This window comes from Streptomyces sp. NPDC002680, assembly GCF_042889145.1.
GTDB classification, from domain to species: domain Bacteria; phylum Actinomycetota; class Actinomycetes; order Streptomycetales; family Streptomycetaceae; genus Streptomyces; species Streptomyces adonidis.
In genome coordinates this window covers 162,204-219,558 of sequence record NZ_JBIAQP010000010.1, presented here as the reverse complement: position 1 = coordinate 219,558, position 57,355 = coordinate 162,204, and the positions used below count along the sequence as shown (strand labels likewise).

Genomic DNA, 57,355 nt, shown 5'->3' with positions numbered 1-57,355 from the left:
GTGAAATCATAGGAATCGCAGGCCGGTAACGGTCCTTGATCTGCGGTTATAAGCGAGACCTGTGTGAAGACGCTCTTGCAATTGTCCGTCAGGAGCAAATGCACGGCCTCAACCTGGTCGGGCGGCCACTTCCACTCGGCGCCTGCCCCGCCGAAGCCGGTGCGGCTTGGCGTCGGGCTCGACGTAGACCACCGCGCCCGATTGGTCCGCTGTCGCGGCCTCCCCGTAACTGAGGGCGGCCCCCGCGATACGGGTGCCGCCCTCACCTTGTACGTCCCTGGCGCCGAGGCGTCAGCCGACGTTCCCCGAATCCGTCGGGAAGTCCGGCGGCCAGGGGCCGTCGTACAACGACTCCCGGCCGCCCATCAGCGCGTACTCCGCCTCGCGCCAGTTCGGGATGCTCCCGACGACGAAGCTGTCGCCGTCAGGGTCCAGCATCCAGGTGTAGGCCGCATCGTCGGGCTTCAGCCGGTGCCGCTCCGCCAGCACCGCGAACTCCTCCGGACTGGCGCGCCTGATGTGTAGGCCATTGCGGTAGTAAGGCTGCAGGAGCATCAGTTCTACGTGGCCGATATACACCTCGATGTGGGTCGAGGTCCCGTCGATCAGCGTTGCTTCGCTCTTCAGGAAGAGCTGCCGGTGAGACGGGTTGAACCCGACCACTCGGAACAGCCTCCCGGTACGGATGAAATCGGTCATGCCCGAAGCCCCTCTCTTGATCACGGCACCGGATCCCCGTTGGCCAGCTTGAAGCGCTCGGGGTAGACCTGCTTGCCGCCCAACTGCCACTCGATCGACGTCCAGTTACGGTCGCCCAGCCTGACCGCGGTGCGCAGCTTTATCATCTCCCACGCGGTGCCGTAGCCGTCGGACCTGATCGTCGCCCAGTCGCTGCCTTTGATCGTCTCACCCCGCTCCAGGAGCAGTTTGAGCGCGTCGTCGGCGTTGGTGGCGCCGGCGACGCCGTCCAGTGAGACCGTCAACCGCACGTTGGGGTTGGACACCGTCCTTTCGACTCCGACCGTCCAGATCGGACGCTCGCCCATCCCCATGCCCCGTGGCAGATCCGTGCCGTAGACCTTGTTGTTGAACGTTCTGGCGCCGATCTCCATCGCCAGGTCGTCAGCACGGGGGTTGATGCCGAGGACGATGTGGTCTCCGTCCTTCACCAGGTCCCTGAGGACCCTCTCTATGCACTCCTGTGACGAACTCTGGGCAGCGAGCACCCGGGTGCCGACGGTCGGCAACGCCCTCGAAGTGGCTGATTCGCACGCCTTGAACATCGCCTGCATGATCTTGCTGGCGATGCCCGCGACAGCCACCTCGGACAACCGGAGGGAGCGCAGGGCCGCCCACGCGTCGATGAATCCGATCCCGGTCCTGACGGCACCGTCCATTGCCCGGACGGCGTCCGCGATGGGGCGGATGATCTTGCCTGCGAACAGTGACACCACATCCACCACGGCCCAGGCGCAACCGCCCCAAGTCCCGTTCTCACCACCCGGGGTGAGCTTCTGGGCGCATCGGATCCAGCTGCCGAAGAGGATGTCGACGGGATCGACGCCCGCCTGGTACTCCCCAATCGTGATGGTGTGCGTCACCTCGTTGTACAGCGTGTCCGTCTTGTGCTCGCCCAGGTACAGCGTGTCCGCGGAGGGGCACGTGTTCGCCCATACCTGCGAGGTGCACATGTACAGGTCGAGGCTGGCCTTGTACCCGATCTTCTGGGTCATCGTGCAATCGCCGTCGTAGAACAGCTGGTCCCACCAGCCGTCGCAGCCCTCGCTCTTCTTCAGGACCTTCGGTTCGCCGACCTTCTCGATGTGGTCGACGACGTAGAACACACCACCGATGAGTCCGCCGGCCTCGTCCGGGACCGTCCCGGTCTCGATCTGCTGCGCCTTCGCGGCCTTCTCGGCGCTGTCGGCCGCTTCCTGCGCCTCCCTGGCGTACCTGTCGGCGTCCTTCGCCGCCTCCTCGGCCTCGGTGGCCGCGGCGTCGGCGCGGTCGGCTGCCGCGCGGGCATCTCTCGCGGCCTGCTCTGCCTCGGCCGCTGCCGTGCGGGCGGCCGACGCGTCGAGGGCCGCCTGGTCGGCGGAGTCGCGCGCGTCCTTGGCGTGGCCCTCGGCGCGCCCTGCGGAACGGTCGGCCGCTGCCGCGTCCTCCGTCGCCTGGCGGTCGTACTCGATCGTGCGGGCCAGTGACTTCTGTGCATCGGCCGCGTACGTGGCCGCCTCGGCCGCGTAACCGAGCGCGTCCTTGGCGGACTTGCGGGCGTTCGCCGCGAACCCCGCGGCCTCGGACGCCAGGACGAGAGCCGCCTTCGCGTCGCCCGTCGCCGCGTTCGCGACGCTCTGCGCCTGCGCGGCGGCCTTCGCCGCGTTCGCCTCGTGCGCTGCCGCGACCGCCACCTGCTGCTCGGCGATCGTCTTCGTCGACTGGCCGGTCAGGACCGCCAGGCCCGCCGCCGAGTCCGTCGTGATGTACGGCGAGCCCAGCTGGATCGCGTCGTTCGCCGGAGCCGCCACCTGCTGCGCCGCATTGCGGGCGTCGTCCGCCGCCTGCGCCGTCGTGTACGCGTGACCGGCGGCCTCCGCCGCACCCGCGACCGCCGTGGCGGCCTCGGCCCTGGCCGCGTCGGCCTGCTTCTTCGCGTCGGCGGCGTGTTTCCCGGCCTCGTCGGCCAGTTGGACCGCGGTACGGGCCGAGGACGCGGCCGACCTGGACGCCTGGATGGCGTCCGCCGCCGCGCTGGTCGCGGTCCTGACCGCTGCCTCCGCCTTCAGCTTGGCGGCGTTCGCCGCGTCGGAGGCGGAACGGGCCCGCTTGGCGGCGGCCTCGGCGCGAGTGGCCGCCGCGTCCGCGTCGGCTGCCGCCCGGGTGGCGGCGTCGGCCTCGGAACGTGCCCGTGTGGCAGCCGCCTCGGCGTCCGTCGCATACGTGCCGGCCTGGTCGGCAGCCGTGCGGGCGGCGTCCGCCTCCTCGCCCGCGTCCAGGGAATCGGCGTACGCGGCCTTCGCGTCCGCCTTCGCCCGCGCGGCGTCGGCCCTCTGCTCGGCCTCCCACGCGTCGTCCCGCTCGGCCCTGGCGTTGTCACGGGCCGTGACAGCGGCGTTCCGCCTCCCGACCGCCGTGGCCTCGGCGGCCTCGGCCTTGTCCTTGGCCTCCATCGCCTTTGCCGCCTCGGACTGGGCGTTCGCCTTGTGCTGGGCGGCTTCGGCCTGCTTGGCGGCGGCGGTCTCCTTCTCCGCCTTCGCCGTCAGCTCTTCCTTCTCCGCGTCCAGGCGGCGGGCATACGCGGTGGCAGCGGCGGCCTTCGCGTCCGCCTCGGCCTGCTGCGTCTCCGTCAGCTTGGTCTTGGCCCGATCCCGGGCGGCCTTCGCGTCGTTCGCCTGTACGGCGGCAGCGTCGGCGGCGGCCTTCGCCTGCGCCCGTGCCTGGTTCGCCGCGGCCGTGCGGAACGCGGCCTTCGACGCGGCGGCCTGGGTCAGTGCGCGGGCAGCGATGGTCTTGCTGTCACCGGCAGCGGCCCGAGTCGCGGCGTACGCGGTCTCACCGGCCTGCACGAGCGCGTCCAGAGCCGCCGAAGACGCCTTCGTGACCTGCGCCTTCTGCTGGCCGACCAGCAGTCCGCGCCCCCGCGGCGCCCCCGCCTGGTCGGCGATCGTGTACGACGCCTGCTCGGCCGTGTCCGAAGCGGTGGCCGCCTTCTTCGCGGCAGCGGCCTGCGCCTTGATCGCATCGAGCTGCTTCTTCGCCTCGGCCTGAGCGGCAGCGATGCCCGACTTCGCCTTGGTGAACTGGGCCGCCGTCGGATAGTCCAGATCGTCGGTCCCGTTGTGACCGGACGGGGTGATGTCGAACTTCTGCGGGTCCGTGCCGTTGCAGTCCCACATCCAGGCGTCGCGCCCGTTGTCGTAGGTGTGCAGGTCCAGGCACTTGCCGGTGCCCTTGTTGAACAGCCGCGTCGTCGCGTGGGTGTCGTACTCCCACTGCTGGGCGCCGCTCTGGTTGCACGGCCAGATCCATACGCCGGTGCCGTTGGCGGTGCCCGCGTTGTTCACGTCCAGGCACTTGCCGGACGCCACGTTGACGATCGCGTCGCCGCGGATCTCCCACTTCTGCCCGGCGGTCGCGTTGCAGGTGTAGATCTGCACCGGCGTACCGCTGGCCGTGGCACTCGCCCCGACCTCCAGGCACTTGCCGGGCGCGGCGTACAGATGCACGGCCATCGGGCTGTCGCCGATCCAGCCGGGACCACCGGCGGACCAGTAGTCCTGCCAGCGGGTGAGGTGGTCGGCGATCCAGGACTGGCCGAGCATCTCGCCGAGCGCCTTGGAGCCGGCCGCGAGCGCCTTCACCGCGTCACGGTTGGCGTTCAGGATCTGGTTGCGGGGCGCGGCCTGCGCGGCGATCTCCTGCTGCCACTCCGCCGACGCGGCGGCCACCTGCTTGCCCAGCACCTTGTTCGGGTCGACCGGCCCGCGCCACGCGCACGCCGCGAACCGCGTCTTCAGGTCCTCGACCGCGAGCCGGTATTCGACCGTTCCCGGCTCGGCGGCCGTACGCGGGAACCCGCCCGACGCCAGGAAGAGCCGTGCGTTGTCCGAACCCGTGGGCTCCAGGCCCCGGTTGACCAGGCTGTCCCAGGCCTGATGCTCGGCGTAGACCTGCTCCCACTGTTCCTGGGAGAGCCCCGTCGGATCGGGATCCCTGGCGTACAGCGGGGTACCGAGATCCCCGACCGCCTTGACCGTGGCCTCGTCGGCCTTCGGCGTCGGGTCCTCGTAGAAGCCTTCCTCGTCGAGCCACATCCGGTCCCCGATCCACGGCCCGAGACCGACCTGATCGAAGAAGTCCCGCTCCTCGCTGCCGGGCAGCCCTGGCGGGTCCTGGAAATCCGCGACGTTCTTGAACCCGCCCGGGTACGACAGACCCGACAGCGGCTTCTTCCACTCGCCGGGACGGGCGCGGAGCGCGCTGTTTTCCGTACCTGCCGCGTCTTTGTCCTGGTCGAACGCCTTGGCCAGCGGCGTATCGTTCCAGCGTTCCCGGTTCGCCGCCGTGTGCAGCTTGTCCGGGGTCTGGTTGAGCGCGTCCTGCGCGGTGGTGAACATGCCCGGCCCGCCCAGCCGCAGCACTCCCGCCATGAGGCACTGGTCCTGCCGCAGCTGCTGCGCGGCGGCACTGTCGAAACCGTCGTAGCTGTCGGCCGCCAGTACGGGATCGGGCTGTCGGTCGGCCACGACCAGGTCCGGCCGGGCGGCAATACCGGCCAGCACCGCGACCGACACAACAAGCGGCACGGTGCGTGCGAAGAATGGGCCTTTTCGTCGTGAGGGCCGTTTCGGTAAAAGCGGAAAGCTCGGTCTGGAACGCAAAAGTGGACCCCTTTCGTCGTTGAGGGACAGGCGTGGTCAGAAACGCCAGGCGCAGGGCGGACAGGCATGCGTGAACAGCCGGATTCGCGGCACGACGAAGTCCCCCTCCCCGTGGCGACGGTGTCCCCCCGGTCGCCGATGGACGCACGCGGCATACGGACTGGTCAGGGTCCGCCGAGCGCGACGATCAATGTAAGCACGGCATAAAAATGCCTGCTCAGAATTTGTGGACGGGTTCGAGACCGGCCCCGGACATGCCCACGCCAAGCACCCTAGGCGCAGCCACTGACAACGGCCCCGACCTCACACCGCGGCCTCACACCACCCCCGGGCCCGACTGCGCGAACCCACCCCCCACCCCCCGTACCCTGGACCCGTGAGTACCAGCCCCGCCCCCGACGCCTCCTCCGACGCCCTCCTCGGCCCCGCCGACATCCGTGAGCTGGCCGATGTCCTCGGCGTCCGGCCCACCAAGCAGCGCGGGCAGAACTTCGTCATCGACGCCAACACCGTCCGCCGTATCGTCCGCACCGCCGATGTGCGGACCGACGACGTGGTCGTCGAGGTCGGGCCGGGGCTCGGGTCCCTCACCCTGGCGCTGCTGGAGGCCGCCGACCGGGTCGTGGCTGTCGAGATCGACGACGTGCTCGCGGGCGCGCTGCCCGCCACCGTCGCCGCCCGGATGCCGACCCGCGCCGACCGGTTCTCCCTCGTGCACTCCGACGCCATGCGCGTCACCGAACTGCCGGGCCCCCCGCCCACCGCACTGGTCGCCAATCTGCCGTACAACGTCGCCGTGCCTGTGCTGCTGCACATGCTGGAGATGTTTCCGAGCATCGAGCGGACGCTGGTGATGGTGCAGGCGGAGGTCGCTGATCGGCTCGCCGCCGGGCCCGGGTCCAAGGTGTACGGAGTGCCCTCCGTCAAGGCCAACTGGTACGCCGAGGTCAAGCGGGCCGGTTCCATCGGCCGTAACGTCTTCTGGCCCGCGCCCAACGTCGACAGCGGGCTCGTCTCCCTCGTCCGGCGTGCCGAGCCGCTCAAGACGACCGCCTCGCGGCTCGAAGTGTTCGCCGTCGTCGACGCCGCCTTCGCCCAGCGGCGCAAGACCCTGCGCGCCGCGCTCGCCGGGTGGGCCGGATCGGCCGCCGCCGCCGAGACCGCCCTCGTCGCCGCCGGTGTCTCCCCGCAGGCCCGCGGCGAGTCCATCGGCGTCGAGGACTTCGTCCGTATCGCGGAGAACAAGGTCGCGGAGAACAAGGTCGCGGAGAACAAGGTTCAGGAGAAGAGCACTGACGACGAGGAGTCCGGACAGCTGTGAGCGTCACCGTACGGGTTCCCGCCAAGGTCAACGTCCAGCTCGCGGTCGGTGCCGCCCGCCCCGACGGCTTCCACGACCTCGCCAACGTCTTCCTCGCCGTTGGACTCTTCGACGAGGTCACCGTCACGCCTGCCGATGAGCTGCGGATCACTTGTGACGGGCCCGACGCCGCCCAAGTGCCCCTCGACGGTACGAATCTCGCCGCCCGCGCCGCCGTCGCGCTTGCCGAGCGGTACGGCCGTACGCCCGCCGTGCACATCCACATCGCCAAGGACATCCCCGTCGCCGGCGGGATGGCGGGCGGCAGTGCGGACGGCGCCGGTGCGCTGCTCGCCTGCGACGCGCTCTGGGGGACCGGCGCCTCTCGCGTCGAACTCCTCGACATCTGCGCCGAGTTGGGCAGCGATGTGCCGTTCAGTCTTGTCGGTGGGGCCGCACTTGGGATCGGGCGTGGGGAGAAGCTGACCGTTCTGGAGACCGGCGGCGACTTCCACTGGGTGTTCGCCATGGCCGAGCGCGGGCTGTCGACGCCCGCCGTCTTCCGGGAGTTCGACCGGCTGGTCGCGGTCGCTGACAGTGAGGTTCCTGTGCCCGTCGCCTCGCCCGAGCTGCTCGACGCGCTCGCCAAGGGTGACCCGGATGCCCTCGCCGCCAGCGTCTCCAACGACCTTCAGCCTGCCGCCCTTTCCCTTTTTCCCGCTCTCGCAGACACCCTCGCCGCCGGCCGCGCTGCCGGTGCCCTGACCGCTCTGGTCTCGGGCTCCGGTCCGACGACGGCGTTTCTCGCCCGGGACGCGGTGGCCGCGCGGGAGGTCGCGGAGGCGCTCTCGGCGTCCGGCACCTGTCGTGCCGTACGGGTGGCGGCCGGGCCGGTACCGGGCGCCAGCGTGCTGTAACAGCGTGTACAGGGAGTTACTTTCGGGTTACCCGAATTGCCCGATCCCCACAGGGAATTCACCGTTCCTTGGCATCAGGAGGTGCGGGTGGGGTGGGCGTGACGCGTAGGGTTTTTTCAACTTCAAGCACTCGCCGTCGCAGATCTCATCACGAGTCACGAGTCATGAGTTCCATGGGTTCTATGGGTTCCATGAGTTCCATGAGTTCTATGAGTGCGCGCGGCGTGGGGTCCCCCTTGAGTTGCCACCTCCCCCAGCACTTTCGGAAGGCATCTCCGTGTCCGTACCTCCCCCCTCGTCACCCTCCCATCGTCGGAAAGTCCCCCTCACCCGGCGCGGTGTGATCGGCGCCGCCGGTGCCGTCGCCGTCGGCGGCGCGCTGACCCCGGTGGTCTTCGCGGCCGGCAGCGGCGGCGACTCCGGTGCGTCCGTTACGACGGACAGCGCGTCCGGCACCGCCGGCACCGAGCCGCAGAACTTCCCGGCCACCCGTACCGAGGCCGCCACCGGCACCGCCGAGGCGAGCGCCGCGTTCGCCATCTCGTACGTCGGTGTGCGCTGGAGCGGAGCGGCGGACGGCGCCGGGATCAAGTTCGCGGACGGTGACTCCGCGCCCGGCAAGTGGCAGGAGCTGAGCGGCGGTTGCGCGACCGTCGAGGGCGGCGGCACGGCGCTGGTGGCGGCGGGGGACGCCACCGCGTACGAGCTGAAGCTGCCCGACGGCGCGAGCGTGAGCGGGGTGCGGTCGCTGGCGATCGACACGACCGGCGGGGCCGACAAGACCTTCCACGTGCCGACCGAGCCGACCCGGGTGCGCGGAGTGCAGTACCTGTCGCGGCCGGCGTGGGGCGCCGACGAGTCGAAGCGGTACAAGGACGGCAAGGTCAACTCGCCCGAGGCGTACTACCCCTTCCAGACGATCACCGTCCACCACACGGACGGCGTGAACAACGACCCCGACCCGGCGGCGACCGTCCGCGCCATCTACGAGTACCACGCGGTCACCCTCGACTGGGGCGACATCGGCTACCACTTCCTCATCGACGAGGCGGGTGTCGTCTACGAGGGCCGCTACTCCGGCGACGACCTGATCCCGGCCTTCGACGCGGACGGCAAGCTCGTCACCGCCTTCCACACCGGCGGCTTCAACTCCGGCAACCTCGGCATCGCGCTGCTCGGCAACCTGGTCGCCCAGCCGCCGACCGACGCGGCCAAGGCGTCGCTGATCCGCCTGATCAAGGTGATCGCCCGCTTCAAGGGCCTGGACCCGCAGGCGAAGCTGACCTATGTGAACCCGGTCAACGGCGTGACGAAGGACGTCAACGCGATCAGCGGCCACCGCGACTGGCTGTCGACCGAATGCCCCGGCCAGACGATGTACGACCTGCTCGGCGAGGTCCGTACGGCCGTCGCCGGCAAGTAGTCCTCGCGAGTAGCTCTCGTAAGTAGCTCTTGTGACTGCGTGATCATGGCTCATTAGCGTCGGTGTGCAACGGTACTGAAGATCGTCGAGGGGTCGGCGATATGTCGGCCCCTCTGTCGTTGACCTGCATAGATATTCGGGCCAACTGTTACCTACATCACCGTATTTGAATTTCCGTCAATCCACCCCAAGGTCCCTTTCGCGCCATCTGGCGCATGGGAAGTGGTGGCATGATCGGCCGATCCCGGTTCCCTGTTACCGGCGGTACTACCTGGGCGAGAGGAACTCCCCCCATGGGTCACATGGACCACTTCAGTGCCGGATGGGTCACCCCCGTTCTCTCCTACGCGATGGCCTGTCTCGGCTCCGCACTCGGACTGCGCTGCACCGTACGGGCGTTGGAATCGGACGGCGCCTCCAAGCGGAACTGGCTGACGCTGGCCTCCTTCGCGATCGGATCCGGCATCTGGACCATGCACTTCGTCGCGATGATGGGCTTCAGCGTCGAGGGCACCCCCATCCGCTACGACGTCCCGCTGACCGTCCTCAGCCTTGTCATCGCGATCGCCGTCGTCGCCGCCGGTGTCTTCACCGCGGGGTACGGGCGCTCCCGGGTCAGGTCCGTGATCCTCGGTGGGCTCGGCACCGGGCTCGGGGTCGCCGCGATGCACTACGCCGGTATGTACGCGCTCAATCTGCACGGCGCCATCTCGTACGACCCGTTGCTCGTGATCGCCTCCGTCGCGATCGCCGTCGTCGCTGCCACCGCCGCGTTGACGCTCACGCTGATCGTGCGGGGGCCTGTGCTCGCGACGATTGCGGCGCTGGTGATGGGGCTTGCGGTGAGCAGCATGCACTACACCGCGATGTTCGCGGTGGATGTGGCGTTGGCGCCCAGCAGTGCGGAGTTGCCGGGGGCGACGGCTACGGAGTTCCTGTTCCCGTTGGCTGTGCTGCTCGGGTCGTTCCTGTTCCTGGCTTCGGCGTATGTCGCGTTGTCGCCTACCGGGAAGCGGGCGGAGTCTGCGATCGCGGCGGAGCTGCTGCGCGAGGTCGAGCTGTCCACCGCCTGATTTTTCTCGCCCCCGCCGCCCCTACCCGTCCCATCCCGTTCCTGGGGGCTGCGCCCCCAGACCCCCCTTCGCGCTGAACGCGCTCGTCCTCAAACGCCGGACGGGCTGAAAACAAAGACCAAAGGCAACGAGGTTTCCATGAGTATGGCTCGTACCTCCGAACGACTGCGCCCCAGATCCGTCCGGGCGAAGATCGTCGCCCTGCTGATGCTGCCCGTCGTCTCGCTCATGGCTCTGTGGAGCTTTGCCGCGGTCACCACCGCGTCCACCATCGGTGATGCCGAGCGGGCCAAGGACGTCAACTCCGAACTACTCGCCCCGGTCGCCGACTTCGTCACCGCGATACAGGCCGAGCGGACCGCCGCCGGCGGCGACGCGGACCTTCCGCAGCAGGTCCGGAAGGCCACCGACAAGGCCGCCGAGGACCTGCTCGACGGCATCAACTCCGCCAGCTCCGACGCCGCGCTCCTCAACTCCGCGCTCCCCGAACGCCTCGACGAGCTCACCGACGACGCCAAGGGAATCGCGGCACTGCGCGCGTCTCAGGAGGGCGGTGGCAAGAACGCCACGCGGAACGCGTACACGGCGTACGCCGGCATCGTCGAGGACGCCTTCGCCGTCACCGGTGCGCTCACCGGGGAGAAGGGCACGACCACCGCCTCCGAGGCCCGTGTCGTCCTCGAACTCTCCCGCGCCCGCGAGGCGTTGGCCCAGGAGCAGGCGCTCCTCGCGGCCGGCGCCGCCGCCGGGAAGCTCACCGACGAGCAGTACGCGCTGTTCGTCGGCGCGGTCACCGTCCAGCGTGGTCTGCTCAAGCCGGCCGTCGCCGATCTCAAGCCCGAGCACCAGAAGGCGTACAACGCCCTGCTGGAGAGCGGGAGTTACGGGCAGGTGACAGCGGTCGAGAACCGGGTACGCAGTGCCGGACCCGGCGAATCGGCCGTGGCCGACGGCCTGTTGAAGGGCTGGGACGCGTCCGCGAGCAGTGTGCTGCGCGCCCTCGGCAAGGCCGAGACCGAGGCCGGTACGGCCGCCGCAGCCAAGGCCAACCCGTTCGGCTGGGACACCCTCGGCGCCTCCGGAATCGCCGTGGTGCTGGGCCTGGTGGGTGTGCTGCTCTCTCTCCTCGTCTCCGTGTCCGTCGGGCGTGGGCTGATCGTGGAGCTGCTGGATCTGCGTAACTCTGCCCTCGAAGTCGCCGGGCGGCGGCTGCCGCAGGCCATGCGGCGGCTGCACGCCGGGCAGGGCGTCGACATCGACGCCGAGGCCCCGATGCGCCGGCTCGCCGGGGACGAACTCGCCCAGGTGGGCACCGCGTTGACGGCCGTACAGCGTGCCGCGCTCAAGGCCGCCTCCGAGCGCGCCGAACTCCTCAGCGGGATCTCCGGCGTGTACGTCAGTCTCGCCCGCCGCAGTCAGGTGCTGCTCCACCGCCAGCTCGACATCCTCGACCAGCTGGAGCAACGCCCGCGCGAGGCAGCCGAGTTGCACGAGCTGTACCGCGTCGACTACCTCGCCACCCGGATGCGCCGGCATTCCGAGAGCCTTCTCATCCTGTCCGGCATCGCGCCCGGCCGTGGCTGGCGGGACCCGATCCCGTTGGCGGACACCCTGCGCGCGGCGGTGGCCGAGATCGAGGACGGCAGCCGCGTCCAGATCTGGGCGGTCCCGCGCGTGTCCCTGAACGGCGGCTCGGTCGCCGACGTCATCCATCTGCTCGCCGAACTCGTCGAGAACGCGGCGGCGTTCTCCCCGCCCAGCACCAAGGTCCAGCTGCGCGCGGCCCGGCTGCGCGACGGCGTGCTCATCGAGGTCGAGGACAGCGGCTTCGGTATGAACGAGGACGCGATGGCCGACGCCAACCGCAAGATCCAGTCGGAGAAGGTCGACCTCCTCGACGCCAAGCAGATCGGCCTGTTCGTGGTGAACCGTCTCGCGGAACGCCAGGGCCTGCGTGTCGAACTCCGCGACTCCCCGAACGGCGGCGTCACCGCGGCCGTCCTCATCCCCGAGAACCTGCTGCGCGACGACATGCCGGTGCACGAGCACGAGTTGCCGGCGGCGGCGGGTGGCGGCCGGGCGCTGGCACCGGCGTCGGCGCTGATCCCGCAGCAGCGGAGCCAGCAGCCGTAGAGGACCCACGGAACGGCCGTGCGCCTCGGGTGAGTGGTGTCCCCGGGGCGCACGGCTTCTGTCATACGGAGGCTGAGCCGATGTGGATCAGAAGGTGAGCTTCCAGCTGTTGATGTAGCCGGTGTCGGCGCTGTAGACGTCCTGGACCTTGAGCTGCCAGGTGCCGTTGACGGTGGTCTCGCTGGAGGCGTCGACCGTGTAGGTGGCGTCGACGTTGTCGGTCGAGTCCGAGGAGCTGCTGCTCTTCAGGCGGTAGGTGGAGCCGTCCGGGGCGACCAGGTCGATGACCAGGTCACCGCGGTAGGTGTGCACGATGTTGACGTACACGGACAGGTCGCTGGGCGCGCTGCCGGTGATGCCGCTGACGGTGATCGGCGAGTAGACGGCCGAGCCGGCGTCCGGGATGGAGACGTCGGTCGTCGACTCGAAGGCCGTACCGGTGTCACCTCCGTCGTCGTCGCCGTCACCGGCCGGGGTCACCTGGAGGAGCAGGTTGGGGCTGCCGGTGCCGACGCTGGTGAGGGTGCCACTGGACGCGGCCGAGGTCAGCGCGGTGGCGACCTGGGCGGGGGTGGCGCTGGGGTTCTCGCCCAGGTAGACGGCGGCTGCGCCGGCGACGTGCGGGGACGCCATCGACGTACCGGAGAGCGAGGCGGTGGCGGTGTTCGACGTGTTGTACGTCGATGTGATGCTCGATCCCGGCGCGAAGATGTCGAGTACGGAACCGTAGTTGGAGAACGAGGACCGCGCGTCGGCGCTCGTGCTGGCGCCCACGGTGATCGCGGTGGCGACACGGGCCGGGGAGTTCGAGGACGCGGTGGTGTTGTCGTTGCCGGCGGCCACGGCGTAAGTGACGCCCGAGGCGATGGAGTTGGCGACGGCCTCGTCGAGTACGGAGTCGGCGTCGCCGCCGAGCGACATGTTGGCGACGGCCGGGCTGACGTGGTTCTCGGTCACCCAGTCGATACCGGCGACGACCTGGTCGGTGGTCCCGGACCCCGAGTCGTCGAGCACCCGAACGGCGACGATCTTGGCGGCCTTGGCGACGCCGTACGTGGCACTGGCGACGGTCCCGGCGACGTGCGTGCCGTGGCCGTTGCCGTCGTTGGCGCTGGTGTCGCCGTCGATGGCGTCGTAGCCGTAGGAGGCGCGTCCGCCGAAGTCGGTGTGGGTGATGCGTACGCCGGTGTCGATGATGTACGCGGTCACGCCGCTGCCCGCGCTGGACGGGTAGGTGTAGGCGGAGTCGAGCGGCAGGTCGGCCTGGTCGATCCGGTCGAGCCCCCAAGTGGGGCTGGTCTGCGTGTCGTTGATGTGCAGGGTCTTGTTCTGCACGACCTTCGCGACGGCCGGGTCGGCGGCGAGCCGCTTGGCCTCGGCCTCGCTCATCTCGGTCGCGTACCCGTTGAGGGCGGACTTGTAGGTCCGCTCGACCTCGGCGCCGTACCGGGTGGCGAGCGCCTTGCCCTTGCTGGACGCGGCTCGGAACCCGGCGCTGTCCTTGAGGGTGACGATGTAGCTGTCCTTGATGGCACCTTCGGCACCGGCGCCCTGGATCACACCGACGGCCGGGCTGGCGGCGGAGGCGGGGCTGATGGCGGCACCGCCGAGTGCGAGCACGGAGGCCGCGGCGACGAGCGCGGCGAGGGCGCCACGTCTGCGGGACCCGGAGGCGGACATGGCTGTGGGGGAGTGCGGTACGGACACGGGGTGGTTCCCCTCTTGTTCGAGGTGCACGAGTGATACGGGGACGTGTGGGGGGTGAGGGGGGTGGCGTCTCCGTGCGCACACGGTCGCGGAATTGAAGAGATCACGTCAATTAGGGGAATCCCTACGTCCGGGTAATGAGCGGTGTGATGTGGGGGTGCGTCCGGGTTGCGCCCCAACTGGGGCTGTTCTGAGGCCTGTTGGGGGCGGTGTCGAGGCGTGGCTGAGCGTGTCCGTGCAATGGCCGGGTAAAAGAGCGGCTCCTGGCCGAAAGCGGTACGTCGGCGTTGGTGTTCAATCCCCTTGTGATGTCGCGCTCCGGGCCATGACAGGAGCCGCATGGCAGGCGGAGGAAAGCGATGCTTGAGACGGTGTTCCGGGCCGAGGACCTCCCCGTCGCGGACCGGTTCGAGGCCTGGCGTGAGTATCTCCTCAAGACCCATGTGCCCGTGGAGCTCTCGAGCGAGCACGAGTCCGACTTCCGCGTGACCGATCGCGTCCTGAGCCTCGGGAGCGTGGCGGTCAGGTCGATGGATGCCCCAGCGGTGACCGTGACACGGACACCGAAACTCGTCCGGCAGTCCGATCCAGAGGCGTACCAGGTGTCGCTCCTCTGCCAGGGCAGCATTGATGTCATCCAGCAGCGGGGCCGGACCGATTTCCGCGAGACGCACCACCCGTACGATCTCGTGCTCCTGGACAGCTCGCAGCCCAACGAGTCGCGGGTCAGGACCGACGAGGGCAAGACGAGCCTGACCGGGTTCTCGGTCCTCGTTCCCAAGGCCCTGCTGTCGGTGCCGGCGGACAGCGTCGACAGGCTCCTCGCCCGGCGTATGCCCGGGGGCGAGGGCGTCATCGCCCTGCTCTACCAGTTCATCGCCCGGCTGACCACGGGCACCGCCGCCTACGGACCGGCCGACGGCCCCCGGCTGGGAACCGTCGTGGTGGATCTGCTCTCGGCGGCCCTTGCCCAGGTGCTGGATGCGGAGACCGCGGACAGTCTCACTCCGGAAGCCCGTCGGCGCACGCTGACACTGCGTATCGAGGCCTTCATCCAGCAGAACCTGCGCGACCCCCGGCTCGCGCCGGAAGTGGTGGCTGCCGCCCACCACATATCCGTCAGCTATCTGCACCGCCTCTTCCAGGAACGCGGCATCTCGGTGGCCGCGTCGATCCGCAGCCGGCGCCTTGAGCGGTGCCGCGCCGACCTGGCCGACCCCGCGATGGCCACCGTGTCCGTCCACGCCATCGCCGCCCGGTGGGGTTTCACGGACGCCGCCCATTTCAGCCGGGCCTTCCGCCGCGAATACGCGATGGCGCCGCTGGAGTACCGCAGAAAGGAACACCCCGTCATCGCGTAGACGCAATGGCGGGACAGGTGTGCACGCGCTGGCGATGACTCGCCCCCGGGCGTTCCCGCAACCTGGCCAAACCAGCCAAGTTGGTACCTCCGCGTTGTACAGCGTGGAGGTCACGGGAAATAGATAGTGAGCAACATTTCATGCGACGAATGAAGCGGGCCGCAGCGGTGATGGCCGCGGTGTCGGCCCTGGTGCTGGCCGCGTCGACCCAGGCCAGCGCCTCCCAGAGCAGCGGCTGGGTGTCCACGACGAACAAGGGCGGAAAGGCCTTCTTCACCGCGGACGTGAAGGGCAAGCCGGGCCAGGAGAGGCTCACGGTCTGCGACCTGAAGGTCAACAATCGGCCGGTCGTGGTCCTGGTCTACGAGACGGGCAGCAACGACGGCAGCGGCCTCGGCGGCACGGACCACTGGCTGACGGACAAGACCAAGAACGGCAAGTGCGTCCAGGCGACCCACAACTGGTACAAGGAAGAGACGCCCATCACCATCCAGGTGATGGAGAAGCGCAAGGACGGCGCCTACATCAACATCAATTCGTCCACAGCAGTGGCGTAGCGGGACCGCCGCCGGCGCCACCGGCGACTCCGATCGTGCAGCCGGGCGCGCCCGTCATCTCCGGGCGACGGCACCGGTGTCGGCGGGGCAGAGAGGCCGAACCGGCCGCACTACGGATGTGGGTACGCGACCGTGCCACAAGGCGCTGACCGGGAAAGACCTCATTCACCCCGCAGGTATGCTCCCGCGCGCGCCGCGGCTGCGGCGGCCTCGGCGGCTCGGTCCGCGTCGGCTTCGTCGAGGTGCTCGCCGGTGGTCAGCAGGCGGTAGTAGAGGGGAGCGGAGACGGCACGGACCACCTCGCGGACATCGGTGCCCTCGGGCACCTCGCCCCGGTCGATGGCTTGCTGGACGCACGGTGCCCACTCCTGGACGCGGATCTCGTAGAAGCGGTGCAGGGCCTCGGCCGTCCTCGCCTCGCAGGTGGCGGCGGCGATCACCGCCTTGAACAGCGATCCCTGCCGGGGGTCGGCCAAGGTGCTCTGCACGAGGCGGGCGTTGGCCTTGAGATCGCCGAGCAGCGAGCCGGTCTCGGTCCGCGGCAGTGACTGCTCGGCCATGTCCAGCAGCAGGTCGGCCACCAGGCCGGTCACTGTTCCCCATCGGCGGTAGACGGTGGTCTTGCCCACCTCGGCGCGGCGCGCGACGTCGGCGAGATCCAGGTGGGCGAAGCCGTGCTCGGCCAGGGCGTCCCCGGCCGCTCGCAGTACCGCCGCACGCACCCGCGCCGTGCGCCCTCCTGGACGGACGGTTCCAGGATCGGCACCCTCGAACTCCATAACGGGACTCCAGTTTCGTTAATCGCCTACGGCTGTTACGCTGAGGATCACATTAACGGAACTGTAGCCCCATTAGCTGGGCGGGGCAGGGAGAGGGAGGGACGGTCATGGAACACAGGCGGCTGGGCGCGTCCGGCCTCATGGTCCCCGCGCTGAGCTTCGGCGCCGGCACCTTCGGCGGCCGAGGACCGCTGTTCGGCGCCTGGGGCAACACCGATGCGGGAGAAGCGCGCCGCCTCGTGGACATCTGCCTGGATGCCGGGATCACGATGTTCGACACCGCCGACGTCTACTCCGGCGGCGCCTCGGAGGAGGTGCTGGGCGCGGCGATCAAGGGCCGCAGGGATCAGGTGATCCTGTCCACCAAGACCGGTCTGCCGATGGGCGACGGTCCGGGCGATGCGGGCTCCTCCCGTTCGCGCCTGATCACCGCGTGCGAGGACGCCCTGCGCCGGCTCGGCACCGACCACCTCGACCTCTTCCAACTGCACGCCTTCGACGCCGGGACGCCGATCGAGGAAGTCCTGTCCGCGCTCGACGATCTAGTGCGAGCGGGAAAGGTCCGCTACGTCGGCATCTCCAACTTCTCCGGGTGGCAGGCGATGAAGTCCCTCGCGATCGCGGAGAGGTACGGCCACCCGCGCTATGTCGCACACCAGGTGTATTACTCCCTCGTCGGCCGCGACTACGAATGGGAGCTGATGCCCCTCGGGCTGGACCAGGGCCTCGGAGCCCTCGTCTGGAGCCCCCTCGGCTGGGGACGGCTCACCGGCAAGGTCCGCCGAGACCGGCCCCTGCCGACCGGCAGCCGACTGCACCGCACGGCGGAGTACGGTCCGCCGGTCGAGGACGAACACCTCTACCGCGTGGTCGACGCCCTCGACGAGATCGCACAGGAGACCGGCAGGGCGATTCCGCAGATCGCCATCAACTGGCTGCTGCGGCGGCCGACTGTCTCCTCCGTCATCATCGGCGCTCGCAACGAGGAACAGCTCCGCCAGAACCTCGGCGCGATCGGCTGGACGCTCACCCCCGACCAACTGGCGAGACTCAACGAGGCGAGCGCCAGGACAGCGGCCTACCCGTACTTCCCCTACGAACGCCAGGAAGGCTTCGCCCGCCTCAACCCGCCGGTGGGTGATGTCGCGCCTGTGTGACGCCCTTGTTGGGATTGCGAATCTTGCTGCACACTGACGCAGACACACGTGAACCCGTCGGCCTGGCGAGGGACGGCATCGGCATGATTTCCAGCACGCGTGCACGACTGGCGAGGGTTTCCCCTCTCGGAGTCGGTCTTTTGGTCATGGCGATGATTCTGGCCGGAGTCTCCTACCATCTCTACCGAAAAGGACTTCCAGGGGCTCCGACCGTAAGAAATCATCTGACAGCCGGTGGTGCGGTCATAGAGCGATCGCGAATAGGGGTTCTTCTGCCCAGCGGCTCGGCTGCATCGGTGTCCGCTCGCTACACCCTGAAGCAGGGTTCGAGAACCGGACATGAAGTCGAACTGTACGTGAATGCAATCGCGCAGACGAACGTATTTTACGCTGGAATCCTGCTGGGCGGAGACGCTCTGGCTGATGAGATGGTGACACTTCCGCTGTACGGCGAAGACGTGAGGATCGTTCGAACGGTGAGCAGTTCGGCCTCCATCGGTGTGCCGTCTCTCGACTCCATGTACGACCAGCGGATCGCGTTCCTGCACTTTCTCCCGCAGTCCATGCGGCGCCAGCCCGATGGCAGATACCGCGGAACGGCGGGCTTTCGGATCGTCATGCGAACGGCGGCGATAGCCCGCGAAAATGCGCGGATAGTGGTGTCCACGCCTCGTTTGATGAGAAGCCGGTCGTGTGCCTGGCTCGACGGAGTGCGTGATGAGTCGCAAATAAAGACTGCCGGCATACGATCCATCGAGGATATGCGCTGCACTGGGATCAGCAATCGCAGGTCATCGTCCCAGAATGTGCAGCTGATGCTGCCCGGAACCGACGTACGCGTCGACTATCTCTATCCACAGCTTGCACAACCGGGAAAGCTCACCTGGATTTCATATGGCGAGGTGAGCGTCCAGGCCAGCCTCGCCTTGATCGGTGAGGAAGCCCGTGGGCAGCAATTGATTTTCTTCTCCGGAATCGCGGCCGGGCTGGCTTCCGGGTTGGCTCCGATAGCCGTGGAGATCGTCGTGGTTCGCGCCCGCTCGCGCCGCGACGACGATGACGACGAAGCGTGATGAGAGGTCGTCGCCGCCGTCGGAACCCCGTCCGGGAAACCGCCAGTCAAGCCCACCCACCCCGCCCACTACCCTGGAAGGTCGATCCACCCCCGCGTCAGGAGAAAAATGGCCGTCAACCTCGTCAATGTCGAGAACGTCAGCAAGGTGTACGGGACCCGTGCCCTGCTCGACGGGATCTCGCTCGGGGTGTCCGAGGGGGACCGGATCGGGGTCGTGGGGCGTAACGGCGACGGCAAGACCACCCTCATCCGGATGCTCGCCAAGCTGGAGGAGGCCGACACCGGACGCGTGACCCACTCCGGCGGACTGCGCCTCGGTGTGCTCACCCAGCACGACTCCCTCGACCCCACCGCCACCGTCCGCCACGAGGTCATCCGGGACATGGCGGACCATGAGTGGGCCGGAAACGCCAAGGTCAGGGACGTACTCACGGGACTCTTCGGCGGGCTCGACATGCCGGGGTTCCCGCAGGGGCTCGACACCGTCATCGGGCCGCTCTCCGGTGGTGAACGGCGTCGGATCGCGCTCGCCAAGCTGCTCATCGACGAGCCCGACCTGATCGTTCTCGACGAGCCGACCAACCATCTCGACGTCGAGGGCATCTCCTGGCTCGCCCGGCATCTGCGCGAGCGCCGCTCCGCGCTCGTCTGCGTGACCCACGACCGCTGGTTCCTCGACCAGGTCTGCACACGGATGTGGGACGTGCAGAAGGGGGACGTCTACGAGTACGAAGGTGGCTACTCCGACTACGTCTTCGCCCGTGCCGAGCGTGAGCGCATCGCCGCCACCGAAGAGGTCAAGCGGCAGAACCTTGTGCGCAAGGAGCTGGCCTGGCTGCGGCGCGGGGCGCCCGCCCGTACCTCCAAGCCGCGCTTCCGCGTCGAGGCCGCCAACGAACTGATCGCCGACGTACCGCCGCCCCGCGACAGCAGCGAGCTGATGAAGTTCGCCTCGTCCCGGCTCGGCAAGACCGTGTTCGACCTCAAGGACGTCACCGTGCAGGCCGGGCCCAAGGTGCTTCTCAAGCACCTCACCTGGCAGCTCGGCCCCGGTGACCGCATCGGCCTCGTCGGGGTCAACGGCGCCGGCAAGACCTCCCTCCTCCGTGCCATGGCCGACGCCGCCCGCAGTGACGGCGAGACGCAGCCCGCCGCCGGACGGGTCGCCGTCGGGAAGACCGTCAAGCTCGCCTACCTCTCCCAGGAGGTCGGCGAACTCAACCCAAATCTGCGGGTGTTGGAAGCCGTCCAGCAGATCCGCGACCGCGTCGACCTCGGCAAGGGGCGCGAGCTGACCGCCGGACAGCTGTGCGAGACGTTCGGGTTCGGGAAGGAGAAGCAGTGGACCCCGGTGGGGGACCTGAGCGGTGGTGAGCGGCGTCGGCTGCAGATCCTGCGGCTGCTGATGGACGAGCCCAACGTCCTCTTCCTCGACGAGCCCACCAACGACCTCGACATCGAGACGCTGACGCAGCTCGAAGATCTGCTCGACGGGTGGCCGGGTTCCATGGTCGTCATCTCCCACGACCGGTTCTTCGTCGAGCGGACCACCGACCGTGTCTTCGCCCTCCTCGGCGACGCCACCCTCCGGATGCTGCCGCGCGGCATCGACGAGTACCTGGAGCGGCGCCGGCGCATGGAGGAGGTCGCGGCAGCCGCTATCCAGGCCGCCGCCCCCGCCACCAAGGCCGTCGCCGAGAAGAGCGCCGCCGACACCCGTGCCGCCAAGAAGGAACTCCAGAAGATCGAGCGGCAGTTGGACAAGCTCTCCGAGCGCGAGAGCAAGCTGCACACCCAAATCGCCGACAACGCCACCGACTTCGAGAAAGTGGCCAAACTCGACGCCGAACTGCGCGAACTCTCCGGCGAACGCGACGAACTCGAACTGCGGTGGCTGGAACTCGCGGACGACGCGTAGAACTCGCGGACATGGCATGAAGGGCACGTGAACGCGCATAACGGCGGCATCACGGGGCGGTTCGCCCTTGGGAACAGAGGTGGGCAGGGGTGGGCAAGGGTGGATACAGTCCGGTGTCGGGCGGCCACGGAGTGGTAGAAAGAGCCCCCTGAGAACTCCCTGAGCGACCGCGACTCCGTACCTTTTGGTACCTCAGGGCGTGGCTAAAAATCAGCTGAAGGGGGAACGCGCTGATGACCCAGCCGCCCAGCCAACCACCCCAGGGACCGTACCCAGGCCCGCCCCAGGGCGGCTTCGGACCGCCACCGGAGCTGCCACAGGCCGGTGCGCCGCAGACCGGTGCGCCCCAGGGAACGCCGTACGGCGCCCCGCCGCCCCCGCAGTCCCCACCGCCACCCCTGCCCACCGTCCCGCCCCAGTCCGGTTACGGCCATCCGCAGCAGCCCGGCCCCTACGCCCAGCCGGGCCCGTACGGCAGCCAACCAGGCCAACCGGGCCCTTACGGGTACGCTTCCGCGCCCGGATACGGCTACCCCGGCCAGCAGCAGCCCCCTCAGTTCCCCGGCGCCCCCGTACCGCCCCCGCCCGGCGGCGGTTCCCGCAACCCCTTCAAGGGGCGCCCGGCGCTGATGCTCGGGGCGGCCGTCGCCGCGCTGCTCGTCATCGGCGGCACGGTGTACGCCGTGACCGGTGGGAGTGACGACGACAAGAAGCCGGCGGCCGGCCCCGATCTCTCCGCGCCCGCCTCCGGACCCGCCGGGTCCGGTGACGACAGCGACGGCGACGGTAGCGGTGGCGGCGGTGTCACCGGTGCCGACCCCGGCGACCTCAACGAGGGGCGTCAGGCCGGCGAGGCGAAGGTGCTCTGGTCCAAGGACGCCCCGGACGCGCCCGCCTCCGGCGCCGACGCCAACGGTATGTGGATCACCGACAAGGTGGCCGTGAAGGCGGCGTACAAAGAGGTGTTCGCCTTCCGGGTCGCGGACGGGGAGACGGCCTGGGGGCCGATCTCCTTCCCCCAGAAGATCTGCGCGGTCACCCCGCAGAAGTCCGCCGACGACAAGATCGTGGTCGCCTACATGAACGGCGCGAGCGACCGCGCCAAGTGCAACAGGCTCCAACTCCTCGACCTGAACACGGGTGCGAAGGGCTGGAGCGGTGAGGTCGCCGACGGGGCGCTGTTCGACAGCTCGCTCAGCGTCGAGCTGACGATCACCAAGTCGACGCTGATGGTGGGGCGTTCGCAGTCCGGCACGGCGTACGACCTCGCCACCGGCGCCAAGCTGTTCGACAAGGTGAAGTACGGCGCCGCCTGCTTCCCCGCCGCCTTCGCGGGCGGTGCCCGGCTGATCGCCGTGTCGTCCTGCGGGACCGCCACCTCCACCGAGCACGACGAGGTGCAGGAGCTGGACCCGAGGACCGGCGCCGCCAGGTGGACCCGGGCGATCCCGAAGGGCTGGGCGGTCGGCCGTACGTACTCCGTCGATCCCGTCGTCCTCTACCTCACCAACGAGGACAAGAAGTCGTGGAACATCTCCACGCTCAAGGCCGACGGCAGCTTCCGTTCCGAGGTGACCGTCGACGAGTCCTTCGCCCCCGTGTGCGGCTGGGCGATCCTCGAACGCGACCTCCAGGGCTGCCAGGGCGTCGCCACCGACGCCCAGACCCTCTACCTGCCGACCGAGGCCACCACCGGAGCCAACGAGATCGTCGCCATAGACCTCGCCACCGGCAAGCAGAAGTGGCGCGCCAAGTCACCGGCCGACGAGTCCATGCTGCCGATCAAGGTCGAGGGCGCGCAGCTCATCGCCTATGTCGAGCCGTCGTACGACACCGGCGGCCAGGTCGTGTCGATCCCCCTCACCGGCAGCGGTCACACCCCGGTGAAGCTGCTCCAGAACCCGGCGTCCGCCGCCGACGTCGAGAACGGCTTCTACTCCAAGGCGTACGACTGGGTCGACGGCCGCTTCTATCTCTCCTCCACCAGGCTGAGCGGCAAGGACGAGCTGAAGGAGAAGCTGATGCTCGCCTACGGCAAGTAACACGCCCCCTCCCTTCTCCCCTCCCCTTTTCTCTCCGCTCCCGAGGTACGCACGCCATGACCCAGCCGCCGCCCCCGCCCAACCAGCCCCCGCCGCCTCCCCCCGGCTACGGCTATCCCCAGGCCGCCCCGAACCCGTACGCCCAGCAGCCCCCGTACGGCTACGGCTATCCGGCTCCGCCCCAAGCCCCCACCCCCAACCCCAAGCGGAAGCTGAACGCACAGGCGGTCATCATCGTCTCGGCCGTCGCCGCGATCGCCCTGATCATCGGCAGCGGGATCTGGTACTCCTCCACCAAGGACGGCCGGAGCGGCGACGACAAGAACAACGCCACAGGCACCGGCACCGGAGCGACCAGCGGCGCCACCCCGGACACGAAGGCCCCCGCCAATACCACCTCCAAGGTCCTCTTCCAGATCCCCGAACCCGCCATCGGCGCCGACGAGAACAGCGCCACCGTCGTCGGGTCCTGGCTGACCGACACGGTGTACGCCAAGAGCGGTCACGCCGAGATCGTCGGGTACGACCCCGAGAAGGGCACCAAGCTCTGGACGGTCCCGCTGCCAGGACCGGTCTGTGCGGCCAGCCGTCACACCACCGACAGCCACCAGACCGCGATCGTGTACGAGCCCGCCATGCCGACCAAGGACAAGCCCTCCCACGGCTGCAGCCAGGTCGCGGCGATCGACCTCGACGCGGGCAAGAAGCTGTGGACACGGACGGTGAAGTCCGGCGACCAGGTGATCAGCCTCAACAACGTGACGGTCAGCGCGAACACCGTCGCCGTCGGCAGCACCAGCGGCGGCGCCGCCTTCGACATCACCGGCAAGCAGCTCTGGGCCCCCAAGCCCACCGACACCTGCTACGACGCGGGCTACGGCGGCGGCGAGAAACTGGTCGCGGTCCGCAAGTGCGGTGCGTACGGCGCCCGCCAGCTGGACATCCAGACCATCGACCCGGTCTCCGGCAAGGTCCTCTCCGAGTACGCCATGGCCAAGGGCATCGAGGACGCCAGCATCGTCACGACGAACCCCCTGGTCGTGGCCGCCGACGTCAACCGCTCCGCCGGTGACGGCAGCGGCATCTCGGACATCTTCTCCATCGACAACAAGACCGGACAGCTGCGTACGAAGATCTCGGTGCCCGGCGACAAGTACGCCGCCGAGTGCGAGGGCATCACCAGGATCGAGTACTGCACCAAGCTCGCCGTCGGCAACGACAGGATCTACCTCCCCACCGAGAACCACGACGGCACCGGCGAGTACACCAAGACCAACGAGATCGTCGCCTTCGACCTCGCCACCGGCAAGCAGGACGGCCGGCGGGCCGACGCGGGCGACGGCTGGACGATCTCCCCGCTGCGCATGGACGGCGGCAACGTCATCGCGTACAAGCGCCCGCCCTACGACAAGGGCGGCCAGGTCGTCAGCATCGACGCCGGCACCTTCGCGCAGACGAAGCTGATGGAGAACCCGGCGACGAAGGCGGTCCGCGAGGTCGAGTTCAGCATGCAGCCCGAGTTCGCCGAGCTGATCTACGCCGACGGCCGCCTTTACATGTCCCAGGTCTTCGCCCACAAGCCCTCCAGTACGGGCGGGACGAGGTATCTGGCCATCGCGTACGGCACCGGCTGAACCCCTGCTCAGGGACGAGGTGGTGCACGTACTACATCATCACCCTCGAATGAGAGGATTTTCGACGATCCGGGGCACTTCTCTCCAGTAGGGGAAGCGCAACGTCGAACAAGCGTGTAGCTTCCGGGGGCATGGGAAGCGGGGGGAGCCGGGGGGCTCCTGTCCGTGCGGACCAATGGGCATCCAGAAGGGACAACCATTGGGGGGACTGGGGGGTGGCTCAGTGGGAGTGCGGCTCATGGTGGTCGACGACCACCGACTGCTCGCCGAGGCGTTGGCCTCGGCGTTGAAGCTGCGCGGGCACCGGGTGCTCGCCGCGGCGGCGCCCGCCGCGGGCGCGGCGGAACTGGTGATCACGCGTGCGCCGGAGGTCTGCCTGCTGGGCACGGCCACACCGGCCGAGCCGGGCATGTTCGACCCGGTGGTGCGGATCAAGCGCGAGCGTCCGCAGGTGGCGGTCCTGGTGCTGGGCCCGGTGCCCAGCCCGCGCGGCATCGCCGCCGCCTTCGCCGCGGGAGCTTCCGGGTACGTACGTCACGACGAGCGCATAGAGGGTGTCGAGCGCGCCATCATGAAGGCCAGGGCGGGCGAGGCGGCGGTCGCCCCCGCGCTGCTCCAGGGCGCGTTCAGTGAACTCCTCAACCCCGCCGCCCAGCCCGACGACGAGGGCCAGCGCCTCCTCCAGATGCTCACGCCGAGGGAGGTCGAGGTCCTGGTCCGGGTCGCCGACGGCGAGGACACCCGGCTGATCGCGGCCGGCATGGGGATCGCGCCCAGTACGGCCCGTACGCATGTGCAGCGGGTGCTGATGAAGCTGGGCGTGGGGTCGAGGCTGGAGGCGGCGGCGCTGGCGGCCCGTACGGGCCTGCTGGACCGGGCGGGCCCTGTGCAGCAGCACTGACGGCACTTCCCTACTGCGGAGCCGGAGTTCCCGTGAACTCCGGCTCCGCTCGCGTTTCACGGCCCGCTCAGGGATACCCATGCTTGTGGACTTATGATTTGATGTGTTCGGTTCTGTTTGAAGCTTGTCTTGGCTCGTAATGGCTTGTACTGGCTGGTTTGGTACGGATGGAGAGTCCGGCGTGAAGAAGACCTCGACGAGGCTCGCCGACGGTCGTGAGCTCATCTACTACGACCTGCGCGACGACACGGTGCGCGACGCGGTGGACCGGCGCCCCCTGGAGCGCACGGTGACCACGTCGCAGGTACGCCGGGACCCGCTGCTCGGCGACGAGGTGGCGATCGCCTCGCACCGCCAGGGCCGCATCTACCACCCCCCGGCCGACGAGTGCCCCCTGTGCCCGACCGAGGGCGACCGCCTGAGTGAGATCCCGGACTCCTCGTACGACGTGGTCGTGTTCGAGAACCGGTTCCCCTCCCTGGCCGGCGACTCCGGGCGCTGCGAGGTGGTCTGCTTCACCTCCGACCACAACTCGTCCTTCGCCGACCTCACCGAGGAGCAGACGCGCCTCGTCCTGGAGGCGTGGACCGACCGGACGTCGGAGCTGTCCCATCTCCCCTCCGTCGAGCAGGTGTTCTGCTTCGAGAACCGCGGCGCCGAAATCGGCGTCACTCTCGGCCATCCGCACGGCCAGATCTACGCGTACCCCTTCACCACCCCCCGCACGGCCCTGATGCTCCGCTCGGTGGCCGCGCACAAGGAGGCGACGGGCGGCGAGAACCTCTTCGACGACATCCTGGAGAAGGAACTCGCGGCGGGCGAGCGGATCGTGCTCGCCACCGACCACTGGGTGGCCTTCGTGCCGTACGCCGCCCACTGGCCGTACGAGGTGCACCTGTACCCGCGTCGCCGGGTGCCGGACCTGCTGGGGCTCGACGAGGAGGCCCGCACAGAGTTCCCCCAGGTGTATCTGGAACTCTTGAGGCGCTTCGACCGGATCTTCGGTGAAGGGGAACCGCCGACGCCGTACATCGCGGCCTGGCACCAGGCGCCGTTCGGCATGCTGGAGGAGTTCGAGGGCGTCAACCGGGACGACTTCGCGCTCCACCTCGAGCTTTTCACCATTCGCCGTACTTCCGGCAAGCTGAAGTTCCTCGCGGGCTCCGAGTCGGGGATGAGCGTGTTCATCAACGACATCCAGCCGGAGTCCGCGGCCCAGCGACTGCGAGAGGTAGCGAGTTGATGAGCGGTAAGTACCTGGTCACCGGCGGTGCGGGCTATGTCGGCGGGGTGGTCGCCCAGCATCTGCTGGAGGCCGGCCACGAGGTCGTCGTCCTCGACAACCTCTCGACGGGCTTCCGGGAGGGCGTCCCGGCAGGTGCCACGTTCGTGGAGGGCGACATCAAGGACGCGGCCAAGTGGCTCGACTCCTCGTTCGACGGTGTCCTCCACTTCGCGGCCTCCTCGCAGGTCGGCGAGTCCGTCGTGAAGCCCGAGAAGTACTGGGACAACAACGTCGGCGGCTCCATGGCGCTGCTCACGGCGATGCGCGAGGCGGGCGTCCGCAAGCTGGTCTTCTCGTCCACGGCGGCGACGTACGGCGAGCCGGAGGAGACCCCGATCGTCGAGACGGCCCGCACCTCTCCGACGAACCCCTACGGGGCCTCGAAGCTGGCCGTCGACCACATGATCACGAGCGAGGCGACGGCCCACGGCCTCGCGGCGGTCTCCCTCCGCTACTTCAACGTGGCCGGCGCCTACGCCACCCAGGGCGAGCGCCACGACCCCGAGTCCCACCTGATCCCCCTGGTGCTCCAGGTCGCCCAGGGCAAGCGGGACGCGATCTCGGTCTTCGGCGAGGACTACCCGACCCCGGACGGCACCTGCGTACGGGACTACATCCACGTCGCGGACCTGGCGGACGCCCACCTGCTGGCCCTTACGGCGGCTCAGCCGGGCGAACACCTGATCTGCAACCTCGGCAACGGCGAGGGCTTCTCGGTCCGCGAGGTCGTCGAGACGGTGCGCCGGGTCACCGGCCACCCGATCCCGGAGGTCGTGGCCCCGCGCAGGGGCGGCGACCCGGCGGTCCTGGTCGCCTCCGCCGAGCGGGCCAGGACCCGCCTCGGCTGGAACCCGACCCGGTCGGACCTCGCGGGAATCGTCGCGGACGCCTGGGAATTCGCGCAGCGCAACGCCAAGTAGCACCTAGAACGCAGAGCGTACGAAGAAGGGTCAGAGGTAGAGGGCATGACGGGCATGACGACTGTGGATGTCGCCGAGGCGTTCGAGGGTCTGTACGGGTCTGCGCCGGAGGGAGTGTGGGCGGCGCCGGGCCGGGTCAACCTGATCGGCGAGCACACCGACTACAACGACGGCTTCGTCATGCCCTTCGCCCTCCCGCACACGGCGCTGGCAGCGGTCTCCCGCCGCACGGACGGCGTCCTGCGCCTGCACTCGTCGGACGTGGAGGGAGGGGTCGTCGAGCTGAGGGTGGGGGACCTGACGCCGGAGTCGGACAGGAACTGGACGGCGTACCCGTCGGGCGTGGTCTGGGCCCTGAAGGACGCGGGCCACTCGGCAGTGTCCGCCGGCGCGGACATCCACCTCACCTCGACGGTCCCCACGGGCGCGGGCCTGTCGTCGTCGGCGGCGCTGGAGGTCGTGGTCGCCCTGGCCCTGAACGACCTGTACGAACTGGGCCTGCAGCGCTGGCAGTTGGCCCGCCTGTGCCAGCGCGCGGAGAACGTGTACGTGGGTGCTCCGACCGGCATCATGGACCAGACGGCGTCGGCGTGCTGCACCGCGGGCCACGCACTCTTCCTCGACACCCGGGACCTCTCCCAGGACCAGATCCCCTTCGACCTCGCGGCCGAGGGCATGACCCTGCTCGTGGTGGACACCCAGGTCAAGCACTCCCACAGCGAGGGCGAGTACGGCAAGCGGAGGGCGGGCTGCGAACGCGGCGCGGCCCTGCTCGGCGTGGACGCCCTGCGGGACGTGCCGTACGAGGACCTGGACTCGGCGCTGGCCCGCCTGGGCGACGAGGAAGAGGTACGGCGCCTGGTGCGTCACGTGGTGACGGAGGACCACAGGGTCGAGCGGGTGGTGGCCCTGCTGAAGTCGGGCGGCGACACCCGTGCCATCGGCCCGATCCTCACCGAGGGCCACGCCTCCCTCCGCGACGACTTCCAGGTCTCCTGCCCGGAACTGGACCTGGTGGTCGAGTCCGCGGTGGAGTCCGGCGCCCTGGGCGCCCGGATGACGGGCGGCGGCTTCGGCGGCTCGGCCATCGTCCTGGCGGAGGCGGAGGACGCGGACCGCATCGGCAAGGCGGTCGAGGAGGCGTTCGGCGCGGCCGGGTACACGGCACCCCGGGTTTTCGCGGCGGTGCCTTCGGCGGGGGCGCGGCGGGTCCGGTGACGCCGTAGCCGCCCTCCGAGGAAGCGGTCCGCCAACCGGTTGACGTCCGTGGCGGGTCACGGGTCGCCCTTCGGGTCGGCTGGGACGATGCGCCCATGGCACCCGGAACAGGCACAGCCGAGAGTGCGGCAACAGCGCGACTCGTCCTACTGACACTCGCCGCCGGTCAGTTCCTGATGGCGCTCGACAGCTCTGTCATGAACGTCTCGATCGCGACGGTGGCCGAGGACGTGGGCACGACGGTGACGGGTGTCCAGGGCGCCATCACGGCCTACACCCTCGTGATGGCGATGTTCATGATCCCCGGTGGCAAGGTGGGGGCGCTGATCGGACGCAAACGCGCGTTCCTGATCGGCTGCGTCATCTACGGCTGCGGCTCCCTCACCACGTCCCTCGCACCGAACCTGCCCGTACTGCTGATCGGCTGGTCGTTCCTGGAGGGGATCGGGGCGGCACTCATCATGCCCGCGATCGTGGCGCTCGTGGCAAGCAACTTCGCCGTCGACCGCCGTCCCGCCGCCTACGGACTCGTCGCGGCGGCGGGCGCCGTGGCCATCGCGCTCGGGCCGCTCATCGGCGGTGTCGCGACGACGTACTTCTCCTGGCGCTGGGTCTTCGCCGGCGAGGTCGTCGTGGTGCTCGGCATCCTGGTCCTGGGCCGCCGTATCGCGGACGTGCCGGTCGGCGAACGCCCGCACATCGATCTCGTCGGCGCGCTGCTGTCCGCCCTGGGGCTGGGAGCCTTCGTCTACGGCGTACTCCGCTCCAGCGAATGGGGCTGGTTCCGGCCGAAGCCCGACGGACCCTCGTGGTTCGGGATCTCACCGACCGTGTGGCTGATGTTCGCCGGTCTGCTGCTGGTCTGGCTCTTCCTCCGCTGGGAGGCCCGCCTGGAGGAACGGCACGGCGAGCCGCTCGTCGACCCGGCCATGCTGCACAACAAGCAGCTCACCGGCGGGCTGACGATGTTCTTCTTCCAGTACCTCGTGCAGATGGGCGTCTTCTTCGTCGTACCGCTCTATCTGTCGGTGGCCCTGGGCCTGTCCGCGCTCTCGACCGGTGCCCGCATCCTGCCGCTCTCGCTGACCCTGCTGGCAGCCGCCGTCCTGATCCCCCGCCTCCTCCCGGACGTCTCGCCGCGGCGGGTCGTGAGGCTCGGGGTCCTCGCGCTGTTCGCGGGCGCGGTGGTCCTGATGGCCGCGCTCGACGCGGACTCCGGCGCGTCGGTCGTCACCGTTCCCCTCCTGCTGATCGGGCTCGGCATGGGAGCGCTGGCGTCCCAGCTCGGTTCCGTCACCGTGTCCGCGGTGTCGAAGGCGCAGACCGCGGAGGTCGGCGGTGTGCAGAACGCGGTGACCAACCTCGGCGCGTCGATGGGTACGGCACTCGCCGGGTCGATCCTGATCGCCACGCTCACGTCCTCGTTCCTGACCGCCGTGGACCAGAATCCCGATGTCCCGTCCGGCGTCAAGAGCCAGGCCGCCGTCGAACTCCAGGACGGCGCGCCCTTCCTGTCGGACGCCCAGCTCAAGACCGCCCTCGCCAAGGAGGGCGCGAGCAGCGAGGTGACCCAGGCGGCACTCGACGCGAACGCCGACGCCAGGATCGAGGGTCTGCGTGCCGCACTGGCCCTCCTCGCCCTCGCCGCCCTCCTCGCGATGTTCTTCACCCACAGGATCCCGAAGACTCAACCCCGCTAGTGGTCCGACGGGCTGGGTGCGGTGCACAGGGCCCAGATCACCACCGCGTTGAGCGCGATGAGGACGATGGCCCAGAACGGCGCGTACGGGATCCAGAGGAAGTTCGCCAGCATGGCCAGGCCGGCCAGTGCCACGCCGACGACCCTGGCCCAGGTGGCGCCCTGGAACAGAGCGACTCCGGCGAGAGTGATGACCACCCCCAGGATCAGATGGATCCAGCCCCATGCGGTGAGGTCGAACTCGTACACGTAGTTGCGGGTGGTGACGAACACGTCGTCGTCGGCGATGGCGGCGATGCCCGAGAAGAGCGCCATCAGTCCGCCGAAGATCATCAGGACGCCGGCGAAGACCACCCAGCCGCTGCCGACCCCCGTGTGCGCGGAACTTCGCGCTGCCGTACCCGAGTGGGCTCCGGTCACATGACTGGCCATGGCTGGTTCCTTTCCTGAGGACGGGCGCAGGCGATCACGCCGAGGGCCCGGACGATCGGAAGGGCACCCCACGACGGCATGGTCACCTCTGGGACGAGAAGGCGGATCTGCTGGTCCGCGCTGGTTCCGAGCATGGAATGTCCCTCGGTCACGGTGCCCCTGCGTCCAGCCTCCTCCTCCGGCCCGTGGCTCGCCACAGGTGACCTTGCCGGCCGAGATGCCCGCGGGTGCCGAGTGTGGAACGGTGGGAGAGGGCTGGGGCACGTCTCCACCGGGCGGCTCCGCCCTGGAGGTGGCGACATGGCTGACCAGATCGACGGAAACCTTCCCGAAGAACGGGCAGCGCGAGGACGGGCCGCCCGGGCGGACGCGCCACGCTCCGCCCACGCGGAGTACCGGCCCGCGGCGAAACGACCGGACCCGGTGGACACCATCGAGGCACAGTCCGCCGCCCGGGTCCCGGAACTCGTGCCCATCCGCTACGGGCGGATGCTGGAGTCCCCCTTCCGCTTCTACCGGGGCGCCGCCGCCATCATGGCCGGTGACCTGGCCGACACCCCCCGCTCGGGCATCACCGCGCAGCTGTGCGGGGACGCGCATCTGCTGAACTTCCGGCTGCTCGCCTCACCTGAGCGGCACCTCGTCTTCGACATCAACGACTTCGACGAGACCCTGCCGGGCCCCTGGGAGTGGGACGTCAAGAGGCTGGCCGCGAGCCTCGCCATCGCCGGACGCGAGAACGGCTACACGGACGCCGAACGGGCCTCCGTCGTACGCGCCGCCGTACGGTCCTACCGCGAGCGGATGCGCGACTTCGCCGGCCAGGGCAACCTCGCCGTCTGGTACACCCAGGTCGACATGGACGCGATGCAGGAGCTGGCGGACCAGAAGCTGGGCTCGCGGGCCCGCAAGCGCACCCGGCGGGCCATGAGCAAGGCCCGTGGCCGCGACAGCCTCCAGGCCTTCGAGAAGCTCACGGAGGTGGTCGACGGCCGGCGCAGGATCGCCCCCGACCCGCCCCTGATCGTGCCGGCCCAGGACCTGCTGACGGGCGGCGAGCGCGACGCCCTGGAGGAACAGCTGCGCGAGCTGATCAAGCGGTACGCCCACAGCGTGCAGTCCGACCGCCGCCAGCTGCTGCGGCAGTACCGGTTCGTCGACATGGCCCGCAAGGTCGTCGGGGTCGGCAGCGTCGGCACCCGTTGCTGGATCATCCTGCTGCTGGGCAGGGACGACGAGGACCCGCTGCTCCTCCAGGCCAAGGAGGCCGACCGGTCGGTGCTGGCCCCGTACGCCGGGGCGAGCGTCCACGACAACCAGGGTCATCGGGTCGTCGCCGGGCAGCGCCTCATGCAGGCCACCAGCGACATCTTCCTCGGCTGGGAACGCGTCACCGGCATCGACGGACGCCAACGCGACTTCTACGTCCGCCAGTTGCGGGACTGGAAGGGCATCGCCGAACCCCAGTTCATGGTTCCCAGGACCATGCGTGCCTTCGGTGAGATCTGCGGCGCCACCCTCGCCCGCGCCCACGCCCGCTCCGGCGACCGCATCGCCATCGCCGCCTACCTCGGCGGCGGCGACGCCTTCGACCGTGCACTCACGGTCTTCGCCGAGAACTACGCCGACCAGAACGAACGCGACCACCAGGCCCTCGTCGACGCCGTACACACCGGCCGGGTCCGCGCGCAGAGCGCGTAGGGAGACAGGAGAACGACCATGAGCAACAGCGTGTATCTGGCATACGACTACCCGCTTCTGGGCGCGTTCTGGACGATGATGTGGATCTTCCTGTGGATCCTGTGGATCGTCCTGCTGTTCCGCGTCATCGGCGATGTCTTCACCGACGACTCGCTGAGCGGGTGGGGGAAGACGGGGTGGACCTTCTTCGTGATCATCCTGCCGTTCCTCGGGATCTTCGTGTACCTGATCGCCCGCGGCCGCGACATGGGCAAGCGGGGACAGCAGGCCGCCAGAGCACGGCAGGAGTCGATGGATGCGTACATCCGTGAAACCGCCGGAAGCACGGGCTCGGTCGGCCACGCGGACGAACTGGCCAAGCTCTCCGAACTCAAGAGCAAGGGCGATCTCACCGAGACGGAGTTCCAGCACGCCAAGGAGAAGGTCCTGTCCTCCTGACGCCTACTGGTACCCCCACGTCCGACACATCTCCCGCAGCACCTCGGGTATCTCCTCGGGCGCCGGAGCCGGCCGGTCCGGCTGGACCTTGCCCGAGCGGATCTTGTCGTTCCAGTCGCCGAAGCCGCCGCCCAGCACCGCGCCCTCCAGGCTGCTGCCGTACTCCAGCATGCCGGGCTGCCACTCCAGGTCCAGGAAGTCGCACAGGGCGCGGAGTTCGGTGGCGGGGTCGGCGGTGAGGTCCTCGTACGTGAGGATGTGGCCGCCCAGTTTCGCGTGGGCCTCCTCCATCGCCTCCATGTACTGCAGCACCCGGGACGCCGCCTCCTCGCGGGTCCGGTCGGGTACCGCCTCGTGCCAGGAGCGGGCGACCGAGGCCGGGTGGCGGCGCAGGAAGACGAAGCGGGCGTCGGGCCAGGTCTCGGCGATGCGCTGCCACTGGAAGGTGTTGCCCGGGGTCTTCTCCACGATGAACGGCTTACCCGACTTGACCAGTTCCCGGTGCAGGGCCCGGTCCCAGAGCAGGCCCTCCAGATCCTCGTAGCCGAGACCGAGCGCCTCGAAGGAGCGTTCCGTGGGGCTGCCGGACTTGAAGTACACCTCCAGGCCGGTCAGATGCAGCTCGTGCGAGGCGTGCAGCTCGGAGTGGGCGCCCAGCATCATGCGGAGCAGCGTCGAGCCCGAGCGCACGGGCGCCAGCACGAAGACCGGACGGTCAAGGAGCCGGTCGACCTCCGGGTCCACCGGATGCCGGGGCGCGGCCGGCGGCCGGGCCGGACGCGGCTGGCGCGGCTTCGGCACGGCGTCGAGGGTGCCGGCCTTCGCACCCGCGACGGTCTTGGGCGCGGGGACCCGGCGCACCTGGTAGCCGGTCGTCTCGGCGAGCTTGGAGTTCAGCTTCCGCAGGATGCTCATGGGGCGGCACGCTAGAACTCTTACCTGAGACTTACCTTGGTCTTGCCTGAGACGGAAGTAAACGCCCGAGGCGAGCGCGAAGAGGTGGTTCCCGATCACCACGTCACCCTTTGTGATGACGGCTCCGGATTCCGCCCGTTACCGTGAGGGTGCAGGCCGAGAATTCCGTCCATGGGAGGAATCATGACCGCCGAGCCCGTTGCCGAGCCGACCGCTGAGCCCGGCTACCGCTGGCCGGTGCCGCCCCAGGACGGGTACACCGTGGACGATCTGCTCACGCTGCCCGACCTCCCGCCGCACACGGAGCTGATCGACGGGAGCCTGGTTTTTGTGAGTCCTCAGCGGGATTTTCACAGCACGATGATCGACCTTCTGGTGACTGGTCTGCGGCGTACGGTCCCCAAGGGGCTGAAGGTCCGCCGCGGGATGACTGTCGTCCTGGACCGTCGCAACGGCCCCGAGCCAGACGTCAGCGTTGTCCGAGCAGGGGCTGTCACCGGACCGGAGCTGACCCGGTTCGAAGCCAAGGACGTCCTGCTCGCCGTGGAGGTCGTCTCCCCCGACTCCGAGGCCCGCGACCGTGACGCCAAGCCCCGCAAGTACGCCGCCGCGGGCATCCCGTACTTCTGGCTCGTCGAGATGGCCGACCCGAACCAGCACCCGGTCGTCCGCGCCTATGAGATCGACCCGGTGAACAAGACGTACGCCCTCACCGGCATCCACCACGACCATCTCAAGCTCACCGCGCCGTACGACATCGACGTCGACATCACCCTGGAAGCGCTCAGCGAACTCTGACCTTCAGACCCCTGGCCGCAACCGCTTCGTCAGCGTGTACTCCGTCACCCCCGGGGGATAGTCCGGGATCACGCACACCACCTCGTACCCCTGCTTCCGGTAGAAGTCCGGCGCCTGGAAGTCCCAGGTTTCCAGGCGTACGTCGGTGCACGCGCGCTCCCCGTGCGCCTTGTGCTCCGCTTCGGCGAGGAGACGGGAACCGAGGCCGCTGCCCCGGTGCGGGGTGTCGACCCAGAGGTACGTCACATGCAGCCAGGTCGTCCAGGTGTGGCCGACCAGGCCCCCCGCCAGCTCACCCTTCGCATCCAACGCCCATACATGGAGCGGGAGTTCACGCTCGGCCGGGGTTCCGCGCAGGGCGCGCAGCACCGGTGATGCCGCCGTGTTCGTGTCGCGCAACCTTGATCGGAGAAGAGAGAGCCATTCCTTGTCGACTTCTGTCTCAATACGAAACATGCGGCACACCATAAACGTGCTGGCCAATCAGTTCTGCGAATTAGCTTCCGCTCCTGCCTCCCGGCCGTACCCTGATGAACAGCACCGGTGGGGGCCGGTGCTGATCAGGGGGCGAGACAGTCGGGTACGACGCCCGGAGTGGGGGTAGCAGTCATCGCACGGCGGCGGCCGCGCGGCAGTGACTGCGGAAGCCCCGTCCCAGGCCAGAACCAACAGCCGGGGACTGCTCCGGGCGTCGTGTCCGCACGGGTTGTCCCCCCGACGATTGGGTGTCCCCAGCTCTTGAGGAGCTCGGGGAAGGGGGTTTCAGTGGTTCGCATCCGAGTCCTGGTCGTCGACGACCACCGCATCTTCGCCGAGTCGCTCGCCGCCGCACTGGCCGCGGAGCCCGACGTCGACGTCTCCGCCGCCGGCAGCGGTCCCGCCGCGCTGCGCAGTCTGGAGCGCGCGGTGGCCGAGGGCCGCCGGTTCGACGTCCTGCTCGTCGACTCCGACCTGGGCGGCAACGTGCCCGGGGCGCGTCCGGCGGTGCCCGTGCAGGAGGGCAACGAGGAAGGGCTGGTCGACGGCATCTCGCTGGTCGCGGGCGTCCGCACGGGCCATCCGCATGTACGGACGGTCGTCCTCGCCGAGAAGGACGACCCGCGGCGGGCCGCACTCGCCCTCCAGGCCGGGGCCTCCGGCTGGGTCGCCAAGGACTGCTCGCTGTCCCGGCTGCTGACCGTCATCAGGGGCGTGCTGCGCGACGAGACGCACCTCCCGCCGGCGCTGCTGACGGGCGTACTGCGCGAGCTGACGGCCGCCCGCAAGCACCGCACCGAGAGCGAGCGACTCGTCGAGTCGTTGACGCCCCGGGAACGGGAAGTGCTGCGGTGCATGGTTGCCGGCCTGGGCCGCAAGGCCGTCGCCGAACGCCTGTTCCTCTCCCCGCACACCGTGCGCACGCACATGCAGAACGTGCTGGGCAAGCTCGGCGTCCACTCCACCCTCGCCGCCGTCGCCCTCGCCCGACGGGCCGGCGTCGGCCCCGTCGACCTGGGACCCACCGCCCGGATCGGCGTGGAGGAGAGCAGCAGCGCCTGACCGGGGACGCCTTCGGCGCTCAGCCGGGGATGTTGTCGAAGGGTGCCGTCAACTGGCGCAGCAGCCCGGCGAGTTCGCCCCGCTGCGCCCGCGACAGCTCCGCCAGGATCGCGCGCTCCTGGTCCAGCAGCCCGGCCAGCGCCTGATCCGCCCTGTCCTGCCCCTCCACCGTGAGCCGCACCAGCACGCCCCGCCGGTCACTGGGGTCGGGGAGCCGCTCCACCAGCCCCTTCTTGGTCAGCCGGTCGATACGGTTCGTCATCGTGCCGGAGGTGACCAGGGTCTGGGTGAGGAGCTGTCCGGGGGAGAGCTGATACGGGTTCCCGGCACGCCGTAGCGCGGTCAGGACGTCGAACTCCCATGGCTCCAGGGCGTGCTCGGCAAAGGCGAGCCGTCGCGCGCGGTCCAGATGCCGGGCCAGCCTGCTGACCCGGCTGAGCACTTCGAGCGGTTCCACGTCGAGGTCCGGGCGCTCCCGGCGCCACGCAGCGACCAGCCGATCGACCTCGTCCTCCATGACGATCAGTGTAGTGGTTGTGTCGACGTGAAGTCTCTTGGGATCAAGTCTCTTGACGTCGAGATACTTGTGGGGTCAGGCTGGACCCGGAGACCGTGACCGACAGGAGGCCCACCCATGCCCGCCCCCACCCCCACCTGGGACCCCACCCAGTACCTCCGCCACGCCGACCACCGAGCCCGCCCCTTCACCGACCTCCTGGCCCGAGTGCCCACCCTCCCCTCGGTCGAGCCCCGCATCGCGGACCTGGGCTGCGGTGCGGGCAACGTCACCACGCTCCTCGCCGACCGCTGGCCCACCGCGCACATCACCGGGTACGACAACTCCGCACCGATGCTGGAACGGGCGGCGCGCTACGCAGGCCCGACGGCGGGCGGCGGGCGCCTCGACTTCGCCCACGCGGACGCCACGGCATGGGCGCCCTCGGAGACGTACGACCTGATCGTCTCGAACGCCGCCCTCCAGTGGGTCGACGGCCACCTCGACGCCTTCCCGGCCTGGCTGGACGCGGTCGCCCCCGGCGGCACCTTCGCCTTCCAGGTCCCGAACAACCTCGACGCACCCCTGCACACCCTGATGCGCGAACTGGGCACAGGCGCCCGCTGGAAGAGCCGCCTGGGCGAGGTGCTACGCCACGAGGACTCGGTCCACGCCCCCCTCGTCTACCTCGACCGCCTGGCCCGCCTGGGCTGCGAGACGGACGTCTGGGAGACGACGTACCTCCACGTCCTACAGGGCGAGGACCCGGTCCTGGACTGGGTCAAGGGCACGGGCCTGCGCCCGGTACTGACGGCGCTGGCCGACGACCCGGAGGCGAGGGACGCGTTCGTCACGGAGTACCGCGACCTGCTCCGGGCGGTGTACCCGACGGAGGAGTACGGGACGGTGCTGCCGTTCCAGCGGCTGTTCGTGGTGGCGCGGAAGGCGGGCTGAGCGATGATCGCCGCCGTCGACCATGTGCAACTGGCCGCCCCGCCCGGCACGGAGGACGCCCTGCGGGCGTATTACGTCGACACCCTAGGCATGACCGAGATCCCGAAGCCACCGGCCCTGGCCGCACGGGGAGGCTGCTGGTTCCAGGCGGGCCCGGTGCAGCTGCATCTGGGCATCGAGAAGGACTTCCACCCGGCCAGGAAGGCCCACCCCGGCCTGCGGGTCGTCGACATCGAGACGTACGCCGAACGGCTCGCCGCTCGTGGGGCGACGGTCACCTGGGACAGCGACCTGCCGGGGCACCGGCGGTTCTACTCCCACGACCCGGTAGGCAACCGGCTGGAGTTCCTGGAACCTGATCACCCGTTCGGATGATCAGGTGAGAAGGGGCGGCATCAGGCGTTTCGCCTCCGTAGCGTTCGGGTGTCGCTTGTGCCGCAGTGGCGCCCGCGCCCACACTGAAGGAGGTGCTTCTTGATGACTGCTCTCGCGCATGAGGTGATTCCCGTGGTGGAGGACGAGCCGGGCTCGACGCTCGACGAGATCCTTTGGGAGACCTGGAAGTCCATGGACCTTCCGGAGGGCTACCGCGCCGAGATCATCGAAGGGTCCATCGAGGTGTCGCCGACCGGTCGCCGTCGTCACGGCGTGCTCATCAACCGCCTCCGGCGGGCGCTGGAGATTCACATGGCGCATGGTGACCATGCGCCATACCAGGACATCAACGTCATCTACCGTCGCAAGTCCTGGATCCCCGACCTCTTCATCGCTCCCAGGGACCTGGACGACATCCCCGACGAGGACGACCTGGGAGTCGACGCGGCGGGAGTTCTCATGGTCGTCGAAGTCGTTTCTCCCGGCCGTCGGAATATCGAGCGCGACCGGGTACGCAAGCGCCGCGAGTACGCCCGGGCAGACATCCCCATCTACGTGATCATCGACGACTTCGACGACGGCGGCGCTGTGTTGGTGTTGACCGAGCCCGATTACAAGAAGGCCATCTACAAGGCGGAGCAGCGTGTCCCCTACGGCGTGGACGTAGTCATCCCCGTCGGCCCCGCCAAGGGCCTCGTGATCGGGGACGCGATCACTCGCGCTTGACCCCCGTCAGCTCTTCCGGCGCCCGATCAAGTGCGGCTTCGCCTCCAGCCCGTCCAGCCCGTTCCATGCCAGGTTCACCAGATGTGCCGCCACCTCCGCCTTGCGCGGGCGGCGTACGTCCAGCCACCACTGGCCCGTCAGGGCGACCATGCCGACCAGGGCCTGGGCGTACAGGGGGGCCAGTTTCGGGTCGAAGCCGCGGCTCTTGAACTCGCGGCCCAGGATGTCCTCCACCTGGGTGGCGATGTCCGAGATGAGAGATGCGAAGGAGCCTGTCGACTGGGGGATGGGGGAGTCGCGGACCAGGATGCGGAAGCCGTCCGTGTACTCCTCGATGTAGTCGAGGAGCGCGAAGGCCGCTTGCTCGCACAGTTCTCGTGGGTGGCCCGCCGTCAGTGAGCTCGTCACCATGTCCAGCAGGCGTCGCATCTCGCGGTCCACCACCACCGCGTACAGGCCCTCCTTGCCGCCGAAGTGCTCGTAGACGACGGGCTTGGAGACGCCGGCCTTCGCCGCGATCTCCTCCACCGACGTCGCCTCGAAGCCCTTCGCGGCGAACAGGGTGCGGCCGATCTCCAGCAACTGGGCCCGGCGCTCGGCACCCGTCATCCGGGTGCGGCGGGGGCGCCGCGGTTTCTCATTGCTCGGAGTGCTGCTGGAGTCGGTCGCCACGCCGTCAATCATGCCGCCTTCGCGGGCTCCTTCCGGCGCCGGGAGCTGTCATCGTCCGTGTTTCGACGGGAATCGATACGTGAGCGTGACGGCCAGCGCACGTCATAGGCCCAGCCGAGCATCTCGAACCAGCGGATGAGCCGCGCCGAGGAATCGATCTGCCCACGCATCACACCGTGCCGCGCCGACGTCGGATCGGCATGGTGCAGGTTGTGCCAGGACTCGCCGCAGGAGAGGACGGCCAGCCACCACACGTTCCCCGAGCGGTCACGCGACTTGAAGGGGCGCTTGCCCACCGCGTGGCAGATCGAGTTGATCGACCACGTGACGTGGTGGAGGAGACAGACCCGGACCAGCGAGCCCCAGAAGAAGCCCGTGAACGCGCCCCACCAGGACATCGTCACCAGGCCGCCGATCAGCGCCGGGAGTGTCAGGGACAGGCCGGCCCAGAGCAGGAACTGGCGCGAGATCGTACGGATCGCCTTGTCCTTGATCAGGTCCGGCGCGTACTTGTCCTGCGGAGTCTGCTCCTCGTCGAACATCCAGCCGATGTGCGCCCACCACAGGCCCTTCATCAGCGCCGGAACCGTCTCCCCGAACCGCCACGGCGAATGCGGGTCGCCCTCCGCGTCCGAGAACTTGTGGTGCTTGCGATGGTCGGCCACCCAGCGCACCAGCGGACCTTCTACGGCCATGGAGCCGGCGATCGCCAGCGCGATCCTGAGCGGTCGTTTCGCCTTGAAGGCGCCGTGCGTGAAGTAGCGGTGGAAACCGATCGTGATGCCGTGACAGCCCAGGTAGTAGAAGAAGACGAGCAGGCCGAGGTCCAGCCAGCTCACCCCCCAGCCCCACGCCAGCGGCACCGCCGCCAGTACCGCGAGGAACGGGACGATGATGAAGAGGAGGAGCGTGATCTGTTCGAGCGACCGTTTCCGTTCGCCACCGAGGGTGGCGGAGGGCAGTGGGGTGCCGTCGGGCACGGTCGGATTCGAGTTCGAAGCGTCTTCGATCACTTCGGAACCTGAGGTGGTCATGCGCGTCCCCTGTGGGGTGATGGGTCCAGTCAGATTGGGCAGAGACCGGGGTACGGGATCCGAGAAAGCCTTCGGATCCTCGGGCTCCCTACGGTTGCGTAACCTACGGCGTCGTAAGTATGGCAGCGCGTCGCCCGGCGGCAAGAGCCCGAAATCCTGCGCGTCCCCATCGACACCTATCCTTAGGTCCGTCGGACAGCGCGGTCCGCTTTGTTTACTTCCCGGATGTTCCGCCCCTATGCCCGCCGAGCCTCCACACTGCAAGGAGCCGCACCTGTGAGCAGTGCCGACGACCATGGCCAGGCCACCACGACGACCAGCGGTGAGCTGCGCGCCGACATCAGGCGCCTGGGCGACCTGCTCGGCGAGACCCTCGTCCGCCAGGAGGGCCCTGAGCTGCTGGAACTCGTGGAGAAGGTCCGCCACCTGACCCGCGAGGACGGCGAGGCCGCCGCCGACCTGCTGCGCGGCACCGAGCTGGAGACCGCCGCCAAGCTCGTCCGCGCCTTCTCCACCTACTTCCACCTCGCGAACGTCACCGAGCAGGTGCACCGGGGCCGCGAACTGCGCGCCAAGCGCGCCGCCGAGGGCGGCCTCCTGGCCCGTACGGCCGACCGCCTCAAGGACGCCGACCCCGACCATCTGCGCGCCACGGTCCGGAATCTCAACGTTCGCCCAGTTTTCACGGCCCACCCGACGGAGGCGGCCCGGCGCTCGGTCCTCAACAAGCTGCGCCGTATCGCCGCCCTGCTGGAGACCCCCGTCATCGAGGCGGACCGCCGCCGCTACGACACCCGTCTGGCCGAGAACATCGACCTCGTATGGCAGACGGACGAACTGCGCGTCGTACGCCCCGAGCCCGCGGACGAGGCCCGCAACGCCATCTACTACCTCGACGAACTGCACGCGGGCGCGGTCGGGGACGTGCTCGAAGACCTCACCGCCGAACTGGAGCGCGTCGGGGTGAAGCTCCCCGACGACACCCGGCCCCTCACCTTCGGCACCTGGATCGGCGGCGACCGCGACGGCAACCCCAATGTGACCCCGCAGGTCACCTGGGACGTCCTGATCCTCCAGCACGAGCACGGCATCAACGACGCGCTCGAACTGATCGACGAGCTGCGCGGCTTCCTCTCCAACTCCATCCGCTACACCGGAGCCACCGAGGAACTCCTGGAGTCCCTCCGGGCCGACATCGAGCTGCTGCCCGAGATCAGCCCCCGCTACAAGCGCCTCAACTCCGAGGAGCCCTACCGCCTCAAGGCCACCTGCATCCGCCAGAAGCTGGAGAACACCAAGCAGCGCCTGGCCAAGGACACCCCGCACCAGCCCGGCCGCGACTACCTCGGCACCGGCCAGCTCCTCGCGGACCTCACCCTCATCCAGACCTCCCTGCGCGAACACCGCGGCGGCCTCTTCGCCGACGGCCGCATGGACCGGACGATCCGCACGCTCGCCGCCTTCGGCCTCCAGCTGGCCACCATGGACGTACGGGAACACGCGGACGCCCACCACCACGCCCTCGGCCAGCTCTTCGACCGCCTGGGCGAGGAGTCCTGGCGGTACGAGGACATGCCCCGCGAGTACCGCAACAAGCTCCTCGCGAAGGAACTGCGGTCGCGCAGGCCGCTGGCGCCCACCCCGGCCCCGCTCGACGCGGCCGGCGCCAAGACGCTCGGCGTGTTCGAGACCGTCAAGAAGGCCCTCGCCGTCTTCGGGCCCGAGGTCATCGAGTCGTACATCATCTCGATGTGCCAGGGCGCCGACGACGTCTTCGCCGCCGCCGTGCTCGCCCGCGAGGCCGGGCTGATCGACCTGCACGCAGGCTGGGCCAAGATCGGCATCGTGCCGCTCCTGGAGACCACCGACGAGCTGAAGGCCGCCGACACGATCCTGGAGGACATGCTCTCCGACCCGTCCTACCGGCGCCTCGTCGCGCTCAGGGGCGATGTCCAGGAGGTCATGCTCGGGTACTCGGACTCCTCCAAGTTCGGCGGCATCACCACCAGCCAGTGGGAGATCCACCGCGCCCAGCGCCGCCTGCGTGACGTGGCGCACCGGTACGGCGTCCGGCTGCGGCTGTTCCACGGCCGTGGTGGCACGGTCGGCCGCGGTGGCGGTCCCTCGCACGACGCGATCCTCGCCCAGCCCTGGGGCACCCTGGAGGGCGAGATCAAGGTCACCGAGCAGGGTGAGGTGATCTCCGACAAGTACCTGGTCCCCTCGCTGGCCCGCGAGAACCTCGAACTGACGGTCGCCGCCACCCTCCAGGCCTCCGCCCTGCACACCTCCCCGCGCCAGTCCGACGAGTCCCTCGCCCGCTGGGACGCGGCCATGGACGTGGTGTCCGACGCCGCCCACGCCGCCTACCGCAGGCTGGTCGAGGACCCGGACCTGCCGACGTACTTCCTCGCCTCCACGCCGGTGGACCAGCTCGCCGATCTGCACCTGGGCTCGCGCCCCTCCCGCCGCCCCGGCTCGGGCGTCTCGCTGGACGGACTGCGCGCGATCCCGTGGGTGTTCGGCTGGACCCAGTCCCGGCAGATCGTGCCCGGCTGGTTCGGCGTCGGGTCGGGCCTGAAGGCGCTGCGGGAAGCGGGCCTCGACACGGTCCTGGACGAGATGCACGAGCAGTGGCACTTCTTCCGCAACTTCATCTCCAACGTCGAGATGACCCTCGCGAAGACCGACCTGCGCATCGCCCAGCACTACGTCGACACCCTCGTCCCCGAGAACCTCAAGCACGTGTTCGACGTCATCCGCGCCGAACACGAACTGACGGTCCGCGAGGTCCTCCGCGTCACCGGCGAGGGCAAGCTCCTGGAGGCCAACCCGGTCCTCCAGCAGACCTTCACCATCCGCGACGCCTACCTGGACCCGATCTCCTACCTCCAGGTCACCCTGCTCAAGCGCCAGCGCGACGCGGCGGCAGCGGGCGCCGAGCCCGACCCGCTCCTGGCCCGCGCCCTGCTCCTCACGGTCAACGGAGTGGCGGCGGGCCTGCGCAACACCGGCTGAGCCGGACGGACACGGCTGAGGGTGCCCTCGTACGCATGGTCACGCGTACGGGGGCACCCTCGTGTCCTTACATGTGTACGGGGGCACCCTCATGTCTCCTACAACGCCACCCACGCCGCCGTCACCAGCGCCAGACCGCTTCCCGCAAGCGCCCAGCCCGTCCGCGTCAGCCCCAGGCCGCCCGCCACCACGACCGACGCCAGCAGCAGCGCGCCGCCCAACGGCACCCAGGCGTAGAGGAAACCGGCCGGGCCGGCCCGTACGACATCACGGCTGCCGGGCTTCACGACCACGGTGTACGTCTCGCCCGCGCCGACCCCGACCGTCTGGTCCAGGACCACCTCGCCCCGCGCCTCGGACCCCACCGACACCGGCCGGTACGACCCCGTGCAGACGCCGTCCTCGCACTTCGCCACGGTCATCGTGCCCTGCTCACGGCCCTTGGCGAGCATCACGTGCTGAGCCGTCCCCCAGGACGCCCAGACGCCCGCGATCAGGATCAGCGCGGTGACCGTACCCATCGCCGCGAGCTGTCCGAACCGGAGGGCGGCGACCGAGGCCTGGCGGGAAGAGGAGGCTGTGGCAGGCATGGCGGGGATCATTGGCCATGGCTGAACTTTCCGTCAACCTTGGCTGTCCCCGCGACCGGACAAGTCAGGAGTTGTACGTGCTTTGTGCCCGCTCAAGACCCTCGATCACCAGACACTCCACGGCATCCGCGGCCCGGTCCACGAAGTAGTCCAGCTCCTTGCGCTCCGCGGCGGAGAAGTCCTTCAGCACGAAGTCGGCGACCGGCATCCGGCCCGGCGGGCGCCCGATCCCGAACCGCACCCGGTGGTACTCGGCGGAGAACGCCTTCGTCATCGACTTCAGCCCGTTGTGCCCGTTGTCCCCGCCGGCGAACTTCAGCCGCAGGGTGCCGAAGTCGATGTCCAGCTCGTCGTGGATCGCGACGACGTTGGCGACGGGCACCTTGTAGAAGTCCTTGAGCGCGTTCACCGGCCCGCCCGACAGATTCATGTACGACATCGGCTTCGCCAGGATCACCCGGCGGTTGTACGGCCCCGGCGGCCCGATCCGCCCCTCCACGACCTGCGCCTGCGCCTTCCCGGCCCGCTTGAACTTCCCGCCGATTCGCCCGGCCAGCAGATCGGCCACCATGAAGCCGACGTTGTGGCGGTTGGCCGCGTACTCCGGCCCGGGGTTGCCGAGGCCGACGACCAGCCAGGGGGCGGACGCATCCGTCGTCACGTTCATCTCTCCCTCTTGATACGCGTCCTTGATACGCGCGTCGGCCGCCGCTCCCGTACGGAAGCGGCGGCCGACGAACTCTACCGAGCCGAGGATCAGGCCTCGGTGCTCTCGGCCTCGGCCTCGGCGGGGGCCTCCTCCGCCTGCGCGGCGAGGACCTGGAGGACGACCGCGTCCTCGTCGATCACCAGCGTGGTCCCGGCGGGCAGCGGGATGTCCTTGGCGAGGATGGAGGCACCGGCCTCCAGGCCCGCGATGGACACGGTGACGGACTCGGGGATGTGCGTGGCCTCGGCCTCGACCGTCAGCGTGCTCAGCACGTGCTCAAGCAGGTAGGCACCCGGGGCCAGCTCGCCCTCGGTGTGGACGTAGACCTCGACGGTGACCTTCTCGCCGCGCTTCACGGTGAGCAGGTCGACGTGCTCCAGGAAGCCCTTCAGCGGGTCGCGCTGCACGGCCTTCGGGATCGCCAGCTCGGTACGGCCCTCGATGTCCAGGGTGAGCAGGACGTTCGGGGTGCGCAGGGCGAGCGCCAGCTCGTGGCCCGGCAGCGCGATGTGGACGGGGTCGGCGCCGTGGCCGTAGACGACCGCGGGAACCTTGGCCTCGCGGCGGATACGGCGGGCGGCGCCCTTGCCGAACTCGGTGCGGGTCTCGGCGGTGAGCTTTACCTCGGACATGCGTTTCACTCCTCGTACGGGTGAGAGACGGACAGGTCACCCGGCCACGAACGGCCTGCTACGAAGAGCGCGTCGATAACGGATCGCCGTCCCATGACGTACATGGGTACGGCCTCCCTCGCCGAGCAACTTGGACAGACTACTCGGCGGGGGAGGCCGTAGAAAAATCGATCATGCAGAAGCGTTCAGCCTCTTTAGCGGCAGGCTTACTGCTCGTCGAACAGGCTCGTCACCGAACCGTCCTCGAACACCTCACGCACCGCACTCGCGATCGTCGGCGCGATCGACAGCACCTTGATCTTGTCCAGGTCGGCGCTCAGCTCACCCGGCGTCGGCAGCGTGTTCGTGAAGATGAACTCGCTGACCCGGGAGTTCTTCAGCCGGTCCGCCGCCGGACCCGACAGCACACCGTGCGTCGCCGTCACGATGACGTCCTCGGCGCCGTGCGCGAACAACGCGTCCGCCGCGGCGCAGATCGTGCCACCGGTGTCGATCATGTCGTCGACGAGCACACACACCCGGCCCTTGACCTCACCCACGACCTCGTGGACGGTCACCTGGTTCGCCACGTCCTTGTCGCGCCGCTTGTGCACGATCGCCAGCGGCGCACCGAGCCGGTCGCACCAGCGGTCGGCCACCCGCACCCGGCCCGCGTCCGGCGAGACCACCGTCAGCTTGCCCTTGTCCACCTTCTCGCCCACGTAGTCGGCGAGCAGCGGCAGGGCGAAGAGATGATCGACCGGGCCGTCGAAGAAGCCCTGGATCTGGTCCGTGTGGAGGTCGACGGTGAGGATGCGGTCCGCGCCCGCCGTCTTCATCATGTCCGCGATCAGACGCGCCGAGATCGGTTCACGCCCGCGGTGCTTCTTGTCCTGCCGCGCGTAACCGTAGAACGGCACGATCACGGTGATGGAGCGAGCCGACGCACGCTTCAGCGCGTCGATCATGATCAGCTGCTCCATGATCCACTGGTTGATCGGAGCCGTGTGGCTCTGGATCACGAAGCAGTCCGCGCCACGGGCCGATTCCTCGTAGCGAACGTAGATCTCACCGTTCGCGAAGTCGAAGGCCTTCGTCGGGACAACCCCGACACCCAACTGCTGGGCGACCTCCTCGGCAAGCTCGGGGTGGGCGCGGCCGGAGAAGAACATCATCTTCTTCTTCTCGCCGGTCGTCTTGGTCCCGGTCACAGCACTGTCTCCTCAGAGGTGGTGTCTCAGCCGTGATCAGCCCTGAGAGGCCTGCTCAGCTGGGGGTGTGCGGGTGTGCACCTATCACGGTAGCCCGAGTCCGACCTACCTGTTTCCGGTCAGCTTCCGTCGCCCTGCTCCCGGGAAGCGGCCTCGGCGGCCTTCGCCGCGGCACTCCCCGGACGCTTACGGGCCACCCAACCCTCGATATTCCGCTGCTGGCCCCGGGCCACGGCCAGCGAACCGGGCGGCACGTCCTTCGTGATCACGGAGCCGGCCGCGGTGTACGCACCGTCCCCGACCGTGACAGGCGCCACAAACATGTTGTCGGAACCCGTCTTGCAGTGCGACCCCACGGTGGTGTGATGCTTCGCCTCGCCGTCGTAGTTCACGAACACACTGGCGGCACCGATGTTCGAGTACTCACCGATCGTCGCGTCCCCGACGTACGACAGGTGCGGCACCTTCGTCCCGTCACCGATCGACGCGTTCTTCGTCTCGACGTACGTCCCGATCTTGGACTTGACCCCGAGACGGGTTCCGGGCCGCAGATACGCGTACGGCCCCACGGTCGCCTGAGACCCGACCTCGGCGCCATCGGCAACGGTGTTGTCCACGCGCGCCCCAGCTCCCACCCGGGTGTCCTTGAGCCGGGAGTTGGGCCCGACCTCGGCACCCTCGGCGAGATGGGTGGAGCCCTGGAGCAGAGTGTTCGGATGGATGATCGAGTCCTGCTCGAAGGTGACCGTGACGTCGACCCAGGTACTGGCCGGATCGATCACGCTCACCCCCGCGAGCATGGCCTCGGTCAGCAGCCGGTCGTTGAGAATCCGCCGCGCCTCGGCGAGCTGCACGCGGTTGTTGATCCCGGCGATCTCACGATGGTCACCGGCGATGGAAGCCCCCACCCGATGCCCGGCCTCACGCAGAATCCCGAGGACATCGGTGAGGTACTCCTCACCCTGAGAGTTGTCGGTCCGCACCTTCCCGAGCGCGTCGGCGAGCAGCTGCCCGTCGAAGGCGAAAACCCCGGAGTTGATCTCGCGAATCGCCCGCTGCGAGTCGCTCGCGTCCTTGTGCTCGACGATCGCGGTGACGGCCCCGGAAGCCCCGTCCCGCACGATCCGCCCGTACCCGGTCGCGTCCGGCACCTCGGCGGTCAGCACGGTCACGGCGTTGCCGTCGGCGGAGTGGGTCGCGGCGAGGGCGCGCAGGGTGGCCCCGGTGAGCAGCGGGGTGTCACCACAGACGACGACGACAGTCCCGTCGACGCTCCCACCAAGCTCTTCGAGCCCCATGCGTACGGCGTGACCGGTGCCGTTCTGCTGCGCCTGGAAGGCGGTACGGATGCCGGCGTCGGCCTCGGTGAGGTGGGCGGTGACTTGTTCGCGGGCGTGCCCCACGACGACGACCAGGTTCTCGGGGTCCAACTCGCGGGCGGCGGCGAGTACATGGCCCACCAGCGACCGCCCGCACAGCTCGTGCAGGACCTTGGGTGTGGCCGACTTCATACGGGTGCCCTCACCCGCTGCGAGTACGACGACGGCGGCGGGGCGATTGGCGCTCACGGGGTGTGCCTTTCGGCTGCGGAGGGGGAGGGGCGGACATCCGCAGGATACCGGGGCGTTTCGTGTGGGACATGAGAGTGGGCCCTGACTGTGCTGTCAGGGCCCACTCTGGTCAGGCTCCCGGGGAAGGAATCGAACCCTCATTCAATGGACCAAAACCATTTGTCCTGCCTTTAGACGACCCGGGATAGTTCGCCCTTTATGCCCGATTCTTGGAAGTGGGCTCAGTTGCGACCCCTACTATGCCGTACCACCAGCCTTCGATGCGACGGTACAGCTCGGAGCTTTGCCGCACCGTGAGTGCAAGGCAGCCGTGGTAGCTGTCGCCCGTATTCTTGCGCACCGTCTTCGGGTTGTGTCGTTTCAGGACCGTCTTGCCGAATGTGCTGCAGTCGGCCTGAACCAACTCTGCCCAGTACTTCTCGGCCGCTTGCACTTCGGCCGACTCGTGGATCATCACGTGGTACCTGATGCGTTCCCGTTCGACTCCGAGGAGGTCGAGCCAGGCCAGGAAGAGGCTGATCACATTGGGATCGCTGTTGACGAAGATGACTCGCTCACGCCGGGCGTAGGGCTTGTCCTTGGTGCCCTCGGCCCAGTAAAGAGCGACGCCGGCGACGAACAGTTCGCGGTCGGACAGTTCGCCGATGGTGCTGGCCGCGGCTTGCTTGGTTTTCTGCCGCTCCTCCTCCCGCTTCCGCATCGTTGCTTCCCAGCCTCGCTTCGCGATCGCCGAAGCCTCTTCACGCGTCCGCTTTTGCCGCTCCGGCGCTGGCAGATCCCGTACCCACAGCGAGATCGAACTCTTCGAGCAGCCCAGCTCCATCTGGATCCGGTCGTACGTCCAGCCCTGGAGTCGGAGTTCCCTTGCCCGGTGCCGTAGGTCGTCCTTCGCGTTCGGGCGCTTCGTCCACTCCGGGGGCGGCTCGCCCTCCAGGAGGCGGTTGAGGATGTCGTTGTTGTGTACGCGCAGTTGGTCGCGGATCTGGCGGCGGCTGAGGCCCTCCCGTCGCAACGCCACCGCCTGCTCCCGCAGTGCTTCGAAATCCGCGTACTTGCCGCATGCATGTTCCATGGGCAAACCCTCGGGGCGGAATCATCGCTTCCGGGGTCGAACGGTGAGCGATTCAGCAGTTCGAGGGATTCTGGTGGGTTTCGCTTCTGTTCGATTGGGGTCGTGGGCCTTGGTGTGGTGTAGGCCAGTCGTCGAAACTCGCCGGAAAAGGGAGGGGTGGCGCCCGTAGGCTGGACGCATGACCACTACGGGGGAAGACCACACCGCGGCCCTGACCGGGCCGTGGTGGTGGGCTAGGTGGCGCAGTGCGGTGCTGGATGTGGGGCTCGCGGTGCTGTCCGCCGGGGAGTGTGCGGCGGAGGGGGTGCCGTTCGCGCGGGACGCGGGGATTCCCGTGGCCGCCGGGGTTGTGTTCGGGCTTGTCGCCGGGTCTGTTCTGCTGTTGCGGCGGCGGTGGCCGATTGCTGTTGTGCTCGTGGCCATTGCCATTACGCCCGCCCAGATGGGCTTCCTGATGGGGATTGTCGGGCTGTACACGCTCGCCGCCTCCGAGTTGCCTCGGCGGATCATCGGGGCGCTGGCGGGCATGGCGATGGTGGGGACGCTCATCGTGACGTTCGTGCGGTCGCATCAGGACATGGCGGACGGGAGTCTGAAGATCGGGGACTGGTTGGTTCCCGTCGTTGCCATTACTACGTCGTTGGGTGTTACCGCGCCTCCCTTGCTGCTCGGGCTGTACGTCGGGGCACGGCGGCGGCTGATGGAGAGTCTCCGGGAGCGGGCCGACAGTCTGGAGCGGGAGCTTCAGTTGCTGGCCGAGCGGGCCGAGGAGCGGGCGGAGTGGGCGCGCAACGAGGAGCGGACGCGTATCGCGCGGGAGATGCACGACGTCGTCGCGCATCGGGTGAGTTTGATGGTCGTGCATGCGGCGGCGCTGCAGGCCGTAGCCCGGAAGGATCCTGAGAAGGCCGTGCGGAATGCCGCCCTGGTGGGGGACATGGGGCGCCAGGCCTTGACCGAGCTGCGGGAGATGCTCGGGGTGCTGCGGTCCGGGGAGGGGTTCGAACGGCGAGTGCAGGGTGTGCCGTTGGCGGCGGTGGGGGTGGCCGCGGCAGTGGCCGCTTCTCGTGCTGCCGAGAGCGGTGACGGTGGGGCGGACGGGCCCTGCCTGGAGGAACTGGAGGAGTTGATCGGGCAGTCGGCGGCCGCGGGGATGGTCGTGGATCTGTCGGTGGAGGGGGACGTGCGGCTGTACGGCGCGGAGGTGGAGCAGACCGCGTACCGCGTGGTGCAGGAGGCGCTGACGAACGTCCACAAGCACGCGGCCGGTGCGAAGACGCACGTACGGCTCGCCCATCGCGGTGGTGAGATCGCGATGCAGGTGGAGAACGAGCCACCGCCCGAGCCGGCTTCGGCCTCGTCGGTGGGGTTGCCGTCCGGCGGCAACGGTCTGCTCGGGATGAAGGAGCGGGTCGCCGCGCTGGGCGGCGTTTTCGTGTCCGGGCCGACGGAGGCCGGGGGGTTCCGGGTGTCGGCGGTCATTCCGACGTGAGCGCTCCGCTGGTTGTCCGGATTCCTTCGCTGCGGGCCCGGTGGGGGCTGGTCGCGCCCACGCGGCGGAGCCGCATATCGATAAGGCCCCGCGCCCCTTTCGGGCCCTTCGGGCCCTTTCTGGGCTCAGGGTGCCGTCAGGCGTATCGGTTCCAGGCCGGTGACCAGGGTGGACAGGGCCTGGTCGATGTCGGGGCCGAGGTACCAGTCGCCGGTGTGGTCCAGGGCGTAGACGCGGCCCTCTGTGTCGATGGCGAGGAGGGACTGGGTCTCCTGTTCCTCGCCGAGGGGGCAGACCTCGGTGTCGAGGGCGCGGCCGAGGTCGGCGAGGGTACGGGCCATGTGGAGGCCGTGCAGGGGGTCCAGGTGCAGGGCGGTGGGGGCGACCTGGCGGCCGGGGCCGGGGGGTGTGATGTGCAGACCGCCGAACTCCGCCCAGGCCTCGACCGCGGCGGGGAAGACCGCGTGGCGGTGGCCCGCGGGGGACGTGTGGCCCCGTAGGGCGTCGGCCCAGATCTCCGCCTGCTTTATGTCCCAGCGGCCGGGCTGCCAGCCGGCGGCGCGCAGTGCGGCGTCGACGGGTGTGGGGAAGCGGGACGAGGTTCCCCCTGGCCCGAACGGATGCGGGGGATTGGGGGAGGAGGTGCGGTCGGTGTGCATCTGCCCTTCGATCGTCGAGGTCATGGACCGGCGCGGGGCGCCGTCGTGCGTGTGGGGGGTGGGAATGGGAGGTGGGGGCGCCGGTGTCAGCCGGTCGGGGCCGACGGGTCGACTATGCGGACGCCGAAGTGGGCGCTGAGCGCTGTGCAGGAGCGGCAGGGCGCGGCGAAGCCGCCGTGGAGGGGGTCGCCGTCCTCGCGGATGCGGCGGGTGGTGAGTTTGGCTTGTTTCAGTGCCCTGCGGGCCTCGCCGTGGGTCATGGGCTTGCGGGCGGCGCGCTTGCTGCGGGCCTCGTCGGCGAGGGTGATCTGCCGGGATATGAGGAGCGCCTCGGCGCAGCGGCCGGTCGCTCGGTCGCGCTGGGTGCTGGTGAGGGTGTCCAGGAAGTCCTGGACGAGCGGGTGCAGGGCGGGCGGCTGGTCGCCGCGGGCCGCCGTGCCGGTGAGGGTGGCGCCGCGTACGGAGAGGGCGGCGGCGACGGTCGGGAGTATGCCGTCGCGGCGGTGGCGGAGGGCGGGGACGCGGGGCGTCTCGCTCGCGCTCCAGCCGACGCGCGGGTCGCCGCCGGGTCTCCCGCCCGTACCGCGCGTTCCGGGCACGGGTGTTCCCGTGGAACCGTCCGCCGGCCTGCCTGCGGGCCTGCCTGTCTGTGTCCCCGTCTGTGTCGCGTTCATGATCGTCATCCCCTCCGGTGCCTCCCCCGTGCATCCCCCCGGCGGACACAGAGTGCCAAATGGCGTGGCTGGTGCGGAAGCTGGGGCGGTGTGACACGCCAGGGCTTCGGCGTACCGTCACGGCGGGGTGACGGCAGGTCACGGAACCGGAGGGCCGGTGGCTGGCGCCGGTGACCGGTGTCGGCGTACCGCATAGGCTGTCGGGCAACCGCGAACCGCGGCCTCGTCCGGGTGGCTGTCCGTACTGATGTGCTGGCGGTCGGGACGGGTGCGGGGGTACGGGATGTGACGTGCACGTGATGTGACAGACGTACGGACCGCACTGATGTGCGGGCCCTACAGAACGCCGCAGGGGGCAACCGCCATGACGACAGGTCGGCTCGGGCAGCGAGCCGTGCCGCCGAACGCGGCCTATGCCGGGCAGGTCGTGCACTTCCCGGACCCGGTACGGGCCACCCGGCACCCGAGAGGGGTGCAGGTCGACGAACACGGCTATCCGGACTTCTCGCTCTACGCGCGTGCGGTGGCGGAGATCGCCGAGCCGCCCGAGGGCTTCGGCGTCGACGAACTGCGGCTGACGGACTACGTGTCGGCGAACGCGGCGCTGGCCGCGTCCGGGCACGAACTGTGGGACACGGTCCCGGCGGTGGCGACCCCGCACGGCTGGACCTGGCACCACGCGGCCGGCGGCCGGCGGCTGGAGTTGGTCCCCGTCGAGGTGAAGGCGCTGCTGCGCCACCACGGCGGTATCGCGACGTCGACGGTCGACCAGCACAAGCGCGGTACGCGGCCGTTGCAGGAGACGCGGCCGGCGCACTTCGCGCTGCCGAAGTCGGCGGTCGCGGTGACCGAGCAGCAGGTCCAGGGCGTCGAGGAGGACCTCGGCTACCGCCTGCCGGGGGCGTACCGCTCGTTCCTGAAGGCGGCGGGCGGCTGTGCGCCGGTGGGCGCGGCGCTCGACGCCGAGCTGGGGCTGCTGGTTGACCAGCCGTTCTTCACGGTGCGGGAAGAGGCCGCGGTGAACGACCTCGTGTACGTCAACAAGTGCCTGCGCGACCATCTGACCAAGGACTATCTGTGCGTCGCCTTCGTGCAGGGCGGTCTGCTGGCCCTGAAGGTGAAGGGTGAGCGGGTCGGTTCGGTGTGGTTCTGCGCGTACGACGACGCGCGGGACGTCGATCCGACCTGGCCGCCGGACGACCGGGTGCGGCGGCTGCTGCTGCCGTGCGGCGACGACTTCGACCAGTTCCTGTCCCGGCTCGCGGGCAATCCGCCGGAGCTGGAGACGGTGGCGAACCTGATGGTGGACGGCGGCTTCGCGCGCGTCGTACCCACGGTGATTTCGGGGTCCTCGGGTGACTTCGGTGGGGGAGTGAACTGACCGATGGTGACCTTCGCGCAGGCGCAGGAGCGCGCCGAGGAATGGGTCAACGGGGATGTGCCGTCGTACCAGCACCGGGAGGCGCGGGTACGGGAGTTCGAACTCGGCTTCGTGGTCTGGGCGGAGGACCGGCCGGAGGGCCCGCGTTCGGACGGGGGCTCCCAGCGGCTGGTCCTCGCCCGGGACAGCGGCGAGGCCACGCTGTGGCCCGCCCTGCCGGTGGGCGAGGTGATCCGCCGGTACGAGGAGGAGTACGGCCGTCCGGACGCCGTCGAGGACGCGGTACCGGCGCCTCCGGCGAGGGTCGACCTGAACCAGACGTCGTTCCTGCTGACTCCGCCGGAGTGGTTGCAGGAGGCGGCGGACAAGCTGGGGATTCAGGATCGACGGGCGGACGCCTCGGACGGTGCGGCGGGTGGGGTGGCGGCCTCGGCTGCGCCCCCGTCGGACGCGGTGCCGCCGGGGGCCACGCCCTGGACGGGGACCGACACGACGAGCGTGGACGCGGGCGAGGACCGTTCCGTACCGCTGCCGGCGACCGTGTTCTCACCGCCGCTGAGCGACGACGACCTTCCGCGTTCCCGGGAGGCCTTCGACGGGGCTCCGGGGCCGGCGGGGGTTTCGGGTCCGGCGTACGGCTATCCGCAGGGGGCGAGCGGTCCCTCGTACGGCTATCCGCCTCCGGGGCGCGCGCTCGCGCCGAACGCCGGCGACATCGCCGACGCGACGACCAGCAAGGCCCCGCCCCCACGCGGCGCCCGCGGCACGGGCACCCCACCACCACCGGGCGCACCGGGAACTCCGGGCGCCCGTCCAGGGGTTGCGCCTCCGGCGGCGGGGGGCGGTCCTGCGGGTGGGTATGTGCCTACGCAGTTTGTTTCGGGGCTTGGGTCGGAGGGGGCTGAGGGGGCCGGGGGGTCTGGAGGGTTGAATCCGCCGGGTGCTCCGGGTGCTCCGGGTGCTCCGGGTGCTCCGGGTGCTCCGGGTGCTCCGGGTGCTCCGGGTGCTCCGGGTGGGCCCGGCGTTCCTGGGGGTCCGGGTGGCCAGGGTGCTCCCGGTGTCCCGGGGAGCCCGGGTGGCCTGGGGGCCTCGGGGGCGCCGAATCCGCCCGGTGCTCCTGATTCGCCTGGGGGCGCACCTCCTGGTGGTGTTCATCAGGCCGCGACGATGTTCTCCGGTCCTGGCCGGCCCGGTGGGCCTGGCGGGGCTCAGCCGCCGGCGGCTCCTGGGGGGCCGGGAGCGCCCCTGCCTCCGGGTGTCCCGCATGCTCCGGGTGCTCCGGGCGCGCCTCTGCCGCCGGGGGCTCCCGGTACGCCTGGGCGGCTCGGTGTGTCCGGTGTGGCCGGGGCTCCGCAGCCTCCGGGGGCGCCGAACCCGCCTGGCGCTCCGTTGCCGCCGGGTGCCCCGAACCGGCCCGGTGCTCCCAACTCGCCCGGGGGCGCGGCTCCTGAGGGCGTTCACCAGGCCGCGACGATGTTCGCCGACCCCAATCAGGGCGGCGGCGCCAACGTGCCCCGCCCGCCGGGTGCTCCTGGCGCTCCGCAGCCTCCGGGTGCCCCCGGCGCACCCGGTGCGCAAGGCGTACCGTCGGCTCCGGGTGCTCCGGGTGCTCCGGGTGCTCCGGGTGCTCCCGGCGCCCTCGGTGGCCCCGGCGCCCCCGATTCCGTGCACCGCGCCGAGACCATGCTGGCCGGTCCTCCGGTGGGTGCCCCCGGTGCGCCTCCGCCGCCCAGGGCTCCCGGTGCACCAGGTGCTCCTGGTCAGCCCGGCGGATCCGGCGCTCCTGACGCACCGGGCTTCCGCGGGGCTGCGGGCGCTGCTGGTGCTTCTGGTTCCCAGGGTGCCCCGGCTTTCCCGGGGGCTCCGGGAGCCGCTGGCGCTTCTGGCGCACCGGAGTTCCGTGGGGCTCCAGGCACTCCCGGTGCCGTTGGCTCTCAGGGCGCCCCGGGCTTCCCTGGGGCTCCGGGACCCGCCAGCGCTCCCGGCGCACCCGGCTTCCATGGGGCTACGGGCACTCCTGGTGCTCCCGGTTCCCCTGGTTCCCAGGACGCCCCGGCCTTCCCCGGGGCTCCGGGATCCGCCGGTGCCCCAGGCGCCCCCGGCTTCCCCGGCGCTCCGGGCACCCCCGGTTCCCCTGGCGCGCAGAGTGCCCCCGGCTCCCAGGGCACTCCTGGTTTCCCTGGGGTGTCTGGTGCCCAGGGCGCTCCCGGTATCCAAAGTGCCCCCGGTGCTCAGAGCCCTCCTGGCGCGCCCTCGAGTGCCCCCCAGCCCCCGGCGCCCCCCGGCGCCGTGCCCCCGCCGCCCGGCGGTCGGCCGGCGTACGGCATGCCTGCACCGGGTGGTCAGCCTGTCGCCGGTATCCCGGCACCGGGTGGTCAGTCCGCCCCGGGCATGCCCGGGGCCGCTGGTCAGCCTGCCTCCAGTATCCCTGCACCGGGCGGTCAGCCCACTCCCGGCATGCCCGCCCCCGGCAGTCGGCCCGCCCCCGGCATGGCGGCGCCCGGATTGGCGGCGCCCGGATTGGCGGCGCCCGGAATGGCGCCCCCCGGGCCCCCCGCCCCCGCCCAGTCGGCGCCCGGGATGCACCCCCCCGGTGCGCCCACCCCCGGGTTTCCGCCGCCCCCCGCCCCCAACCTCTCCGCGCCCCCGTCCGCCCCCTCCTACGGCTACCCCCCGCCCGGGCAGCCCACGGTCGGGCCCGGATATCAGGCCGTTCTTCGTTATCGGGCGCCCGATGGGGCGGAGCAGCAGGTGATTCGGCGGTCCGCGCCGGGGACGCCGCATCCGGAGTGGCAGATCTTTCACGAGTTGCGGGCGATGAACATCCCGCAGGATCAAGTCCTCGAACTCCACACCGAGTTGGAGAGCTGCGAACTGCCGGGTGCCTACTGCGCGCGCATGATCCGCGAGCAGTGGCCGAACGCCCGGATCACGAGCATCGCTCCCTACGGCACCGATCACGCCAGCCGTCAGCAGGGCATGGCCCAACTCCTCGCGCACCAGGGCGAGTTGCACCAGGTCGCGGACGGTCCCGCCCGGCCGGGGCCGGTACGCGCCTCGCTGCCGCCCATCCAGCCCGCGCCGCCGATCCCGCCGGAGGCGGTCGCGCAGGAGCTGGCCGGTGCGTTCGGGCCGGGAGTCTTCCGGTTCGATCAGGCCGCGGTGTCGCGGCAGGGGGTGCCGCCGATCGTGGCGCACACCCTGGTCGTCGCCGGGCTGCCCGCCGACATGGGACCGTTCTTCTGGGCGCAGGCCCAGCCGGGGCGGCCGGTGCCGACGCTCGCCGAGCTGGCGCAGGAGCGCGGGGTGCGGCCGGCGTCGGACGCGGGCTCGTACCTCGTCATGGGCAGCGACTTCGGCAAGGCGATCTGCGTGCAGTACGGGACCGCCAACATCGTCGCCGTACCCGTGGAGCCGGGGCCGGGCGGAGCGCCCGTACCGCCGCAGTTCGTGAACACGGGCCTGCCCGAGTTCGCGCGCTGTCTCGCCCTGCTGGGCCGTATGTGGCGGCTGCGCTACGGCCTGAACCAGGAGCAGGCGGGCCGCTGGACCGTCGACTTCCAGGCCCAGCTCGCCTCCCTCGACCCGGCGGCGCTCGGCTCGCCGGAGAGCTGGTGGTCGGTGCTGCTTGAGCAGATGTGGGACGGGTTGCTGTAGCTCCAGAGCCGTTCCAGGGAGGGAGTGGGGTGGGGGGGGGGGGGGGGGGGCCCCCCCCCCCCCCCCAGGCGGGGGGGGGGGGGCGCCCCGCCCCCCCCCCCCCGGGGCCGGAAGGCCCAAAAAAAACAAAACAACCAAAATGGGGGGGAA

Annotated in this window: 46 protein-coding genes and 1 tRNA gene; 28 read left to right on the top strand and 19 right to left on the bottom strand. The window is 69.7% G+C overall.

Translation table 11 applies throughout. The features are described 5' to 3' along the window. Positions 1-291: 291 nt before the first annotated feature. Positions 292-699 (bottom strand): hypothetical protein, encoded by a 408-nt coding sequence (locus ACFYXF_RS26610; RefSeq protein ID WP_389352967.1) that lies wholly within the window; start codon positions 697-699, stop codon positions 292-294. A 20-nt stretch (positions 700-719) separates the two neighbouring features. After that, positions 720-5,150, bottom strand: coding sequence for a polymorphic toxin type 27 domain-containing protein (locus ACFYXF_RS26605; protein WP_389353332.1), 4,431 nt, complete (start codon positions 5,148-5,150; stop codon positions 720-722). Between the two features lie 607 nt (positions 5,151-5,757). On the opposite strand from ACFYXF_RS26605, the gene rsmA reads away from it, so the two are divergent. The 5 genes from rsmA (at position 5,758) to ACFYXF_RS26580 (ending at position 12,227) form a co-directional block, all read left to right on the top strand. Next, positions 5,758-6,702 (top strand): 16S rRNA (adenine(1518)-N(6)/adenine(1519)-N(6))-dimethyltransferase RsmA, encoded by a 945-nt coding sequence (gene rsmA, locus ACFYXF_RS26600; protein WP_389352965.1) that lies wholly within the window; start codon positions 5,758-5,760, stop codon positions 6,700-6,702. Further along, complete coding sequence (locus ACFYXF_RS26595; protein ID WP_389352964.1) at positions 6,699-7,598, top strand: 4-(cytidine 5'-diphospho)-2-C-methyl-D-erythritol kinase; 900 nt, start codon at positions 6,699-6,701, stop codon at positions 7,596-7,598. Before rsmA ends, ACFYXF_RS26595 begins: the two co-directional genes overlap by 4 nt. A gap of 340 nt (positions 7,599-7,938) precedes the next feature. Beyond that, positions 7,939-9,021 (top strand): peptidoglycan recognition family protein, encoded by a 1,083-nt coding sequence (locus ACFYXF_RS26590; protein WP_389352962.1) that lies wholly within the window; start codon positions 7,939-7,941, stop codon positions 9,019-9,021. Between the two features lie 293 nt (positions 9,022-9,314). Further along, complete coding sequence (locus ACFYXF_RS26585) at positions 9,315-10,094, top strand: MHYT domain-containing protein (RefSeq protein ID WP_389352960.1); 780 nt, start codon at positions 9,315-9,317, stop codon at positions 10,092-10,094. Between the two features lie 138 nt (positions 10,095-10,232). Next, entirely contained in the window at positions 10,233-12,227 is a 1,995-nt protein-coding gene (locus tag ACFYXF_RS26580) for a nitrate- and nitrite sensing domain-containing protein (RefSeq protein ID WP_389352958.1), read from the top strand. 87 nt (positions 12,228-12,314) lie between these two features. Here ACFYXF_RS26580 and ACFYXF_RS26575 read toward each other — a convergent pair whose 3' ends face one another. Beyond that, the gene (locus ACFYXF_RS26575; protein WP_389353330.1) at positions 12,315-13,907 is read right to left on the bottom strand and encodes a S8 family serine peptidase; all 1,593 of its coding nucleotides are present in this window, start codon (positions 13,905-13,907) and stop codon (positions 12,315-12,317) included. 386 nt (positions 13,908-14,293) lie between these two features. On the opposite strand from ACFYXF_RS26575, the gene ACFYXF_RS26570 reads away from it, so the two are divergent. Together ACFYXF_RS26570 and ACFYXF_RS26565 are read left to right on the top strand one after the other, a co-directional pair. After that, on the top strand, positions 14,294-15,295 hold the full coding sequence (locus ACFYXF_RS26570) for a helix-turn-helix domain-containing protein (protein ID WP_389352957.1): 1,002 nt from the start codon (positions 14,294-14,296) through the stop codon (positions 15,293-15,295). 140 nt (positions 15,296-15,435) lie between these two features. Further along, positions 15,436-15,852, top strand: a complete 417-nt coding sequence (locus tag ACFYXF_RS26565; RefSeq protein WP_389352956.1) for a hypothetical protein — start codon at positions 15,436-15,438, stop codon at positions 15,850-15,852. Between the two features lie 161 nt (positions 15,853-16,013). Here the strand turns inward: ACFYXF_RS26565 and ACFYXF_RS26560 are convergent, their stop codons facing one another. Beyond that, positions 16,014-16,631 carry a TetR/AcrR family transcriptional regulator C-terminal ligand-binding domain-containing protein gene (locus tag ACFYXF_RS26560; protein WP_389352954.1) on the bottom strand — a complete coding sequence of 206 codons (618 nt, stop codon included), beginning with the start codon at positions 16,629-16,631 and terminating at the stop codon, positions 16,014-16,016. A 107-nt stretch (positions 16,632-16,738) separates the two neighbouring features. On the opposite strand from ACFYXF_RS26560, the gene ACFYXF_RS26555 reads away from it, so the two are divergent. From ACFYXF_RS26555 to ACFYXF_RS26510, 10 genes are all read left to right on the top strand, one after another. Continuing rightward, on the top strand, positions 16,739-17,788 hold the full coding sequence (locus tag ACFYXF_RS26555) for an aldo/keto reductase (protein ID WP_389352952.1): 1,050 nt from the start codon (positions 16,739-16,741) through the stop codon (positions 17,786-17,788). A gap of 296 nt (positions 17,789-18,084) precedes the next feature. Continuing rightward, a complete protein-coding gene (locus ACFYXF_RS26550) occupies positions 18,085-18,861 on the top strand; it encodes a hypothetical protein (RefSeq protein ID WP_389352951.1) in 777 nt (258 codons plus the stop codon). Positions 18,862-18,969: 108 nt separating this feature from the next. Further along, the gene (locus ACFYXF_RS26545) at positions 18,970-20,781 is read left to right on the top strand and encodes an ABC-F family ATP-binding cassette domain-containing protein (protein WP_389352950.1); all 1,812 of its coding nucleotides are present in this window, start codon (positions 18,970-18,972) and stop codon (positions 20,779-20,781) included. Between the two features lie 233 nt (positions 20,782-21,014). Next, complete coding sequence (locus ACFYXF_RS26540; RefSeq protein ID WP_389352949.1) at positions 21,015-22,823, top strand: PQQ-binding-like beta-propeller repeat protein; 1,809 nt, start codon at positions 21,015-21,017, stop codon at positions 22,821-22,823. Positions 22,824-22,879: 56 nt separating this feature from the next. Further along, positions 22,880-24,457 (top strand): PQQ-binding-like beta-propeller repeat protein, encoded by a 1,578-nt coding sequence (locus tag ACFYXF_RS26535; RefSeq protein ID WP_389352947.1) that lies wholly within the window; start codon positions 22,880-22,882, stop codon positions 24,455-24,457. 238 nt (positions 24,458-24,695) lie between these two features. Next, positions 24,696-25,358 (top strand): LuxR C-terminal-related transcriptional regulator, encoded by a 663-nt coding sequence (locus ACFYXF_RS26530; protein ID WP_389352946.1) that lies wholly within the window; start codon positions 24,696-24,698, stop codon positions 25,356-25,358. 181 nt (positions 25,359-25,539) lie between these two features. Next, positions 25,540-26,601 carry a galactose-1-phosphate uridylyltransferase gene (gene galT / locus ACFYXF_RS26525; protein ID WP_389352944.1) on the top strand — a complete coding sequence of 354 codons (1,062 nt, stop codon included), beginning with the start codon at positions 25,540-25,542 and terminating at the stop codon, positions 26,599-26,601. Then, on the top strand, positions 26,601-27,563 hold the full coding sequence (gene galE, locus ACFYXF_RS26520; protein ID WP_389352942.1) for a UDP-glucose 4-epimerase GalE: 963 nt from the start codon (positions 26,601-26,603) through the stop codon (positions 27,561-27,563). Before galT ends, galE begins: the two co-directional genes overlap by 1 nt. A 54-nt stretch (positions 27,564-27,617) precedes the next feature. After that, positions 27,618-28,781 (top strand): galactokinase, encoded by a 1,164-nt coding sequence (gene galK, locus ACFYXF_RS26515; RefSeq protein WP_389353328.1) that lies wholly within the window; start codon positions 27,618-27,620, stop codon positions 28,779-28,781. A gap of 95 nt (positions 28,782-28,876) precedes the next feature. Next, positions 28,877-30,481: an MFS transporter gene (locus tag ACFYXF_RS26510; protein ID WP_389352940.1), complete on the top strand. Its 1,605-nt coding sequence runs from the start codon at positions 28,877-28,879 to the stop codon at positions 30,479-30,481. Here ACFYXF_RS26510 and ACFYXF_RS26505 read toward each other — a convergent pair. Further along, positions 30,478-30,912 (bottom strand): hypothetical protein, encoded by a 435-nt coding sequence (locus ACFYXF_RS26505; protein WP_389352939.1) that lies wholly within the window; start codon positions 30,910-30,912, stop codon positions 30,478-30,480. The genes ACFYXF_RS26510 and ACFYXF_RS26505 overlap by 4 nt on opposite strands. Positions 30,913-31,212: 300 nt before the next feature. Here ACFYXF_RS26505 and ACFYXF_RS26500 point away from each other — a divergent pair, with 300 nt between their 5' ends. After that, positions 31,213-32,613 carry a DUF2252 domain-containing protein gene (locus ACFYXF_RS26500; RefSeq protein WP_389352937.1) on the top strand — a complete coding sequence of 467 codons (1,401 nt, stop codon included), beginning with the start codon at positions 31,213-31,215 and terminating at the stop codon, positions 32,611-32,613. 18 nt (positions 32,614-32,631) lie between these two features. Further along, complete coding sequence (locus ACFYXF_RS26495; RefSeq protein WP_389352935.1) at positions 32,632-33,051, top strand: PLDc N-terminal domain-containing protein; 420 nt, start codon at positions 32,632-32,634, stop codon at positions 33,049-33,051. Positions 33,052-33,054: 3 nt separating this feature from the next. On the opposite strand, the gene ACFYXF_RS26490 is transcribed toward ACFYXF_RS26495, so the two are convergent. Next, positions 33,055-33,966: a sulfotransferase family protein gene (locus ACFYXF_RS26490; protein WP_389352934.1), complete on the bottom strand. Its 912-nt coding sequence runs from the start codon at positions 33,964-33,966 to the stop codon at positions 33,055-33,057. Positions 33,967-34,149: 183 nt separating this feature from the next. Here ACFYXF_RS26490 and ACFYXF_RS26485 point away from each other — a divergent pair, with 183 nt between their 5' ends. Beyond that, positions 34,150-34,764 (top strand): Uma2 family endonuclease, encoded by a 615-nt coding sequence (locus ACFYXF_RS26485; RefSeq protein WP_389352932.1) that lies wholly within the window; start codon positions 34,150-34,152, stop codon positions 34,762-34,764. Positions 34,765-34,767: 3 nt separating this feature from the next. Here the strand turns inward: ACFYXF_RS26485 and ACFYXF_RS26480 are convergent, their stop codons facing one another. After that, the gene (locus tag ACFYXF_RS26480) at positions 34,768-35,220 is read right to left on the bottom strand and encodes a GNAT family N-acetyltransferase (RefSeq protein ID WP_389352931.1); all 453 of its coding nucleotides are present in this window, start codon (positions 35,218-35,220) and stop codon (positions 34,768-34,770) included. Positions 35,221-35,529: 309 nt separating this feature from the next. On the opposite strand from ACFYXF_RS26480, the gene ACFYXF_RS26475 reads away from it, so the two are divergent. Continuing rightward, positions 35,530-36,303, top strand: coding sequence for a LuxR C-terminal-related transcriptional regulator (locus tag ACFYXF_RS26475; protein WP_369035454.1), 774 nt, complete (start codon positions 35,530-35,532; stop codon positions 36,301-36,303). A gap of 19 nt (positions 36,304-36,322) precedes the next feature. Here ACFYXF_RS26475 and ACFYXF_RS26470 read toward each other — a convergent pair whose 3' ends face one another. Next, positions 36,323-36,820, bottom strand: coding sequence for a MarR family winged helix-turn-helix transcriptional regulator (locus ACFYXF_RS26470; RefSeq protein ID WP_105974558.1), 498 nt, complete (start codon positions 36,818-36,820; stop codon positions 36,323-36,325). Between the two features lie 117 nt (positions 36,821-36,937). Between ACFYXF_RS26470 and ACFYXF_RS26465 the strand changes: the two genes are divergently transcribed. The 3 genes from ACFYXF_RS26465 (at position 36,938) to ACFYXF_RS26455 (ending at position 38,854) form a co-directional block, all read left to right on the top strand. Then, positions 36,938-37,753: a trans-aconitate 2-methyltransferase gene (locus ACFYXF_RS26465; protein WP_389352928.1), complete on the top strand. Its 816-nt coding sequence runs from the start codon at positions 36,938-36,940 to the stop codon at positions 37,751-37,753. A gap of 3 nt (positions 37,754-37,756) precedes the next feature. Continuing rightward, entirely contained in the window at positions 37,757-38,128 is a 372-nt protein-coding gene (locus ACFYXF_RS26460) for a VOC family protein (RefSeq protein WP_389352926.1), read from the top strand. Positions 38,129-38,230: 102 nt separating this feature from the next. Then, entirely contained in the window at positions 38,231-38,854 is a 624-nt protein-coding gene (locus tag ACFYXF_RS26455; RefSeq protein ID WP_389352924.1) for a Uma2 family endonuclease, read from the top strand. A gap of 6 nt (positions 38,855-38,860) precedes the next feature. On the opposite strand, the gene ACFYXF_RS26450 is transcribed toward ACFYXF_RS26455, so the two are convergent. After that, positions 38,861-39,538, bottom strand: a complete 678-nt coding sequence (locus ACFYXF_RS26450) for a TetR family transcriptional regulator (RefSeq protein ID WP_389352922.1) — start codon at positions 39,536-39,538, stop codon at positions 38,861-38,863. Beyond that, positions 39,535-40,560 carry an acyl-CoA desaturase gene (locus ACFYXF_RS26445; RefSeq protein ID WP_389352920.1) on the bottom strand — a complete coding sequence of 342 codons (1,026 nt, stop codon included), beginning with the start codon at positions 40,558-40,560 and terminating at the stop codon, positions 39,535-39,537. The genes ACFYXF_RS26450 and ACFYXF_RS26445 overlap by 4 nt, the downstream gene beginning before the upstream one ends. A gap of 276 nt (positions 40,561-40,836) precedes the next feature. Between ACFYXF_RS26445 and ppc the strand changes: the two genes are divergently transcribed. Continuing rightward, entirely contained in the window at positions 40,837-43,578 is a 2,742-nt protein-coding gene (gene ppc / locus ACFYXF_RS26440) for a phosphoenolpyruvate carboxylase (RefSeq protein WP_389352918.1), read from the top strand. A gap of 98 nt (positions 43,579-43,676) precedes the next feature. Here the strand turns inward: ppc and ACFYXF_RS26435 are convergent, their stop codons facing one another. The 7 genes from ACFYXF_RS26435 to ACFYXF_RS26405 form a co-directional block, all read right to left on the bottom strand. Continuing rightward, a complete protein-coding gene (locus ACFYXF_RS26435; protein WP_389352916.1) occupies positions 43,677-44,168 on the bottom strand; it encodes a hypothetical protein in 492 nt (163 codons plus the stop codon). A 64-nt stretch (positions 44,169-44,232) separates the two neighbouring features. Continuing rightward, on the bottom strand, positions 44,233-44,835 hold the full coding sequence (pth, locus tag ACFYXF_RS26430; protein ID WP_389352915.1) for an aminoacyl-tRNA hydrolase: 603 nt from the start codon (positions 44,833-44,835) through the stop codon (positions 44,233-44,235). Positions 44,836-44,924: 89 nt separating this feature from the next. Then, positions 44,925-45,509, bottom strand: coding sequence for a 50S ribosomal protein L25/general stress protein Ctc (locus ACFYXF_RS26425; protein ID WP_389352913.1), 585 nt, complete (start codon positions 45,507-45,509; stop codon positions 44,925-44,927). 206 nt (positions 45,510-45,715) lie between these two features. After that, complete coding sequence (locus tag ACFYXF_RS26420) at positions 45,716-46,699, bottom strand: ribose-phosphate diphosphokinase (RefSeq protein WP_369035463.1); 984 nt, start codon at positions 46,697-46,699, stop codon at positions 45,716-45,718. Between the two features lie 119 nt (positions 46,700-46,818). Beyond that, complete coding sequence (gene glmU / locus ACFYXF_RS26415; protein WP_389352911.1) at positions 46,819-48,267, bottom strand: bifunctional UDP-N-acetylglucosamine diphosphorylase/glucosamine-1-phosphate N-acetyltransferase GlmU; 1,449 nt, start codon at positions 48,265-48,267, stop codon at positions 46,819-46,821. Between the two features lie 117 nt (positions 48,268-48,384). Further along, positions 48,385-48,455: transfer RNA gene (locus ACFYXF_RS26410), tRNA-Gln, on the bottom strand. Between the two features lie 11 nt (positions 48,456-48,466). Next, positions 48,467-49,342, bottom strand: coding sequence for a hypothetical protein (locus tag ACFYXF_RS26405; protein ID WP_389352909.1), 876 nt, complete (start codon positions 49,340-49,342; stop codon positions 48,467-48,469). Between the two features lie 178 nt (positions 49,343-49,520). On the opposite strand from ACFYXF_RS26405, the gene ACFYXF_RS26400 reads away from it, so the two are divergent. Then, positions 49,521-50,834, top strand: coding sequence for a sensor histidine kinase (locus ACFYXF_RS26400; RefSeq protein WP_389352908.1), 1,314 nt, complete (start codon positions 49,521-49,523; stop codon positions 50,832-50,834). A 125-nt stretch (positions 50,835-50,959) separates the two neighbouring features. Here the strand turns inward: ACFYXF_RS26400 and ACFYXF_RS26395 are convergent, their stop codons facing one another. Both ACFYXF_RS26395 and ACFYXF_RS26390 read right to left on the bottom strand, forming a co-directional pair. Beyond that, entirely contained in the window at positions 50,960-51,493 is a 534-nt protein-coding gene (locus ACFYXF_RS26395) for an SUKH-3 domain-containing protein (RefSeq protein WP_389353326.1), read from the bottom strand. An 86-nt stretch (positions 51,494-51,579) separates the two neighbouring features. After that, positions 51,580-52,176 (bottom strand): YwqJ-related putative deaminase, encoded by a 597-nt coding sequence (locus tag ACFYXF_RS26390; RefSeq protein ID WP_389352906.1) that lies wholly within the window; start codon positions 52,174-52,176, stop codon positions 51,580-51,582. 355 nt (positions 52,177-52,531) lie between these two features. On the opposite strand from ACFYXF_RS26390, the gene ACFYXF_RS26385 reads away from it, so the two are divergent. Then, entirely contained in the window at positions 52,532-53,548 is a 1,017-nt protein-coding gene (locus ACFYXF_RS26385; protein WP_389352904.1) for an SMI1/KNR4 family protein, read from the top strand. Between the two features lie 3 nt (positions 53,549-53,551). Beyond that, positions 53,552-57,205 carry an SUKH-4 family immunity protein gene (locus ACFYXF_RS26380; protein WP_389352903.1) on the top strand — a complete coding sequence of 1,218 codons (3,654 nt, stop codon included), beginning with the start codon at positions 53,552-53,554 and terminating at the stop codon, positions 57,203-57,205. Positions 57,206-57,355 lie beyond the last annotated feature (150 nt).

Coding starts and splice junctions, on each gene's coding strand:
- ACFYXF_RS26610 (WP_389352967.1), bottom strand. CDS start 699: ATGACCGATTTCATCCGTACCGGGAGGCTGTTCCGAGTGGTCGGGTTC.
- ACFYXF_RS26605 (WP_389353332.1), bottom strand. CDS start 5,150: ATGGCGGGAGTGCTGCGGCTGGGCGGGCCGGGCATGTTCACCACCGCG.
- ACFYXF_RS26585 (WP_389352960.1), top strand. CDS start 9,315: ATGGGTCACATGGACCACTTCAGTGCCGGATGGGTCACCCCCGTTCTC.
- ACFYXF_RS26580 (WP_389352958.1), top strand. CDS start 10,233: ATGAGTATGGCTCGTACCTCCGAACGACTGCGCCCCAGATCCGTCCGG.
- ACFYXF_RS26575 (WP_389353330.1), bottom strand. CDS start 13,907: ATGTCCGCCTCCGGGTCCCGCAGACGTGGCGCCCTCGCCGCGCTCGTC.
- ACFYXF_RS26570 (WP_389352957.1), top strand. CDS start 14,294: ATGCTTGAGACGGTGTTCCGGGCCGAGGACCTCCCCGTCGCGGACCGG.
- ACFYXF_RS26565 (WP_389352956.1), top strand. CDS start 15,436: ATGCGACGAATGAAGCGGGCCGCAGCGGTGATGGCCGCGGTGTCGGCC.
- ACFYXF_RS26560 (WP_389352954.1), bottom strand. CDS start 16,631: ATGGAGTTCGAGGGTGCCGATCCTGGAACCGTCCGTCCAGGAGGGCGC.
- ACFYXF_RS26555 (WP_389352952.1), top strand. CDS start 16,739: ATGGAACACAGGCGGCTGGGCGCGTCCGGCCTCATGGTCCCCGCGCTG.
- ACFYXF_RS26545 (WP_389352950.1), top strand. CDS start 18,970: ATGGCCGTCAACCTCGTCAATGTCGAGAACGTCAGCAAGGTGTACGGG.
- ACFYXF_RS26540 (WP_389352949.1), top strand. CDS start 21,015: ATGACCCAGCCGCCCAGCCAACCACCCCAGGGACCGTACCCAGGCCCG.
- ACFYXF_RS26535 (WP_389352947.1), top strand. CDS start 22,880: ATGACCCAGCCGCCGCCCCCGCCCAACCAGCCCCCGCCGCCTCCCCCC.
- ACFYXF_RS26530 (WP_389352946.1), top strand. CDS start 24,696: ATGGTGGTCGACGACCACCGACTGCTCGCCGAGGCGTTGGCCTCGGCG.
- galE (WP_389352942.1), top strand. CDS start 26,601: ATGAGCGGTAAGTACCTGGTCACCGGCGGTGCGGGCTATGTCGGCGGG.
- galK (WP_389353328.1), top strand. CDS start 27,618: ATGACGACTGTGGATGTCGCCGAGGCGTTCGAGGGTCTGTACGGGTCT.
- ACFYXF_RS26510 (WP_389352940.1), top strand. CDS start 28,877: ATGGCACCCGGAACAGGCACAGCCGAGAGTGCGGCAACAGCGCGACTC.
- ACFYXF_RS26505 (WP_389352939.1), bottom strand. CDS start 30,912: ATGGCCAGTCATGTGACCGGAGCCCACTCGGGTACGGCAGCGCGAAGT.
- ACFYXF_RS26500 (WP_389352937.1), top strand. CDS start 31,213: ATGGCTGACCAGATCGACGGAAACCTTCCCGAAGAACGGGCAGCGCGA.
- ACFYXF_RS26495 (WP_389352935.1), top strand. CDS start 32,632: ATGAGCAACAGCGTGTATCTGGCATACGACTACCCGCTTCTGGGCGCG.
- ACFYXF_RS26490 (WP_389352934.1), bottom strand. CDS start 33,966: ATGAGCATCCTGCGGAAGCTGAACTCCAAGCTCGCCGAGACGACCGGC.
- ACFYXF_RS26485 (WP_389352932.1), top strand. CDS start 34,150: ATGACCGCCGAGCCCGTTGCCGAGCCGACCGCTGAGCCCGGCTACCGC.
- ACFYXF_RS26480 (WP_389352931.1), bottom strand. CDS start 35,220: ATGTTTCGTATTGAGACAGAAGTCGACAAGGAATGGCTCTCTCTTCTC.
- ACFYXF_RS26470 (WP_105974558.1), bottom strand. CDS start 36,820: ATGGAGGACGAGGTCGATCGGCTGGTCGCTGCGTGGCGCCGGGAGCGC.
- ACFYXF_RS26465 (WP_389352928.1), top strand. CDS start 36,938: ATGCCCGCCCCCACCCCCACCTGGGACCCCACCCAGTACCTCCGCCAC.
- ACFYXF_RS26460 (WP_389352926.1), top strand. CDS start 37,757: ATGATCGCCGCCGTCGACCATGTGCAACTGGCCGCCCCGCCCGGCACG.
- ACFYXF_RS26455 (WP_389352924.1), top strand. CDS start 38,231: ATGACTGCTCTCGCGCATGAGGTGATTCCCGTGGTGGAGGACGAGCCG.
- ACFYXF_RS26450 (WP_389352922.1), bottom strand. CDS start 39,538: ATGATTGACGGCGTGGCGACCGACTCCAGCAGCACTCCGAGCAATGAG.
- ACFYXF_RS26445 (WP_389352920.1), bottom strand. CDS start 40,560: ATGACCACCTCAGGTTCCGAAGTGATCGAAGACGCTTCGAACTCGAAT.
- ACFYXF_RS26435 (WP_389352916.1), bottom strand. CDS start 44,168: ATGCCTGCCACAGCCTCCTCTTCCCGCCAGGCCTCGGTCGCCGCCCTC.
- pth (WP_389352915.1), bottom strand. CDS start 44,835: ATGAACGTGACGACGGATGCGTCCGCCCCCTGGCTGGTCGTCGGCCTC.
- ACFYXF_RS26425 (WP_389352913.1), bottom strand. CDS start 45,509: ATGTCCGAGGTAAAGCTCACCGCCGAGACCCGCACCGAGTTCGGCAAG.
- ACFYXF_RS26405 (WP_389352909.1), bottom strand. CDS start 49,342: ATGGAACATGCATGCGGCAAGTACGCGGATTTCGAAGCACTGCGGGAG.
- ACFYXF_RS26400 (WP_389352908.1), top strand. CDS start 49,521: ATGACCACTACGGGGGAAGACCACACCGCGGCCCTGACCGGGCCGTGG.
- ACFYXF_RS26395 (WP_389353326.1), bottom strand. CDS start 51,493: ATGCACACCGACCGCACCTCCTCCCCCAATCCCCCGCATCCGTTCGGG.
- ACFYXF_RS26390 (WP_389352906.1), bottom strand. CDS start 52,176: ATGACGATCATGAACGCGACACAGACGGGGACACAGACAGGCAGGCCC.
- ACFYXF_RS26385 (WP_389352904.1), top strand. CDS start 52,532: ATGACGACAGGTCGGCTCGGGCAGCGAGCCGTGCCGCCGAACGCGGCC.
- ACFYXF_RS26380 (WP_389352903.1), top strand. CDS start 53,552: ATGGTGACCTTCGCGCAGGCGCAGGAGCGCGCCGAGGAATGGGTCAAC.